We start from the raw sequence: 45342 nt of genomic DNA, 5'->3' as shown, positions 1-45342 counted from the left end.
GTGTCTCGCAAAACTCGACTCATGCGGTTACGTCGGCGTTTGACGGCCGGGTCAGCATGCGGTCCCAGGCGGCGCCGGGATCACGGTACGTAGCGGCGGAGGCGGCGAGCGGCGAACTCGCGGAAGTACGACACCTTGTCGTCGGGGACGATGGAGGGGAGCAGGAAGTACCAGGCCCGTTCCATTCGCGCGGCCATCTGATCGACCGATTCCGTGCCGACCGCCACGATATGGATTCCGGTGGTGAGCCCGTACAGCAGCAGGCCGACGGTCTCCGGGTCGAGGTCGGGGAGCAGGTCGCCCTGGGTGATCGCTCGTTCGGTGAGGAGCCGATAGGTCTCGCCCCAGGTCTTGGCGATATTGTCGCCGTTGGCGCCGCGGTAGTCGCCGATCTGGTGGGTCAGTTTGAGCATGGCGCCGACCATCGGGTCGTTCATCGACAGGTCGGCGACCACATAGGTGATGCCGATGGCGGCCTCCAGCGCGGGGACCCGGGAGTCGAAGAATCCTTTGCAGGATGCGATGAGGCGTTCGTTGCCCTGGTCGACCACGGCGCGGGCCAATTCCTCTTTGGACCCGAAGTGGAAGTACAGGGCGCCCTTGGTCACGTTGGACTGCGCGATGATCTCGCTGAGGCTCGCATTGGCGTAGCCCAAGCGCAGAAAGACATCGGCAGCGCCCGCGAGAACGGAATCGCGAGTGATCTCCGCGCGCGCTTGCCTAGCCATCAGCTCCGCCTGTCATCCCAATAACCAGCCATCCTGAAGTAGACCGACATTGTCGAAGTAGACCGACTTACCGCCCGAACAGCACCCAAAGGATGGGTGAACCGTACCATCCGTGTTCGCTACGTCTGTCGATTCACAGCCTCGCCCGAATTCGCCGGGAGTTCATCGGCGGTTGCCCGAACTGTGCTGCCCGCCCGGCGAGTTCGCCGGAGGCGACCCGGGCAGGGCGGGCCATTCCGAGCTGAGCTGGGGGTCGGCCTCCAGATGGCTCAAACCGTTCCAGCACAGATTGACCAGATGTGCCGCGACGACTTCCTTGGACGGACTGCGCACATCCAGCCACCAGGTGGCGGTCGTGGCCACCATCCCGACCAGCGCCTGCGCGTACAGGCCGGCCAGGCTGATATCGAAACCGCGGCGTTCGAAATCGCCGCCGAGCAGATGGGCCACCTGGTTGACCGCCTCGTTGAGCAGACTCGAGTAGCGGCCGTCGGTGGAGGACACCGGCTGATCTCGGACCAGGATGCGGAACCCGTCGGTGCGCTGCTCGATATAGGTGAGCAGGGCCAGCGCGACCTGTTCGAGCCGCACCCGCGACCGGTTGTTGGTGAGCGAGGAGGTGATCATGTCCAGCAGCATCGACATCTCCCGGTCGACCACGACCGCGTAGAGGCCCTCTTTACCGCCGAAATGCTCGTAGACGACCGGTTTGGACACCAGGGCGCGTTGCGCGATCTCCTCGATGGAGGTGGCGTCGTAGCCACGTTCGGCGAACAGCGCGCGACCGATCTCGATCAACTGTTGACGCCGTTGGGTGCCCGTCATCCGCTGACGGCCCGCCGAGACCTGTTCGGTGGCCTCTTCCGCGTCACCGGCGGCCCGCGACTCCCCGGTTGTTCTCGGTTCTCCCGACGCCACGTTCCCGCCTCCCTGGTTATCGGGGTCGCGGGAGCCGGAGCCGGACCTGCGACCAGAACCATCGAGATCAACTGTCCCAGACCCGTGGCGGCCCGAGTCACCCGGGCGGCGCCGGGCCGCTGGCGTGTCGTCACCTCCACGGTTCGACGTATCCCGGGGTGGCATGCGAGTATCGTTCCCGTGCCGGGGCACAGCGGCGGGTTTCGGGTACCCGCCGGTGTGACAGTCCGCCGTAGTGTAATGGCAGCACCTCTGATTTTGGTTCAGATAGTTCAGGTTCGAGTCCTGGCGGCGGAGCAGCTCGCGTGCACGATGACCATCGTCGGCCCGAGGGAGATTCATGCAGGAGCAGACCGCCGTCATCGTGCTAGCCGCAGGTGCCGGTACGAGAATGCGGTCGAAGACGCCCAAGGTGCTGCACCCGCTCGCCGGGCGCAGCATGCTGGCGCACGCGCTGTACGCGGCCGATGCCATCGGGCCGCGTCACCTGGTGACGGTGGTAGGGCACGACCGGGAGCAGGTCGGGGCGGCCGCGGCCGCGGTGGCAGGCGAACTCGACCGGGAGATCGTGCCGGTGGTGCAGGAGCAGCAGCTCGGTACCGGGCACGCCGTGCAGATCGGGCTCACCGGACTGCCCGCCGATTTCGCCGGCGATGTCATCGTCACGTCCGGGGATGTCCCGCTACTGGACGGGCATACCCTGGCCGCACTGCTCGATGAGCATCGCAGCTATTCCGAGCGCCCCGCCGTCACGGTCCTCACCTTCGTACCCGAGGACCCCAACGGCTACGGCCGGATCGTGCGGGACGCCGACGGTGAGGTCGCCGAGATCGTCGAGCACGCCGACGCGACTCCGGAGCAGGCCGCGATCCGCGAGGTGAATTCCGGCGTGTACGCCTTCGACGTCGGGGTGTTGCGCACCATGCTGGGCCGGTTGTCCACCGCCAACGCCCAGCACGAGCTGTATCTGACCGACGTCCTGAAACTCGCCCGCGAGGCCGGCTACCCCGTGCAGGGCGCCCGCCTGGTCGATTCGGCCAAGGTCACCGGCGTGAACGACCGCGTGCAGCTGGCCGCCGCGGCCCATACGCTCAACCGCTACATTCTGGAACGCCATATGCGCGCCGGCGTGACCATCATGGATCCCGCCACCACCTGGATCGACACCGATGTCCGGATCGGCCGCGACACCGTGGTGCGCCCGGGAGTGCAGCTGCTGGGTACCACGGTGATCGGCGAGGACGCCGAGATCGGCCCGGATTCCACCCTCACCAACACAGTGGTCGGGGACGGCGCCCGGGTGATCCGTACCCACGGTGAAGCCGCGACGATCGCCGCGAAGGCGACGGTCGGCCCGTTCAGCTACCTGCGGCCGGGCACGGTGCTGGGCGAGTCCGGCAAGATCGGCGCCTTCGTGGAGGCCAAGAACGTCGAGATCGGCCGGCACACCAAGGTCCCGCATCTGACCTACATCGGCGACGCGACCATCGGCGAGCACAGCAACATCGGAGCATCCAGTGTGTTCGTGAACTACGACGGGGTGCGCAAGCACCGCACCGTCGTGGGCTCACACGTACGTACCGGCAGCGATACGATGTTCATCGCCCCGGTGACCGTGGGTGACGGCGCCTATACCGGGGCAGGTACTGTACTGCGGGAAGACGTTCCACCGGGCGCGTTGGCGGTGTCCGGCGGGCCTCAGCGCAATATCGAGAACTGGGTGCAGCGGAAACGACCGGGAACCGCTGCAGCAGATGCGGCGGCGAGAGCTCTCGCGGCCGAAGAGACACCAGGTCGGGCAACAAAGCTTAAGGATGGCAACCAGCAGTGACCGCGTCATGGATCGACAACCAGAAGAACCTGATGCTCTTCGCCGGACGGTCGCACCCCGAACTAGCCGAGCAGGTCGCCAAGGAACTCGACGTTCACGTCACCCCGCAGACCGCGCGTGATTTCGCGAACGGGGAGATCTTCGTCCGGTTCGAGGAGTCGGTCCGCGGTTCCGACGCCTTCGTCCTGCAGAGCTTTCCGGCGCCGCTGAATCAGTGGCTGATGGAACAGCTGATCATGATCGACGCGCTCAAGCGCGGTTCGGCCAAGCGGATCACCGCGATCCTCCCGTTCTACCCCTACGCCCGCCAGGACAAGAAGCACCGCGGCCGTGAGCCCATCTCGGCCCGCCTCGTCGCCGATCTGCTCAAGACCGCGGGTGCCGACCGGATCGTCACCGTCGACCTGCACACCGACCAGATCCAGGGCTTCTTCGACGGCCCGGTCGACCATATGCACGCGCAGCTGCAGCTCGCCGAGTACGTGCGCACCAACTACAGCCTCGAAAACATCACGGTGGTCTCCCCCGATTCCGGCCGCGTCCGGGTGGCGGAGAAGTGGGCGGATTCGCTGGACGGCGCGCCGCTGGCGTTCATCCACAAGACCCGTGATCCGCTGGTCCCGAACCAGGTGAAGTCCAACCGGGTGGTCGGCTCCGTCGAAGGCCGCACCTGCATCCTCATCGACGATATGATCGACACCGGCGGCACCATCGCCGGTGCGGTGAACGTGCTGCGTGAGGCCGGTGCCGGTGATGTGGTCATCGCCGCGACGCACGGCGTGCTGAGCGCTCCGGCCGCCGAGCGGCTCGCCTCCTGTGGCGCCCGGGAGGTCGTGGTCACCAACACCCTGCCGATCACCGAGGACAAGAAGTTCCCGCAGCTCACCGTGCTGTCCATCGCGCCGCTGCTGGCCCGCACCATCCGTGAGGTGTTCGAGAACGGTTCGGTGACCGGACTGTTCAACGGCAACGCCTGATCCTTACCGCGAGCGGCCCCGGACCCATCGGTCCGGGGCCGTTCTGCGTTCGGGTCGGAAAGTCGACACCGCTGGTCACGGTCCCGCCGAGCGGCCCCGTGGCGGCGCATACTGGTTGGTATGGATCGCGAACCACGAGAGCCCGATATGGGCGACGACGACCAGGAGGACGAGGTCCGCGCCTACGAACGCTATATCGAGGATCCGCCCGCCGACCTGCGCATTCGCAACTGGGAAGGCGACGACGACGGCCGCCTCGGCATAGCCGACGAGCTACGGCAGGAACCGGACCGGCGCGACCGCGCCGCCGATGACAACCGGCCCGCCGAGGCCGCCGCCATCCATATCGAAGAAGAACCCGAATAGGGGACGAACCCGGCAGCTGACGCTACGCCCGCACCGCGGTACCGGCCTACGAGCCCTCGACGATACGAACGAGGAGACGTGATGAGCACACCGCAGGACCCGCGCGACTCCGGTGACAGGCCGGAGGACAGGAGCACAGACCGGCCGGAACCCGACTCCGGTGCCACCGGCGGGTCCGCGGCGGACCGCCCGCGGGAAACACCGGACGAGCCGTATGTCACTCCCGGCGCCCCGCAACCTCCCGACGACACGCAGACCCCGGGTAACGCTCCGGAACCCCCGGCGGGTGACACGGTCTCCGGCGCCCCGCAGCCGCCGGAGACCGGCGAACCGTACGGTGCGCAGGCGGCGCGGTCGGACGACCCACCCACCGAGTATCTGCCGAAACTGCTCGGCCGGGGACCCCGGTCCACATCCGGGCCGGAACAGGCCGCGCCGGGGTCCGGCGAAGGTGCCGGAGCCTACGAGCACGGCCGGTACCCCGGCGCCCCGGAGCAGCGCCCACCCGGCGGTGAAGTGCCCCCGCAGGCCTGGTCGGCGCGGCCCGAGGAACAGTCCCCTGGGCAGGCCTGGCAGCAGCAGTCACCCGGCGGGTATCCGGATTCCGGGCAGGCACAGGGCGGGTCGCCCTATCCGCCACCGGGTGGTGGGCAGTACCCACCGCCGGGCGGGTACGGCGGACAATCGGGTGGCGGATACGGCGGTCCGGGCGGCCGGGGTGCGCAGGAACAGTCCGGCTGGGGTTCGGGGGAACAGTCCGGCTGGGGTTCGGGGGAACAGTCCGGCTGGGGTCCACAGGAACAGGCGGGCTGGGGGGAACAGTCCGGCTGGGGTCCGCAGGAACAGGCGGGCTGGGGCGGCGCTCCCGGATGGTCCGGCGGCGGCGCACCGGGCGGGCAGCAGAGCGGCCGGCCGGGCGGGACGCCCGGGACCGGAGGCTATCCCGCCTACCCCGAACAACAACAGCAGTACCAGCCCTACGGCGCCGACCGGCAGCCGGAACGTTCGGGACCGCAGGTGCTGTCCATCATCGGTTTCGTCTGCGCCGCGGTCTCGCTGCTGTTCTGCCCGATCGTGTTCGGCGCCGCCGGTATCGTGCTCGGAGTCATCGGACATATCCGCGGCGAGCCCCTGGGCAAATGGGCGGCCGTCGCGGCCGCGATATGTCTCGTGGTGGGTGTGGTGATCGGGTTGCTCCTCACCGGCACCGAGATCGTGCCCAACGAATCGTTCGGCTGACCGGACGAATACCACCCGTGAATACAGCGAGTTCCGCATCCGAGGGCCCGAACGCCACCGCGGTCTCGGTCGTGGTCGCACTTGCGCCCGCGTGGTACGCGCCACCTCGGTGACAGATATCGTCTGGCCATGCCCGAGGAACGAGGCGCCGGTGAATGCGCGGCGGCGACAGGGGCGGCCCCGCCGCCGTGGTGCGGATAGATGTCACAGCGGGAATTGGTCGTACTGGGCACCGCCAGCCAGGTGCCGACGACCCAGCGCAATCACAACGGTTACGCACTGCGCTGGGGTGGTGAGGTCGTACTGTTCGATCCCGGTGAGGGGACCCAGCGGCAGATGATCCGCGCCGGCATCTCCGCGACCGATCTGACCCGGATCGCGATCACCCACTTCCACGGTGATCACAGTCTGGGCCTGGCCGGGGTGGTGCAGCGGATCAACCTGGACCGGGTCCCGCACCCGATCGACACCTACTTCCCGGCCTCGGGCCGGCGTTTCTTCGACAACCTCTGTGACGCGACCGCCTACCACCGGACGGTCGAACTCCGGGAGCGGCCGGTCACCGGACCGGGCGCACTACCGGCTCCCGGCGCCCCCTTCGAGATCACCGCCGCCCGGCTCGACCATCCGGTGGAGGCGTTCGGCTATCGGCTCACCGAACCCGATTACCGGAGCATCCGGCCGGAGGCGCTGGCGGAATTCGGCTTGCACGGCCCGATGGTGGGCCGTCTGCAACGCGAGGGCGAAATCGACTGGCAGGGTCGGACGGTGACCCTCGACGAGGTGAGTACGCTGCGGCGCGGCCAGAGTTTCGCGTTCGTCATGGACACCCGTATCTGTCCCGGCGCGCGGGAACTCGCCGCGGGGGTGGACATGCTGGTGATCGAAGCGACCTTCGTCGACGCCGATGCCGGGCTGGCCGCCGAATACGGCCACCTCACCGCCGGGCAGGCCGCCCGGATCGCCGCCGAGGCCGGTGCGCGGACCCTGGTCCTGACCCATTTCTCGCAGCGATATCCCGCTCTCGATCAGCATCTGGCCGAGGCGCGGCGGGTGTTCGGTGGGCAGATAGTGGTCGCCGCGGATCTGGACCGTATCCCCTTCCCGTCCCGCCGCTGACCACTCGGGCCGGGCGAAGGCCGGCGGTCACGTTCGGAGGACCTGCTCCATCCGCGTCCCGTCCCGCAACCCGATCGACATGATGTCGGACGGCTGGTCGAGTTCGAGCCGATGCCAGCGGTTACGTGGTACGACGAACGCCGTGCCCGCGCTCAGGCACACTTCGGTCTCGGCGCCGCCGGGGTGTTCCGGACGTAGATAGAGCCGCAACGCACCGGACAGACAGCACACCGCTTCTTCCGAACCGGGGTGGATCTCCCAGTAATCGGCGTGGACGTCGGCGTCGGTTTCGACGTGGAAGGCGGCGAGATGCCAGCCGTCGGTACCCTCGCGCATCCGCCGCTCGCCGGCTCGTACCCGGCCGTCGGGGTGGAAACTCAGTGCGCGAGCGAACATGTCGATGGACGTGGTCATGGTCGGTTCCTTTCGTGGAGATTTGTCGAACAGATCGGGGGACTGTCGGCGGCTGTCCCCGGCGCCGGCCGGCCTGTCACGCCGCGACCCGGCCGCGCTTTCCTGACGGATCGGAAGGGCGGCTCGGCCCGTCGTCCCCGCCGGACGCCGCGCCGCGGGGCAGCACCACCGCGGCCACCACGGCCGCCAGTCCGAAGACCGCGGCCGAGATCAGCAGGGCCCGCGCGTAACCGCTGCTCAACGCGACCGGATCGGTGGCCGTGCCGGTCCGGCTCGCGGCCACGGTCGCCAGTACCGCCACCCCCACGCAGCCGCCGAGCTGACGGGAACTGTTGAACACACCCGACGCCGTACCGGCCTCCCGGACGTCCACCCCCGTCGCGGCCGCCACCGCGGCCGGGGCCAGGCACAATCCGATACCCAGGCCGGATACGAGGGACGGACCCAGAACATCGCCGAGGAAGCTGCCGCCGGGGCCGATCGCGGCGAACCAGAGAAGCCCGGCCGCGGTGACCAGGCCGCCGGCGATCAGGGCCGGCCGGGGCGTCGCGCCCACACCGGCCCTGGTGGCGATCACAGTGCCGGCCACACTCATCGCCGAGAAAGGCAGGAAGGCTGCCCCGGTGGCGCCCGCGCCCATCCCCAAAACCTGCTGCATGTACAGCGAGACCAGGTAGAAGGCCGCGAATTGACCACCGGCGGCGAGGAACACGAACAGGTTCGCACCGCTGACCCAGCGATTGCCGAACAAGCCGAGCCGCACCAGCGGTGCGGCAGTACGCTTCTCGACCACGACGAACGCGGCCAGCAACAGTACGCCGGCCACCAGGGTCGCGATAGTGATCGGTGCCGACCAGCCGTAACGGTCGGTCCGGATCACCCCGGTCACCACCAGACCGATTCCGGCGGTAGCCGCCAGCGCCCCGAGCAGGTCGAGCCGGTTGCCGACGGCGCGCCCGGTATCGGTGTCGATTGCGCCCGAAGCCGCGACCACCGCGACCACTACCAGCGGAAGATTGACCAGCAGCACCCAGCGCCAGTCGGCGTATTCGGTGAGCAGCCCACCGACCAGCACACCACCGGCACCACCGGCCGCATTCACCGCGCTCCAGACACCGAGCGCGCGGACCCGGGCAGGGCCGGCGGCGAATGTGGTGGTGAGTACAGCGAGTGCGGCCGGAGCCAGGGCCGCGGCCGCGCAACCCTGTACAGCGCGCGCGGCCACGAGCTGCCACGGTTGCTGCGCCAGCCCACCGGCCAGCGAGGCGATACCGAAGACCACGAGCCCGGCGGTGAGCAGCCGCCGCCGGCCGAACAGGTCGCTCGCGGAACCGCCGAGCAAGAGGAATCCACCGAAGGTCAGCGCGTAGATGTGGACCACCCAGGCAAGATCCAGGGGCGCGAAGCCGAGGTCGGCGCGAATGGACGGCAGCGCGACGTTCATCACTGCCATATCCAGCGCGACCATGAACTGGGCCGTCGCCACGGCCACCAGGGCGACCGTCGATCGACCGGAAAGCTTTTTATACACGTATAAAAAGTAACTCGACGGCTGGCCCGTGTCCAGCGCTCGAACGCGGATGCACCAAGATGGCCTCATGACCGAGTCCGCGCCGCGCACCGGCAGACCGCCGAAGATCTCCCGCGCCGAGATCGTGGCCGCCGCCGACGCGGTGATCGCCGCCGCCGGCTCGGCCGCACTCACCATGCGCCGGGTGGCCACCGAACTCGGCTGTACCCCGATGGCCCTCTACCACCACGTACGCGATAAGGACGAATTGCTGCGGCTACTGCTCGAGGACTACGCCGACCACGTGGATTGGCCACCACTACCCGAAGATCCACGCGAACAGATGATCACCGCCGCGTGCGCGATGCACGACGTGCTCACCGCCCGCGCCTGGATGGTCGAGATCCTCGCCGCCGACGATCTACTGGGTGTCTCCGCGCTCTGGGCCCCCGAAGCGATCATCGACGGTGCTGTCGCCTGCGGACTCACCCCCGACGAAGCGGTGCGCGCCTACCGGATCATCTGGCACTACACGGCAGGCGAGATCATCATCCGCGCCCGCTCTGCCCAGCGCGCCGCCGCCGGCCGCCCCACCTTCCGCGAACAGGTCTTCGCCGATCTGGATCCGGAAGCATTGCCGCACCTGGCCCGACTCGGCCCGCGCTGGGTCGAGCTCACGGCCGAGGACACCTATCTGCTTGGGCTCCGAGCCTTGATAACCGGCCTGGTCGGACCGGAGCCGGGCCAGTAGGGAACGTTCGCGCTCAGCGACTCCCGGCCGGGACAACCCGCGAAGAACGCGGCGCGGCGGCGCAGGGAGGCCCCCGGACCCATCGGGGACACCGGCGGCACGGCGGGTAGCCGCGCCACCGGTGGTCCGATCACGGCCGCCACAGCACATCGGACCCTGCGTCGGGATGCATCCGATCGCCTCTGGAAAAGGCGGGATCCATACCCGGTCCGATCGTATACCTGAACAAATTATCCAGCGACATAATGTGAAAGGCACCAATGATTCACATTTCGGCGGATCGCCCGCCGGGCGCGCCCGCGAAACCGCATATGTAGTGGCCGAATACGGCAGAAATGTACCGCCGCGGACAGGGCGGCGGGCCGGCGATTACTCGATTGCGACACGACCCGCTCACCGAGATCAGGTCGCGAATGTAGCGAATGCCGACCACAGCACCGGCGAATCCTCGACGGCACCGGTCGCGCGCCAGGCGCGCAACCGGTCGCGTTGCCATTCGGCGAGTTCCGCCACCGGATCGGTCGCCTCGTGGGCCGTATCGATCGCGCGCACCACCTCCTGCAGTGGAGTGGCCTGCGCCGCCGCACCCCAGCGCTGGAAGGCCAGATCGGTGGGTAACGGCCAGCGGGTCGCGGTGACGAGTTCGGCGCCACCGGTGATCATGGCCGCGACCAGGCCGAGCGCCTCGGTGAACCGCAGATCGCCGCCGCTTTCACAAGCGACGAGCGCTACCCGGCTCGGCACCGGCCACAATTCCTGCCCCGACACGGGTTCGGCGGCCAGCGTATAGGTGCCCAGCAACAGATCCTTGGCCGAGAGCGGCCGATGTGTGCGCTGCGGGTCGGCGAAACCGGACGTATCGGCGGTGCAGGCCAGATGCAGTTCGGAGTTCTCGCTCTGACCCGATTCCGGCGGCGCCGCGGTCACATGGCCGACGTAGAGCAGACGGGCCGCCCCGGCGCGCAAGGTGCGCGAGAGCCAGTCCCGGTCGAGATCGCTACGGCGGAAGATCTCGGTGGGCGTGCCGACCTCCGGACGGAGGCGGCCGGAATCGATATGGCCGGCGATACGCCGGGTAAGTGGTGTCGGATGGGTCATCCGGCCCAGGACCGAACCGAGTTCGGAATCGGCGCGGAAGCCGGGTATCCGCGGATCCAGTACGGCGACCACCGGCAGTTCCCGGGTTTCGGCCCAGGAACGCGCGATACGTATGGGCCCGTGCACGACACCGGCGGGTGCGAGCAGACCGATATCGGCGATATCGATCAACCGCAGCTCCGGAGCCGGGGCCAGGATCTCCCACGGCACCTGGGCGACCCGGGGCGAGGGCTGCAGCCGGATGAGCGGCCGGATCCCCTGCCGGTAGAGCGTATGCAGCTGTCCGGCCAGGTCGTAGGGCAGCAGGGCGCGGGAAAGGTCGCGCGCCAGCAGGTATTCGGTATCGGGCCCGGCGAAGGCGGCGGTGGTAAGGGTGCGTTCCAGGCCACCGGGCACAGTCGGATCCGGCAGCGCGGCCGCCAGCGCGCGGACCACCTTGTCGATATCGTCGCCGGGTAACGCGGTCACACCGGGCGCGGCGTCGTATCCGATCCAGCGCCAGGACATGTACACATCGCCGGCGTCGGCCATCCGCACCACCACGGTGGGCCGATCGTTGCGCACATCGGCCGTACTCCGATCGCCGCTCATACCGCGATCACCCGATCCTCCCGGACGCGCCGGCCGTAACGCTGTTCGGCGGCCGCGATGTAGTCCCCGAGTGCGATACGGCCATCGGGCCCCACGGCCAGCCGCGCGGGCGGCGCAACCGGCAGACCGGCCGCCGCCGCGACCCGGGCGAGACCGGCGCCCAGATGCAACGGGCCGGATCCGGATTCGTCGCCTGCCGGGGGTACGGGACTGTCCAACGGGAACTGCGGGCGTGGGGCTCGCTCGCCCGAGGTGGCGTCCAGTGTCGTTCCCGCGCACTGTGTTTCGATGAGATCGACGAGCAGCCGATCGTCCCCGCAGAGGTAGGCGAATCGGAAGGCCAGCCGGACGGCGGGGTCGGCGACCTCCCGGTTCCACTGATCGCGCTGGCTGCCGCCCGGCAGCGTGTAGCGCACGGCGTCGATGGTGATCGCGGCGGGCACCGCGAGAGCGCGGCCCAGCGCCAGCAGTTCGGCGGGCGGGCAATCCATATCGTCGACCACCATCTGCACCAGTACCGCGTGCCAGTAGTCGAGTTGCGCGCACTGCAGGCCGAGACCGCGTTCGGCGTAGACGGTGAACGCGGCGTCGAGCAACCGCTGTCCTTCCCCGACCAGCCCGCGCGCATAGGCCACCGTGGCGAGCCGGCACTGCACGGAGGCGGCGTCGAGTACCGCCCCGGAGTCCTGGAAGCAGTCGAGGCCGCGCCGGTACCATTCGTCGGCCCGATCGACCTCACCGCGGCATTCGGCCAGGAAACCGCGGATCTTCCAGCCGACCCCTGCCCGGTACCCGAGTCCGGCCCGCTCGTAGTAGGCCTGACTGGCGACCACCAGTTCCTCCGCCTCGTCGAGCCGGTCGAGCCTGCTGAAGATCTGGGCCAGGTTCTGCTGGGTGTCGGCAACGGCGTTGTGGTCCCCCGCCGCGGTGAACGCCGCCAGCGCCTGCTGCGCGAAATCCACACCGAGCTCCCGGCGACCGGTTTCGAAATACGCCCCGGCGAGATTCATCAATGGATGGCCGGTGAGATGGGGCGCGAAACGCAGGGCCGCGTCGAGGGATTCGGTGGCCGTTTCGATGACCCGGTTCCATTCACTGCGATGGGTCGCGACGGCGCTGAGCGAGAGCAGGCACGACACCCGCAGCACACCCAGATCCGCGGCGCCGGCGAGCAGGTCCCGCGCCTGTTCCAGCACCGATTGCGCCTCGTCGAGCATGCCGAGATGCTGGAGAGCCTGCGAATAGTTGATCAGTGTGGAGGCCCGCTTCTCGCGGGCGTCCGCCGGAATCCGCTCCAGCGCCGTGCGGTACCGCACCGCCGCGCCGTGGTGGTCACCGAGTTCGTCGTACATGCTCGCGGCGTTGATCAGCGCGCTGGTGCGTACCCCGTCGGCGGTGGTCTCCACCGCGTGCTCGAATATCCGCAGCGCCTCGGCGATATCGCCACGCTGGTAGGCTGCCGCGCCCTCGTACAGCAGTTCCAGTCCGGGCGGTTCTTCCGCGCTCATCTCAGAAATCCGAATCCGTCGCGGCGGCAGTGATCTCGGCCCACAGGGGTGTGATATCGGCGAGTTCCTCGACCGGATGCCCGCCGTCGGGGGCCGGGCCGAGTCCGGGCCCGGACCCCGCGCGCCGCAGCCGGGCGTGCGCGAGTCGCCTGATCCGCTCGCGGTACCGCGAATCCGCCGCCGGGCCCCCGGTGTCTCGCGGTCCGGGTTCGGCAGTGCCGTCGGCGGACTCGGACCGGCCGGCCCCCACCGGTGTCGCCCGGCCTACCCCCGGCACATAGACCTCCACCCCCGATATCGTGCCGACCGTCGCGGCGACCGCGGCCGTCCAATTGTCCCCGGCCAGCGCCAGCGCGGCGCGGTGGTCGCCCGCCGGGGTGCGGACCAGCGCGTGCGGTCGCAGATACGCGGGCGGTTCCTCGCGCAGGCCCGGGGCGGCGACGGCCCGGATCCGCAGCGAATTGACGCCCGCGGTGCGCACGAGTTCCCACGAAACCGAGTATTCGGAGGCGTCGACCACACCGGGCGGGCAGTACCGCCAGTCCCAGCCCGCGGTTCCCCGGTCGAGGACCAGCGCCGCCTGTTCCTCGCGCTGTCCACCCGCGGCCAGCGCGTAGTCGGTAGCACGCCCGACCTCATCGGCCCCGAAGCGGTCCGCCGGATTTGCCCCATCGGTGACCTCCACGGATTCGTCCGGTATCGCGGCATCGGCACCGTCGACCACGCTCTCGCAGAAATCGCTCAATTCCGCGATTTCGCGTTCGAGCTCGGCCACGTCCAGCGCCGGGATACCGTCCACCGTCGAGGCAGGCCACCAGCGCGCGGCCCAGTGGGCGTAGCCGAGCCGGCGCACCGCGGCCGCCAGTTCGGGCCGCTCCGGGCGCGCCGGCAATTCCACGGGCCCGGTGTACTCGTCGGCCGCCACCGCGATCTCGGCCCCGTAGAGCGCCCACAACCATTCCTGGGCGGTGTCCAGATCGTGCAGGGTCGCCGCCGGAACCTGCCGGCCCGCCAGCACACTCCAGCTCAAGTGGCCGCCGCCGACCTCCAGTACAGCGGTGTCCAGACCGGGGTCGGCATCGACCGGGGTCGGCGCGCCGGGGGGCGCGATCCTCCACAGCCCCGGCCCGATTCGTTCGATACGCACACTGTCGACCATCAGACCGCCCTCGGTTCGGCCGTATCCGGTTCTCGCGCCGCCCGCGCACTGAGGGCTTTCCGGACGCGGGTGCGGTGATCGAGCACCACCGAGCGGGCCACCCCGTCGAGCAGATCCCACAACTCGTCGGGCTCGGTGACCGGCAGCTCCCGGACATCGCGCCCGTGCAACCGCACCCACAGGCGCCGCAGGTACGGACGCCACGGAGTCCGCAGTTCGGCGGCGATGGCGGCGAGCGGGCCGGCGTCCCCGGGCAGCGGATGGACGGCCAGCCGCCGGGCCTGCAGCACATAGGCTTCGCGCTGCCAGCGACCGTTCACCACCCGATGCGCGGCCGACGCGCCGGTGTCCGCCGCCGAGCGGCGCGGGCCCGGTGGCGTGATCGGCACCAGACCGAGCGCCAGTTCGACCCCGACGGCCGCGGTGAGGCGCAGCGATTCGCCGAGCAGTGCCCACGGTGCGCAACTGCGCGCGATCTCCGTGGTGACCAGGTCCGGGATCGGCGGGAGTTCGGCGCGTTCGGTGGAGACCTGCAGGACGGTGAAAACCCGTTCGTGCACGGTGCGATCGAATGGCAACCCCAGCGTCGCGGTGGACGCCGAATCCCCCAGAGCCGGGCGGCGCGGCGTGGGATGGGCGGTGAGGCCGAGTTCCTTCGCCCGGTATCGGGCGAGATCGCCGGCCGCGTCCTTGGTTCCGGCCAGCCACAACTCGATCCCCGTATGGGTCCCCGCATTCGCGGCGGCCAACCGGGCGAGCAGGCGCCTACCGGAGCGGGTATCGGTGTCGGTGCGGGAGGCGACCGCGCAGTCCAGCAGTTGCCGCAGCTGCGCGGTGTGCGCGACCGGCACCCCCGGCGGCGGCGGACGGCGGCCCCAGGCCGTGGTGAGCAGGTCGTCGAGCAGCGCGGCCCGGGCGGGATCGGTCAGATGGTCTTTCAGCGCCTGGGTGGTGCGCCCGGCCGCGAAACCGTGGATCTCGCGCAGTACCGCCTCGGCGCGTACGCGGTCACGGTGGGGATCGGGATGGCCCCGGGTGGCGGCCAGCTCGAAACACCGCTGGAAGTAGCGATCCTGCGCGGTACCCTCGGTGATTCGCAACCGCCGACGCACCTGTTTGAGCAGCGTGAACCAGGCCGCGGTCGCCCGCAACGCGTCGGCGTGCGCGTAGACGCGAGCGGCGAGCAGGGTCGCGCCGTCGGCCGTCAATACCGCTCCCCCGCAGCCCGGATACTGCACCGGCCGGATGACCAGCGGGTCGAGGATCAATTTCACGGTCCGGCGCAGCGGTCCACCCTGGGGGCCGCTCAACGCCTCGACGCCCTCGAGACCGCGCCACACCTCATCGAGCACCATGGCCCGCGGTCGTCGCATGTGCCCAGGTTATCGGAGTTTCGCCGGTGTGGAGGTGCCGAAAGTTGGGATCGGTAGGCGCGCGGGGATTCCTAGATTTCTCGTAACGGCCGGCACACCGGGCCGGAACACCGAGAGAACAGGACCCACCATGAGCACCACGATCTTCCGCCTCGGCGCCATCGCCCTCACCGCCTCCGCGACCCTGCTGCTGTCCGCCTGCGGCGACGACACCGGCACCGCCGCCCCCGCCGCCCCGAGCTCATCGGTCGCGGCCCCCGCGGGGGACACCGCCGACGGCGAATCGGCCGCACTGGTCGACGGGAAAGCGCTGGCGGGCGATTTCGAGACCACGTGCGCGAAGCAGGGCAACACCCTGGCGCTGGCACTCACCGACAACAACAACGCGCAGTACGGACAGCTCAGCGTCAGCGCCAGCATCGTCGACGACAAAACCGTGCAGGCGGTGGCCATCGCCGGCAGCCAGGGCGGATCCTCCGGGATGCCCTACGCGGTCGGCTACGGCAACGGCCGGCCCGGCGGATCGGCCCAGGTGAGCAAGGACGGTGACACCTTCACCGTGACCGGCGAGGGCATCAGCGCCCCCGATATGGCGAACCCGCTCGCCGCGCCCGCCACCGCGGCCTTCGAGATCACCTTCGCCTGCTCGACCGTCGTCGGCGGCTGATCGGCCCGGACATCCGGCTCCTCGTCGCCCCGCACCTCCGGGGCGACGAGGTGGCCAGGTATCCGGACCACAACCACCAGGAGACAACCATGATCCGCACCCTGCGTACCGCTGCCCTCGCCGTCGGAGCCCTCGCTGTCGCCGGTTACCTCTGGCACGGCCTGACCTACGAACCCACCAGCGTCTACGAACCGGCCGCGATGGCCTGGCTCAACGGATTCCTGGCCCTGCCGATCATCGCGTCCACTCTGGTCGTCATGGTCTTCGCGTTCACCGGCACGGGCATTGTCACCGCTCTCACCGGCCGCAACACCGGCGAATTCCGCGACGCACCACTGGGCCTGGGCACGGTGCGATCATTCGCCCCCACCGGAGTCACCCTCAACGACCAGCCGCAGATCCGGATCCAGTTCAGCGTCGAAGGCGCGCAGGGCCGGCGATTCGACGCCACGGCGAAAACGGTGGTTCCCCTCACCGAACTCGCACTGCTGGCACCCGGTGTGGTGCTGCCCGTCCGCTACCGGCCGGACCGGCCCGGCATCGTCGAGCTGGATCTGTCCGGCGACAGCGCGGCGGCACAGCGGGTGATGAACGACTCCCTGATCCGCAAGGGGTTCACCACCCAGGCGAAGGTGGATATCGCCGCCCGCGGTATCGCGGCGCAGGCGGTGGTCCAGTCGCTCACCGTCCCGGGCGAGATCCGCGACGGATACTCCAAAGTCGCGGTGGGGCTGGTGGTCACCCGCCCCGACGGCAGCACCTTCAGCACCTGCTCGGAGAAGTTCCTGCCCCCGACCGCGATCGGGAACGTGCAGGTGGGCCGGATCGTCACAGCGCACTACCTGCCGGAGAACGAGAAGGAGGTCGTCCTGTCGATCCCGGTCAACGCCTGAACCGCCGAACCGGTGCGCCCGTTCCGAGGGGACGGGCGCACATGTGTCGTCGAATACCGGGGAGAATCGAAAGGAATTCCCGGCAATGAATCCACGCTGCTGACGGAGTCTTTCGATAGACACCCTGTTGTCGAGTCGTCGACTGGACTCGAGTAATCCTGGCAGCCTCGGCAGCTCGAATCATCGCCCGTTTCGGCAGTCCCGTCGTACTTCATCGACCGGTGCGGGTCCGGACTCGGTAGACCGTATCCAGACGGCTGCGGAGTTGCTGCAGGACTTCGTCGGGTGGTCCAGGGGTGAGGGTGAAATCGTCGGTGTTGTGGTTGTGCAGCAGATAGCGTCCGTCGTCCGGGTAGTCGAGCCAGAGGAAGGCGTACCCGTCGCCGGTGGGTCGCGTGTCGACGGTGTAGCCCGGGTAGACGGTGATCTCGCCGGTTCCGGCACGGGGGCGGCGGAAGAAACGCTGCAGATCTTCCACCGGAGACAGCCGCGTCGGATGCTGGGAGTACACAGGTGCGTTCAGGTCGCTGCGTCGGGCACGGATGGGTGGGTGACCGCCGGTTGCCGCCTGTGGCAGGCCCGCGACCAGCTGGGGAGCCAGCTGGTCGGTACGAAGCTGGGTGAGGACGATATCGCCGCCGGAATTTCGTGCCGGTCCGGGTAACTGCCTGGCCAGCACGGCGACTCGTCCGACGACTCCGGCGTGCATCCGTACCGCGGTGTTCTGCCGAGGGCCGTGGACGCCGTAGATCTCCACGCGGATCTCGGGTTCCAGCAGCACGGTGAGCGCCCGGTAGAGGGGCTCGTCGAATACTTTCTGCAACCGGCGTGCGCACTGCTGCCGGTAACGCCGGAAGTCGTCGTCGTGCGCCATCCGATGCGGCTGGTACTCCAGCGGATACGGTAAACGGTCGCGTCCCATGGCCTCGAGGGCCAGCGTGAAATCGTAACCGTCCAACTGCCAGCGAGGTCCGTTCATGCGGTACCCATGGGGCATGAACGGAGCCGGCGACCGGCCGACGCGCTGATGCGGAAATCGCAGCGCAGGCGAAGGTTCCGCACTCCCCCCGCCGCGTCCGACTCGCTCATGTGGTGTCCATTGCGCATGAGCGAGAAACCTACGTGGTCACGCCGTGCTACCACTTTCGGACCCGACTCCGTCATGCGCCGATGACCCCGCCCGGCGGGAGCACCCGCGGCTGTTCGCCGAGCAGTTCGGTGGCGCGGTCCTGGACGAGGTAATCGGGTGTCTTGTGTTCGTCGTCCTCCTCACGACCGCGTTGCCCACCGGCACCGCCCATTGCGCCGGGCATCCCGGACATTCCACGGGTAGCGGCCGGGCTACCGGAGCGGGTTACGGGCCCGGTCGTCTGCTTCGGGCTACCGGGCGTTCCGCTGACGGTGCGGCCCGGGGTGCCCGCGGGCTGTTGGCCACCCGGGGTGGCGACCATGGGCGCGCCACTCGGCGATCCGGGTGTGGTGGTGTTCGGCCGGCCCACCGGTTCCTCGAGCGGCACGGTGTTCGCCGGTGTCGTTGCCGTCGACGGGGTGGTCGATGCCGGTGTTTCGGTGCCGGCGGGGTTGGTCGCCGAATCCTGCGGTGTCTCCTGACCGGGCGTGGCCGTGTCCTGCGGGTTCGTGCCCGCCGGGTTCGTGCCGCTCGGATTCGTCCCCGCCGGGTTGGTGCCGACGGGGTTCTGAGTACCCGCGGGTCCGGCCGGCTGTGGACCGCCGGGGCCATCGCCGACCGGGCTTTTCGTCACCGGCAGCACCGGCGTTTTGGTATCGACGGCCGTGACACCCGGCTGATAGAACTCGATCATCAGATCCTGCGCCTGCGCCTGCGCTTCGTTGGCGCGATGCTTGGCGGCCTTCACGACACCGTTACCGGGAATATGGCCGACGAACTCGTCGAACCCGGACACCTCGACCGGTGGAACGATCGACATCTTCGCCTGGGCCAGATAGCCCTGCATGAGGTCGATGCCATTGGCGACCATTTCGAAGCTCTTGGTCAGCTTCTGGGCCTCGGTGGTGAACGTGCGCGTGCCCTCGATCGCCGCGTTCGCGGACTGACCGCCCCATTTGTCGTTGATCACCGTGTCGACATTCTTGCCGAAGGTGTCGAGCGCGGCGGAAAGATCCCCGGTAAGCCGCCGCCAGCCGTCCGCACCGGCATTGATATCGGCGGAGGCCACGGCCGGAAGCTCGGAGTTACCGTTGAGCGCTTCCCAGATCTGCTGATGCGTCCAGGTTTTGAACGCTTCCCTGGTAGCGGTGGCCGGGGCGTACTCGCCATCGAAACCCGCGCTGACCCGCGCCAATTCGTTGTTGATATGTGTCCGGTCGCCGCTCCACTCCTGCTCGGCGACACCGGCGGCATCGGAGGCGCGATTCCGGTTGCCTTCGGCTTCGTCGTAGTTGCCGGTGACTTCGTCGACTGCGGCATCGACGGTGGCGACGGCCGCGACGACTGCGGCAGCGACGAGCAATGGTGCGGGCATCAGTGGAGTCCTTCCCCGGCAGCGGCGGTCTGGGAGGAGTTCTGCTGATCGGTCTCCTGGAGTTCGCCGATCATCGCAGCGTAGGTGTCGCGCATGAGGGTTACGACTTCGATCATCTCGTCGAGTCGCGTCACCGCAGAGTCACCGTTCTCCCCGCCCGCTGCTTTTAACTCGAATTTCTTCTTGATGTCGAGCGCAGAAGGCAAGCCGCCGTATCCGGCGAGATGGCTGAGGCTGGTCGCGTCATCGCGGAATCGCTGAAGTTGTGTCAGTAGGGCTTCCGATTCATTGCGCAAGGCTGAACCTGCATCGTAATCCATCTGCAGCTCGCCGTCGATGGCTTGCTGCTTGAGATTCTGCCAGTGCGTTTGTTGTTCGGTCATATCGAAGGGCCTCTTCCTGATCCGTCCGGAGCGCGGTTACCGGGGGAGGTGAGGCTCGAGCGCGGCAGCGTACTCACCGGATATCTCGCAGATATCACGGGTCCAGCCGGCCTTCGTGAACCACGACGCTTTGATCTCGAACATCCCCTGGTGCGCCTCCATGGACGTGTAGCAGGACCTGCCGTTGGTCTCGGCGCGGTCGTAGGCGCGAAGTGCCTCCCGGGGACCAACAGTGGTATCAACCTTTTGGACGAGGTCCTCATTGGCGCGGGCTTCGTCCAGTGTGTGCGAGGTTGATAGAAGGGTTACTCGGACCAGATTGTCGGGCGTCTCCCAAGCACATACGCGCCAACTTGTTGGTCCACTCGGCGCATCGGTTACGACCCGTTCAGTCGCCGGATTCAGCCCGACCTCACCCAAGACTTGATCCGACAGCTCGGTGCAGGGATTAAAGACCTCGATGCGCTCGGTCATAGTGGGCGTAGTCCCGGTCGCGGCCCCTTCGGTGCCCGAGGTACACCCGGTGGCCAGCACAGCTGCGACCGCCGTAGCGAGCATGGCACGGACGAAGTCGACGGTTCGCATGGATCTCCCCTGTGTCGGTGCGGCGGATTACCCGTCCATCACTATAGGACGCACATACAGGCTGCTTGGTTCCAGCAGATTTCGCGACCGCGACTTGGCTCTCGGCACACCTCGAACAGGGACCCGAACGAGCCGTCCGTTCGAGCACTCGAAGCATCGAGCACTGCGATTGCTCGTTGTGCTGCCGACCGGTAAACCCGCGACCGTTGTCCGGGCAACCGCCCGGCAGCTGGGACAACTAATTCACGAATGGTCGAACGTTCCTGTACGGGCGGCGCTCAGGAACTCCTGCCATTGGGATTGGGGGAACAAGAGCACAGGACCAGTCGGATTTTTACTGTCTCGGACCCCAACCGTCCCAGACCCCAGACCGGCCACTTCGACGCAATCCCGAGAGGGACCGCTGTGTCGGCTCTTGAACCAACGCGCGTCGCTCAGGTCAGTTTTCACGTCTCGAACTCCTCCGCAACCTTCGCGATCAACGCTCTGGTCTCCTGCTCGCTCAAAGCTACACGCTCGATCGCCTCGGCGGCGGCCCGATACTGCACAACCTCCTCCCGCCGTTCGAGGTAGAGGCTGCCGGTGAAGCCTTCCACGTAGACGACCGGTGGGTCCATCAGCCGAGTGTTGGGCAGCGCTTCGAATTCGAGGAACACGAACGAACGCACGAGAAGGCCCACCAGACTGCGCGCACGGAAGGGTACGACCCGAACACTGATATTCGCCGCTTCGCTGAGCACAAGGAGATGCTCGAGCTGGCGCGACATCACCGCCGAGCCGCCCACTCCATGACGCAGTACCGCCTCGGACAAGAGCGCGTTCAACTCGAACTTACTGTTTCGCAGGTTTTTCAACCGTTGCTCTGACACTGCTATGCGACGTTCGACGTCAACGGGGGCCAGTTGTGGGCTTTCGGTCCAGATCATCTCGCGCCGGTATTCGGGGATCTGCATCAGCCCGGGAAGCAGAGTCTCCTGCCATGTAGTCACCCGTGTGGCGGACTCCTCCAGTGCGAGATAGTGGTTGAAATCGGCGGGTATCTGGTCGGCGTAGGCCCGCCACCACCCACCCCCGCTCTGCTTCGCCGTCCGTGAATCCTGGAGCAGATCCAGCAGGAATCGGCGTTCCGCATCCGAGGCGCCGTACCGGTCACACAGACCGTTGATCTGCAACGTCGTCGGCCGGGACGCGTGCCCGTCTTCCATGCGGCCGATCGTTTGGGGACTCACTTCGATCGCGCGTGCCGCCGCAGCCTGGTTGGTGCCGCTGCGTTCCCGCAACCGGCGCAGCTCGCGGCCGAGTGCTCGTTTCGGGAGTGTGGATCCACCCGCCATTTCCTTACCTTCCCTAATTATCGAATTGCTTTGTGGAACACTCCGGCCCGGAACACAATGCCGGAAGTGGCCCGGCACGGATGCCGGGCCGAGCGGGCAGGAATCTCCACCGAGGCGGTTCCACATATCGTGCTGTTCCGGTCTACTGATTTCGCGCCCGGCGCAGGAAATCCCCCGAAATCCATTGGGTGACACCGGCTTCACTACCTGGAGCGTTGTGGAACCGGTGGTCCGATCGCGGCCGCTACTCCCAATCGGACCCTGCGCCGGGCTGCACCCATCGCCTCTGAAGGAAAGGCGGAGCCATGCCCCTCGCGATCGTATACCTCAGCAAAAGCCTTTGCGGCACAACGCAACACCATTTCGAAGCCGAATGTCGTGATATCGCCCGCGCACACGGATTCGCCATCGCCCGGGTAGTGGTGGAATCCGCAGCGGGTGTACTGCCGTGGACATTACGGAAATCGGAATTGCTCGGTGGCGACGCGATTGTGACACCGACCGTGGAACATATCGGCTTCCGCGCGCCGGTGGTGCTCGAGCGGTGCGGGCTGATGGTCGTCCACCCGTACGGGTGGTACCGCCATGGCGATGTGGATCGGTGGATACCCGCGACCCCAGAGGGCTACCGGTGACCGATCACGAACCCGGCGTTTCCCGGCCCGCACCGGGCGGGCAGCCGACCGCTATCGGTTACCTGCGCACCGATTTGTGCGGGCATCACGGATTCGCGACCGCGCGGCTGCGGTTGGCCGCCATCGCCCACGGCTACCGGCTCCGATGGGTGGTCGAGCTTCCGGCCGACCCCGGCCCGGACCATCTCACGACACTGCGCGCCACACTGGACCGGACCGGAGCCGACGCGGTGATCGTCGCGGCGACGACGCACCTACCCGGCAGACAACTGCGCATCCTGCGCACCATCACACCGGTGATCGTGGACACCGCTGTGCTACCCGAGACCCCGGGCGTCCTCGCCCGGCTGCGCTCATTGCTCGGCCGAGATCCGCTACAGCGCTGAGACGGCACCGATGAACCGGTCGAGTTCGTCGTAGCCGACGAAACAGTGCGGGGATGCCCGGACCACCGAATCCAGCCCTCGTGCGGACATATCGAGCAGTGTGGACCCGCGGTGGCTGACCGTCACTGTGATGTCCTTGCCCAGTAGCCGGTCCCGGACCTCCACCGGCGCCGTACCGGCCACCGTGAACGAGACGATGCCGCTGTGCTCCACTCCCAGATCGCGGACCGTCACCCCGGGCAGATCGCCGAGCGCGCCCCGCAGATATTCGGCACGTTCGGCGATCGCCGCGTACACCTCCTCAGGGCCGAGCTCGAGCAGGTAGCGCACCGCCGCGCCGAGTCCGAGCCGGGCCGCGACATCGTGTTCCCAGAACTCGAAGCGCGACGCGTCCGCGGCCATCCGGTACTCCTGCGGACCGGTCCACTGGGCGCTGTGCAGATCGAGCCGGCCCGGTTCCATCGCGGCCGCCAGCTCGGGCCGCAGGTAGAGGAACCCGGTGCCGCGGGGCCCGCGCAACCATTTGCGGCCGGTGGCCGACAGCGCGTCCACTCCCAGTTCGGCGACATCCAGCGGGAGCTGACCGGCGGACTGGCAGGCGTCGAGCAGGACCAACGCGCCGGCCTCGCGCGCGATCCGCGCCGCGGCGGCCACCGGGTTCACGAGTCCGCCGTTGGTGGGCACGTGCAGCAGCGAGACCAGCCGCACCCGTTCGTCCATCATCGCGGCCAAAGCGTCGAGATCGATCCGGCCCACGTCGTCGCTGGGGATCTGTTCCACCCGGGCGCCGGTGGCACGCGCGCGTTGCAAGGCGGCGATGGCGTTGCTCGCGTAGTCGGCCCCGGAGAGCAGGATCCGGTCGCCCGGATGTAGCGGAACGGCGTAGAAGAAGTCCGACCATGCGCGGGTGGCGCTGTCGCTGAGGGCGATGGTGTCGGGGGTGGTGTTCAGCAGGGTCGCTATGGCGTCCTTGACCCCGGCCAGCTCGTCGAGCCGTTCGTTCGCGGCCCGGTATCCGCCGATCTCGGCTTCCCGCCGCAGATGGGCGATCACCGTCTCGGTGACCACCCGTGGCGGGAGCGAGGATCCCGCGCTGTCCAGGAAAACGGCCCCGGCCCCGACCCCGGGCGTATCATCGCGTACTCGCTGCTCATCGACCATGCATCCGAGACTATGCCGGATCCGTGACCCGTTCGCGGCGCAAACGTGTCCGCCCCCGTCGCTACTCTGGATTCCACGCGAGGCCCGCCGGCCCGGCCGGGGCCCCGCCGTCGATCGAAGACGAACCGACAATTGAACACATACTCGGGCACTACCCGCACCGAACACGAGATACGAACCAGCGAGAAGCCGCACGGAGGTTGGTATGGCGGTCACGCTCGAACACCCGGAATCGACCAGCGACCTACGAGCACACCCTGCCCTGTCCAGCCGCGCGGCGGCCGAAGCCTTTGTCGGGGGCGTCTGTTTCAAACTGGGCCCACCCGGCCTCATCGGCGCCGAACTCGAATGGTTCACCGTCTGCCGTACCGGTCGTACGGCACGCCGCGGCGCACGACGGCCGGCCCCGGACGAGACCCACCACCTGTTGACCGGGCCCCGGCCCTCGACCGAACTGCTCGCCCAGGCCCTGGGCCCCTACGCACCACGCGCCATCGCGCCCGATTCCCCCGCCCGCCCGTTACCCGGCGGCAGCCGGGTCACCGTCGAACCCGGCGGGCAGATCGAACTCTCCAGCATCGCCGTCACCGACGCCGCCGACCTGTGTGCCCGGCTCCGCGCCGACGAACAGCGGCTGCGCGAACTCCTCGGCACCCGGTCCATCCGGATGGTCGCCGCCGCCGCCGATCCGGCCCGCACCCCCCGATGTCAGCTGGGGCTGCCGCGGTACCGGGCGATGGAGCACTACTTCACCCGTATCGGCCCTTACGGGCGCCTGATGATGAGCAATACGGCAGCAGCCCAGGTCAGTGTCGATATCGGCGCCGACCACGCCGACCTCACCGCCCGTTGGACCGCCCTGCACGCCGTCGGCCCCGCCCTCATCGCCGCTTTCGCGTGCTCGCCGGTGCTGCGCGGGGCACCCACCGGGGAATGGGCCTCTCAGCGCATGCGCACCTGGCTGCACCTGGACCCGGCCCGCGCCTGCCCGCCGGTCGCCGACTGGCCCGATCCGGTCACCGGCTATGCCCGCTGGGCGCTGGACGCCCCGCTGCTGTGTGTCCGCCGGCCCGAGCCGACCGAAGGGGTCGCCTGGGCAGCGCCACCGGAGGTGACCTTCGGCGACTGGTTGTCCGGCGCGCTGGACGAGGTGATCGGCCGCCGCCCCGATATCGGCGACCTGCGATACCACCTGACCACGCTGTTCCCCCCGGTCCGGCCCGCCGGATACTTCGAGGTCCGCTATCTCGACGCGCAGCCCGGCGACGGCTGGACGGTCCCGATCACCGTCGTCGACGCCCTGCTGTCCACCCCGGCCGCGGTCGCGGACGCGACGGCCGCGGCGGGTGCCACCGCCGGACGCTGGCACGATGCCGCCCGGTACGGCCTCGCCGAGCCGGAGCTGCGGGCAGCGGCCGGCGCTGTCCTGGAGGCCGCCGCCGCCCACAGCGCCCGCCCGGAGCCCCGGCTACATGCCGCGATCCGCCGTTGCGCCGCCGGGCGGCCACCACAGGACGAGACCGGCCAGGGCGAACCGGCGCGTTCCACCGATCCCACCGAACACCCGTCGACGAGCGGAGCAGCATCGTGACCCGCACCCGGCCGAACGCCGACCTCATCGAGACCGAGCGCCTGCGCGAGCACATCGCGGCCACCCTCATCCGGGCCAGGCAGCGTACCGCCGCGCTCACCGACTCCGTGGACGAAGCAGAATTGCGCGCCCAGCATTCACCGCTGATGAGCCCACTGGTCTGGGATCTGGCTCATATCGGAAGCCAGGAAGAGTTGTGGCTGCTCCGTGACGTCGGTGGCCGTGACCCGGTACGCCCCGATATCGACGAACTCTACGACGCGTTCAAGCACCCGCGACCGAACCGGCCGCAGTTACCGCTGCTGGGTCCCGACGAGGCCCGAGACTATGTCGGCACGGTACGCGACAAGGTGTGGGAGGTGCTGGATCGCAGTCCGCTCCAGGGCAACCGGCTGATCGCGGGCGGTTTCGCGTTCGGGATGATCGCCCAGCACGAACAGCAGCACGACGAGACCATGCTCGCCACACACCAGCTGCGCACCGGCGCACCGGCGCTGACCGCTCCCGCCCCACCCGCCGCGCGCACGGTGGTGCGCGGCGAGGTGGTGATCCCGGCCGGTGAGTTCGTGATGGGCACCTCCACCGACCCATGGGCGCTGGACAACGAACGGCCGGCGCATCCGGTGCACGTTCCCGCATTCGCGATCGACGCGGCGCCGGTCGGCAACGCGCAGTATCTCGCGTTCGTCGCCGACGGCGGTTACGAGCGGCGGGAGCTGTGGTCGGAACGCGGCTGGGCGCATCGGCACGAGGCCGGGCTCACGGCGCCGCAGTTCTGGGAACGCGATACCGACGGCCGGTGGTGGCGACGAGTTTTCGGTGTCCTGCGGCCGCTGCGCCCGGAACAGCCGGTGGTCCATGTGTGCTGGTTCGAGGCCGAGGCCTATGCGAACTGGGCCGGTAAACGGCTGCCCACCGAGGCGGAGTGGGAGAAGGCCGCCCGCTACGACCCCGATACCGGACGCACCCGCTCCTACCCGTGGGGCGATGCCGAGCCGGGATCGGCCCACGCCAATCTCGGCCAGCGGCATCTGGAGCCGGCCGATATCGGCGCCTATCCCGCGGGCGCCTCCCCCGCCGGAGTACACCAGCTGATCGGCGATGTCTGGGAGTGGACCTCCTCGGGCTTCCATCCCTACCCCGGTTTCCGCGCCTTCCCGTACCGGGAGTATTCGGAGGTGTTCTTCGGCGGCGACTACCGGGTGCTGCGCGGCGGCTCATTCGGTACCGATCCGGTCGCCTGCCGCGGCACCTTCCGCAACTGGGATCACCCGATCCGCCGCCAGATCTTCTCCGGTTTCCGGCTGGCCCGTACCGTGGGCCCGGAAGAGGCCTGATGTGCCGGCATATCGGCTATGTGGGTACGCCCGTGCCGGTGGGCGAAGTGCTGACCCGCGGCACGCATTCGCTACGCACTCAGGCGTGGGCGCCCCGTGAGATGCGCGGGGGCGGCACGATCAACGCCGACGGTTTCGGGGTCGCGTGGTGGAGTGCGGGCGCGGCATCGGTGACCCGCTACCGCAACGCCGATCCGATCTGGACCGATCCCGCGGTGGACGAGGTCCTGCCACAGTTGACCTCGCACGCGGTCCTCGGTTCGGTCCGCTCGGCCACCGTCGGTATGCCGGTGGAGCGGGCGGCGTGTGCGCCGTTCCTCTGGAAGAACTGGGCGTTCAGCCACAACGGGGTGGTGCCGGGGTGGCGTTCGGTGCTCACCGCGGTCCTGTCCGATCTCGATGTGGCCGCCACCCGTGCCGGAATGACCCGCCGCTACGAGACGAGTCACCTTCTCGAAGCCGAAGCGCTGACCGATTCCGCCGCGCTGTGGGTACTGCTGCGCCGATTGCTCGATCCCGAACCCCCGGCGGGGCTGGCCGAAACTCCCGCCACGGCACTGCGACTGCTGGTCACCGGGGTGCTGCACCACGCGCCGGGCGCCCGGGTGAACCTGTTGCTGAGCAACGGTACGGCGCTATGGGCCACGACCTGTTATCACTCGCTGTACGCGCTGATCGGCGAAGAATTCGCCGTGCTGTCCTCCGAACCCTACGACGACGACACCCGGTGGCAGCAGCTGCCGGATCGGAGTCTCGTCTATGCCCGACCCGGCGAGCTGAGTGTCGAAACCCTCGACCTCGGCCGCTCCACCGCGACCGAAAGCCTGCCGCTATGACCCAGCCGATCGTGGAAGTCCATCTCACCGACGCCGACCTCACCGCGGCGCTGCGCGCCGATGCGCGGCGCGGCCTCACCGCGAGCCCGAAATGGCTGCCGCCGAAATGGTTCTACGATGCCCGCGGCAGCGAACTGTTCGAGCAGATCACCGCACTGCCCGAGTACTACCCGACCCGCACCGAGCGCGCCCTACTGGAATCGGTCGCGCCGGCGATCGCCCGCACCGCGCAGGCGGAGGTCCTGGTCGAACTCGGATCGGGGTCGGCGGTCAAGACCCGGATTCTGCTGAATGCCCTCACCTCGGAGGGGCCACTGAAAACCTATGTGCCCCAAGACGTATCGGCCACCGCGCTCCGGGATTCGGCGGCCGGGGTGGCCGCGGAGTTCCCCGGCCTTGCGGTCCACGGGGTGGTCAGCGATTTCACCGACACCCTGGGGACACTGCCGCGCGGCGGACGCCGCATGATCGCCTTCCTCGGCGGGACCATCGGCAATATGGTGCCCGAGGAACGCGCCGAATTCCTCACCGGCATCCACGATGTCCTCGAGCCGGGCGAACAACTGCTGCTGGGCGCGGGCCTGGTGGTGGATCCGGGAATCGTGGTCCCCGCCTATGACGATGCCGCCGGGATCACCGCGGAATTCAACCGCAATGTACTGCGGGTCCTCAATTCCCGGCTGCGCGCCGATTTCGACCCGGAGGCCTTCCGCCATATCGCGCACTGGGATGCCGGCAACGAATGGATCGAAATGCGGCTGGAAGCCACCCGCGAGATGGAGGTCACGGTCGCCGATCTCGGTTTCACCGCGCGGTTCGCCCGGGGCGAGCAGATACGCACCGAGATCTCCGCGAAGTTCCGTCTGCCCGCGCTCGACGGCGAACTACGCGGCGCCGGTTTCGCCACCGAACACGCGTGGACCGATCCCGACGACCGTTTCGCTCTTGTCCTGGCTGCCCGGATCTGAGACCGGGCGATCATCTCAGAACAGTCCGAGCTTCAACATCAGTGCACGGTCCAGCTCGGCGAGTTCATCACCATCGAGGCTGCCCCGGAAATCACCGAGCCGTTCCGGGGCGACCGTGTAGATCTGATCGGCCAGTATTCGCGTCCGAGTACCGTTGGTCAGGGCTCGCTGCCGTGGATCGTATTGCCCAGGCCTTCGATCGCCGGCGGTCAGTGCAACTGGTTCTGTGCCGCTTCCAACCCCACCCGCAGCAGCAGTTCCACGGCGTCGGCGGCCTGCTCCACCACGGTCGGCAGTTCCTTGCGCTCGACCGACGAGAAGGGCTTCAGCACGTAATCGGCCGGGTCCTGCCGGCCGGGCGGTCGCCCGATACCGATACGGGTCCGCAGATAATCCTTGCTGGTGAGAGCGCCCGACACCGACCGCAGGCCGTTGTGCCCGCCCTCACCGCCGCCACGTTTGAGCCGGATCTCACCGAACGGGATATCCAGCTCGTCGTGGATCACCACGACCTCGGTGGGCGGGACCGAGAAGAACCGGGCCAGCGCCGCCACCGACCGGCCGGACAGGTTCATATACGACCGCGGTTTCGCGATCAGCACCTGTCGTCCGTCCAACCGCGCCTGCAGTAGATCGGCGCCCGATTTCTTGTGGGCGGTGAACCGGCCGCCGACCCGCTGCGCGAGCGAGTCGGCGACCAGGAAGCCCACATTGTGCCGGGTGCGCTCGTAGGCGGGACCCGGATTGCCCAGGCCGACGACGAGCGCCGGCGCGGTATCGGCCATCGAGAGGAGGCCGGTTCTTTATTCGGCGCTCTCGCCCTCGGCGGCCTCGGCCCCGGGCTCCGGCTCGGCGGCGCGGGGCTCGACGATGTTCACGATGAGGGCCTCGGGGTCACCGACCAGGCCGACGCCCTTGGGCAGCTCGATGTCTCCCGCGGTGATCTGGGTACCCACCTCGGCGCCCGCGATGGAGACCTCGATCGACTCGGGAATGTTGAGGGCCTCGGCCGATACGGAGATGGTGGTGGCCTCCTGGGTGACCAGGGTACCCGGGCCGGCCTCACCGGTGAGGGTGACCGGCACATCGGCGGTGACCTCTTCGCCGCGCTGGACGATCAGCAGGTCGGCGTGCTCGATGTAGCGGTGGATGGGGTGCACCACGACCGACTTGGTCAGCGCGAGCTGCTTCTTGCCCTCGATGTTCAGGTTCAGCACCGCGTTGGTGCCGTGCTGACGCAGGATGGCCGCGAACGACAGCGCGTCCAGCGACAGATGCTGGGGGTCCGACTGGTGCCCGTACAGCACGGCCGGCACGTTGCCCGCGCGGCGGGTACGGCGCGCTGCGCCCTTGCCGAACTCGGTGCGGATCTGCGCTTCGAGAAGGTTGACGTCGGACATGACTGGATAACTCCTACGGCTATACCGGGCTGGTGGGCGGTGCCAGGGTAATCGCGCCCCTGGTCGGTTGGTCTGCTCGTCAGGCGAAGACCGATCGGAGGCGGCCGGAAGCCGCGCCGCGTCGATCACGGTGCCGCAGAAATGCGAACCCTCGCCGAGACAACCCGAATACTGTAACTCAGTCCCCGCATAACTCCTGAATCGGGTAGCGGGACGGCACGTCGACGCCTGGTCAACACCGTCGCGTAGCCTGGACAGGTTGCCCCGATCGTCCGAAAGGTTGTTTCCGTTGACCGCCTCCACCGAGGGCTCCGTCGCACCCGCTGCGCGCGGATTGGCCGCCGAGGTGTCGCGGCGCCGCACTTTCGCCGTGATCTCCCACCCCGACGCGGGTAAATCGACGCTCACCGAAGCTCTCGCGCTCCACGCGCGCAAGATCGCCGAGGCGGGCGCCATCCACGGCAAGGCCGGACGCAAATCGACGGTGTCGGACTGGATGGAGATGGAGAAGGCGCGCGGTATCTCGGTCAGCTCCACCGCGCTGCAGTTCAACTACCGGGCCGCCGGCTCCGAGATCGACAATGTGATCAATCTCGTCGACACCCCCGGTCACTCCGATTTCTCCGAGGACACCTACCGCGTGCTGACCGCGGTCGACGCCGCGGTGATGCTGATCGATGCCGCCAAGGGCCTGGAACCGCAGACATTGAAACTGTTCCAGGTGTGCCGGCACCGGGGTATCCCGGTGATCACCGTCATCAACAAATGGGACCGGCCGGGCCGAGCCCCGCTGGAACTGCTCGACGAGATCGACGAGCGGATCGGCCTCACGCCGACTCCGCTGTTCCTCCCGGTCGGTATCGCCGGCGATTTCCGCGGGCTGTTACGGCGCGGTCCCGAGGGCGCCCCCACCGAATACATCCATTTCACCCGTACCGCCGGCGGCGCGACGATCGCGCCGGAGGAGTCGCTGACCCCCGAGGCCGCCGAGGCCCGGGAGGGCGAGCCGTGGAGTACTGCCGCGGAGGAGAGCGAGCTGCTCTCGGCCACCGGTCAGGACCACGATCAAGAACTCTTCCTCGCCGGGCAGACCTCTCCGGTGATCTACGCCTCGGCCATGCTCAACTTCGGGGTCCGGCAGCTGCTGGAAACCCTCGTGGCACTCGCCCCCGCCCCCGGCTCCCGCGCCGCGGTGGACGGCACCCCGCGACAGCCCGCGGATCCGTTCAGCGCGGTGGTGTTCAAGGTGCAGGCCGGTATGGATACCGCCCACCGCGACCGGCTGGCGTTCATGCGGATCGTGTCCGGTGAGTTCGAACGCGGCATGGTCGTCACCCACGCCCAGACCGGTCGCCCGTTCGCGACCAAATACGCACTCACCGTGTTCGGCCGGGAACGCGCCACCGTGGACACCGCCTATCCCGGCGATGTGGTGGGCCTGGTGAACGCGACCGCGCTGGCCCCCGGTCACACGCTGTTCGTGGACAAGAAGGTCGAGTTCCCGCCCATCCCGTCGTTCGCGCCGGAACATTTCGCCGCACTGCGGGCACAGAGCGCGGGCAAGTACAAGCAGTTCCGCAAGGCCATCGACCAGCTCGATTCCGAAGGGGTGGTGCAGGTCCTGCGCAACGATTCGCGCGGCGATGCCTCCCCGGTCCTCGCGGCGGTCGGGCCCATGCAGTTCGAAGTGGTGACGGCGCGTATGCAGGGTGAGTTCGGGGTCGAGACCCAGCTCGACCACCTCGCGTACACGATCGCCCGGCGCACCGACGCCGAATCGGCGCCCGAACTCGACCGGCAGCGCGGGGTGGAGGTGTTCACCCGTAGCGACGGCGCGATCCTGGCCGTGTTCAGCGATAAATGGCGGTTGCAGTACATCCAGAAGGAGATGCCGGACCTCACGCTGGAACCGCTGGTCGCCGCCGCCGACTGACCCGGCTCAACCGGCCGCTCGGTTCTCCGGGCCCGGGTGCTCGCGGCCGGTGTCGACCTCGCCGTTACCCGCCTGCGTATTCGCCTCCCGGTAGTCGCGCGGCACCCGCTCTACCTCTTCGACCCCCGTGGTCTGCTGGATCAATCCCCAGCGGTTGGCGGTCAGCCGCAGGCTGGGCAGGTCGCTGAGCGAGAGCACCACCTCGTAGGTGCGTTCGTATCCGGTGCGCGATATGCGCCAGAGGCCGTCGTCACAGCGCACATATTCGTCGTTGTAGAAGGCCGAGCCGCGCAGCAGCATATTGTTCTCCGGAATCAGCGCGGTATCGGACAGGTACCAGATCCCGGTGGCCCGGTCTCCGTCCACATCGATCTCGGGATGATCGCAGCGATGCTCGGTGATGACATGTGGCCCGAGGGTATTGCGCAGAAATGTGAGAAATGCTTCCCGGGATTCGAACTGCAAGTATTCGCTATAGGTGGCCGTCGCCTCCGGAACCAGCGTCTCCGCGAGATCTTCCCAGAGTTTGGTGTCCAGTGCGCGAAGGTAGCGGAATTTCAATCGATGTATCGCAAGGACGTCGTCGGTCTGCACGGTATTCACCCCGGATCGTTCGCCGGGACGCATCGGTCCCATCGTCAGCGGCACATCGCTCTCGGGCTCGAGCCGCGGGGGCAGCGAGACGTCGAGTCCGGCTCCCAACGCCGCCGCCAGCGCGGCGCCGGAGTAGGGCATGGTGTCACTGCTCTGGCCCGGCCGCCGCGGAAAACCACCCGGACGCGGCCCGGGATCGTTGCGCTCCTCGCCGTGGTCCATCTCTCCACCATCCCACCTGAAATGGACAAATTGGGAGGTAAATCAGATCTGTATCGGATTGCTATCCTGCGTCGGCGATATTACGGACTCCGGGCACAGATCACCGATTAGGAAAAACACCAGGTAGACCCGTTGGAGCGCGGTTTCCCGAAGGGCCGATATCAGGGCCGTTCGCCGTTGCCGATGGTGAAGCAGGTCCGGCAGAAATCCTCTCCGAACTCCGTCAGACGCAAGCTTTTGCGGACGATTTTCGGTGCGCGGCCCGCTTTTTTCAGTGCCGTCTCCACGATCGGCTGGACCTCCAGCACCATATAGCGACTCAGCACCACCGGATCGTCGGAATTATGGGTCAGGCCCAACCGGCTCAGGTTGATCAGGTACGAGCGCGCGCGGTCCATGTACCGAACCCCGGCCTGCTCCGGCACCGAGGTCAGCCCCCCGGCGATCAACTCCGACCCGATACCCAGCGGACGGTTGGTGCGCACATCGACCGTCGGCTGCGGCCCGTTGAGGGCCATGTAGCGCAGGATGCGGGCCTCGTCGGGCGCCAGCTCGTCCAAGATCCGGTCATAGGCAGGATGCACCTCTTCGGTGAAGTACACATCGGCCGACCGGGCCAGCAGGGCGTCTCCACGCCTGCGCAATTCGGCGACGCTGGCCGAGCGCAGGTAGGAACCGACCGCCACGGTCTGCTGCGGCGGGGTCTGCCCGGTGGGGACGTAGCTGACGATCTCGCGCACCGACCCCTCGGTGACGCCGAGGGCATTGCGCGCGATGGAGCGCAGCGCGTTACCGGTCCGCTCGGCGATCTCGGCCGAGGATTCCCCGTCCAGGGCGGCCTGGGTGATCTCCCGGGTCATCTCGTAGGAGGTGTTGACCGCCCACTGGCCCCCGCGCACCACACTGCCCGCCGCCAGGCCGGCCGCCCGGAAGACACCGCGAATGAGACGGGCCTCGTTGCTGATCTGCCGCTGTTCGACATCGGCGCTGCGTTCCACACTCGACGGGGGGCGGCGTTCGACATCCGAGGCGGACGGGCGCGCACCGTTGCGCGACGCACCGCGTGCGATTCCCGGCGCCCGCACGGCCGCCGGGGACCCGCTGCGCTGCACGGCACGGGAACCGGTCCGGGGCGTCTCCTGTCCGGTCCTGTCGTCTGCCACGTCTACTCCGATATCGCCAGATGAACGAATCCGCTCACCGATTATTGCCCATTCGCCGCGATCACTCGCCGCCGGACCATGAATCCGGCTCTCGTCTGGGACACTGATGTGCCGGGCCCGCACGCGCTGCCGCCGGGACGTCCGCCGCGGCGCGGTCGTCGTTCGGCAGTGGTGCTAATTTGAGGATCCCGGTGAGGCTGCGATCACCGGAGCAGGAGGGTGTGTCGTGTTGGAGAGTGTATTCGGGGTGCACCCGACGATCCTCCTGGAATTGCTGACCATTCCTTTGTTCACCGGAGTCATCGGCTACGTCACCAACTGGACCGGTGTGCTGATGCTGTTCCGGCCGATCGCATTTCACGGTGTCCGATTACCCGGTCTGCGGTATCTGTACCCGTACCTGCCCAAGCGCATCCAGATCCTGCCGCTGCTCAGCCATGACGGCCGCTTCGGCTGGCAGGGCATCGTCCCCTCGCGGGCCGACAAGATGGCCAGTATCGCGGTCGACAAAGGGCTTTCGAAACTGGGCAGTGTCACCGACTTCTACCGGGAACTGGAACCCGACGTCCTCGCCGAGCATCTGGCGGGGACAGCCGAGACCCAGATCCGCGATATCGTCGAGACGATCCTGCGCCGCGAACATCCGCAGCTCTGGTACAACCTGCCCGCCCAGGTACGGGAGATGGTGCACGAAAGAGTACGCCAGCAGCTGCCGGATATTCTGCGCGAACTCACCACCGAACTGGGCGCCAACATCGATCAGCTGCTCGATGTCAAACAGATGGTCATTCGTTATTTCCAGGCCCGGCCGCAACTGCTCAATCAGTTGTTCCAGGTGCTCGGCGCCAAGGAATTGCGGTTCATGCAGAATTTCGGCCTGTACTTCGGGGCCCCGATGGGCGTGGTGCTGGTCGCGATACTGCATCTCACCGGCTGGTCCACGCTGGCGGTGCTGCCGATCGGCGGGGTGATCATCGGCTGGGTCGTCAACTGGGTGGGCCTGAACATGATCTTCGCGCCCGCCGAGCCGAAATGGTGGTGCCCGTGGCGGCAGGGCCTGCTGATCAAACGCCAGGACGAGATCACCACCGGATACGCCGAGCTGGTCTCGACCCAGGTGATGACGGTCGCCAATATCGGCGACGAACTGCTCAACGGCCCGAAATCCGACCGCACCCTGCAGATGCTGGAGGACACCCTGCGACCCGCCGCCGACCGGGCGCTGGGGCCGGCTCGCGGGGCGGTGAAACTGGTACTCGGCAGCCGTGACTACCGGACACTGACCGAGACCCTGACCACCGAGGCGATGGCCATCGCGCCGCTCGCCTTCGCCGACGAGGACTTCAACGTGCGCCAGGGCAAGCAGATCGGCGCCTATATCTCCAAGCAGATGTCGGAACTGTCGCCCAACGATTTCGTCGATATGCTGCGGGCCGCCATCAAACAGGACGAGTGGTTGCTTTTCGTGCACGGCGGCGTGCTGGGGCTGTTCGCCGGATACGCGCATATCCTGGTCTTCGGAACGGGGGTGGCGACGACATGGCTGTGAAACGGCAGACGCGGGACAGCGACGAGCCCGAGCGGCGCGACGGTAGCGGTCGGGCCGGTGGGAGCGGGCGGCCCGGTGGCCCTGCCGCGACGGTGCGCGCGGTGAGCGGAGTGGCGCGGGTGGCGGCCTCGGCGGTATCGGGCACCGCCCGCTGGGGCGTGCACACCGCCCTCGATATCACCGAGACCGTGGTGCGGGGCAGTATGGCCGGGCTTCCGCCGGCCGAGATCCGCACCGAGGCGGTTACGCAGGCGCAGGAGGCGCTGCGCCGGGCGCTGGGTGTCGCGGCGGCGGAACCGTCGGCTCTGGACAACCCGACCGAACGATCACTGCGCGAACAGGGGGCCGCGCTGTTGCGCCTGGCCGCCAGCCCCCGGGCCGCCGACGAGGGCCATCCGGCCTTCGCCCGCATCCTTGCCGAGCTCACCTCCGACGAGGCCCGCATCCTGCGTTTGCTACGCCTGGACGGGCCCCAGCCGGCCGTGACCGTCCGCGGCGGCCGCCGGGCCCGGCGCGCTTCCCGCAAGGCGGAGCAGGCGTCCGGTACGGCCGAGATCGGGGTCAGCATGATCGGCGAGCACGCCGGGCTGCGCCACCCCGAGCGGGTCCAGCGTTACCTGGCCAATCTGCGCCGGATCGGGCTGATCGAGTTGCTGCCCGAACCGGTGGGCACGCCCGAGCGCTACCAACTGCTGGAGGCCCAGGCACCCGCGATCGAACTGCTGAAACAGGCCGGTGGACGCGGAAAACTGCAGCATCGCGGTATCGCGCTCACTCCCTTCGGCGGCGAGTTCGTCGAGGCGAGCCTGCCGATCACCGGGGAGACCGGCCCGGCGGCCGAGAACCACTGAACACCGGGTCGCTCATACCTGGTCGGCGAGTTCCATCCAGCGCTCTTCGGCCGTTTCCTTCTGGGCCTGGACGTCCTTGAGTTCGGCGCCCAGGGTCATCAGTTTCTCGGGTTCGGTAGCGGCCTCGGCCAGCGCCGCGTGCAGGGCCGTCTCCCGCTCGCCCAGTTTGTCGATGGCCCGTTCCAGCCGGGTCAGTTCTTTACGGGCCGCACGGTAGGCCGCGGAATCGGTCTGCGCCGCCACCGGCTGCGGACCGGACTGCGTCGCCCGGGTGGAACCGCCCGTCGCGAGTTCGGCGCGGCGGCGCAGGTACTGGGCGATCCCGCCGGGCAGATTGGTGAGCGCGCCGTCACCGAACAGCGCCCAGGTGCTGTCGCAGATCCGCTCGACCAGATAGCGGTCGTGGCTGATCACCACCAGGGTTCCGGCCCAGTTGTCCAGCAGATCCTCGAGCTGCTGGAGGGTGTCGATATCGAGGTCGTTGGTCGGTTCGTCCAGCAACAGCACATTGGGCTCGGACATCAGGATGCGCGTGAGTTGCAGGCGCCGCCGCTCGCCGCCGGACAGGTCCCGCACCGGCGTGCGCTGGCGGGCCGGGGTGAAACCGAGCCGTTCGGCGAGTTGCCCGGCCGAGAGCTCCAGCGCCTTGCCGCCCTCCCCGAGGGTGATGCGCATAGCGATCTCCTGCACCGCCTCGAGCACCCGCATCTCGGTGGGCAGATCGTCGAGTTCCTGGCGCAACCAGCCGATGCGCACGGTCTGGCCCTGGATCCGTTTCCCGGACACCGGGTCGATATCACCGGCGAGCGCGCGCAACAGCGTGGTCTTGCCCGATCCGTTCACCCCCACCAGACCGACCCGTTCCCCGGGGGCGAGCCGCCAGGTGAGATCGTGTACCAGTTCCCGGCCGTCCGGGGTGGCGAGGGTGGCGTCCTCGAGTTCGATCACCACCCGGCCCAGACGCTTCTTGGCGAACGCGGCGAGCGAGACCGAATCGCGCGGCGGCGGCACATCGGCGATCAACGCCTCGGCGGCCTCCACCCGATAGCGCGGTTTGGAGGTGCGGGCCTGCGGCCCACGCCGCAACCAGGCCAGTTCCTTGCGCGCGAGGTTGCGGCGGCGGGCCTCGGTCGCGTCGGCCTGGCGCGCGCGTTCGGCCCGCGCGAAGATCCAGTCGCCGTAGCCGCCCTCGTAGGTTTCGACCCGGCCGCCCACCACCTCCCAGGTGCGAGTCGCGACCGTATCCAGGAACCAGCGGTCGTGGGTCACCACGACGAGCGCGCTACGCCGGGCCAGCAGGTGTCCGGCCAGCCATTCCACCCCTTCGACATCGAGATGGTTGGTCGGCTCGTCGAGGACCAGCAGATCCAGTTCCCGCACCAGCGCGGCCGCCAGCGCGACCCGGCGGCGTTCGCCACCGGACAGGTTGGTGACCGAAGTATCCAGGCCGAGATCCGCGATACCGATACCGTCGAGCACCGACCGGATCCGCGGGTCGGCGGCCCATTCGTGTTCGGCGATATCGCCGGTGGGCGCGTCGTCGGCCAGTCCGGCCAGCACCACCTCGCCGACGGTGGCGCCCTCGGGCAGCACGCCCCGCTGCGTGACCACTGCCATGCGTAGCCCGCCGAGCCGGCTCACCCGGCCGCTGTCGGGCTCCTCGATACCGGTCAGCACCTCCAGCAAGGTGGTCTTCCCGCCGCCGTTGAGGCCCACCACCCCGATCCGGTCGCCGGAATGTACACCGAGCGATACTCCATCGAGCAGCGGTGTGATCCCGAAACTCTTGCTGACCTGTTCGAGGTTGATCAGGTTGGACATGGATCCTTCCGCCTCCGGCTGCCGGCCACGCCTCTACGGGGCCCAGATCAGCCTAATAGGCACTGCTGGTCGCGGCTCATCCGCAACCCACGCACGCCCGGAGCGAAGGCCGGGTGCGCCCGATAGGCGCTGCCGGGCGTAGCCGATCCACAGCCCACGCACGGCCGGGCGGATGCGAAGGTACGCCGAATGGGCATCTTTCGGCGTGGTCCCACTGCTTTCACGCATGGCCGGAGCGGATGCGGAGGCACCTATCGAACCGCCGGGAGGGGTGCCCGGCAGCGGCCCCGGGGTCCGGCGATCAGGCGCGGCGTGGGCCCGGCCCGTGTTCGGGCGCCGGCGGGTGCGGTTCCTCGTGGCCGATCACCCGGGCGCCGGGTACCGGGCCGCTGGCCGTGCGTACGCTGCGAGCCACCCCCGCGCCGGACAGTTCCGCCGCGACCGCCACCGCCGATTCCGCCGATTCGCAGAGGAACGCGCAGGTCGGGCCGGAGCCGGAGATCAGTCCGGCCAGGGCGCCGACCTCGACGCCCGCCCGCAGCGTGCGGCGCAGCTCGGGACGCAGCGAGACCGCGGCGGCCTGCAGATCGTTGCCGAGCAGTGGCGCGAGCTGGTGCGCGTCGCCGGAGGCCAGCGCCTGCATGATCTCCTGGGGTTCGCCGAGCCGGGGCGGTGCGCCCTGGACCCGCAGCCGGTCGAGTTCGGTGAACACCTCCGGTGTGGACAGCCCGCCCTTGGCCAGCGCCAGCACCCAGTGGAAGGCGTTGCGGGACAGTACCGGAAGAAGGCGTTCCCCCCGCCCGGTACCCAGCGCGGTGCCGCCGTGCAGGGCGAAGGGCACATCGCTGCCCAGTTCGGCACCTACCGCGGCGAGTTCGTCCCGGTTCATGCCGAGTTCCCACAGCTCGTTCAGGCCGACCAGCGCGGCGGCCGCGTCAGCGCTGCCGCCGGCCATTCCGCCGGCGACCGGGATGCCCTTGTCGATGGCGATCTCCACCAGCGGCGCGCGTCCGGCTACCTGCGCGAGCCGGACCGCGGCCTTCCACACCAGATTCGTCCGGTCGGTGGGCACTTCGGCCGCACCCTCCCCGGTGACCCGCAGGGTGAGCGAGTTCGCGGGAGTGATCTCCAGGTCGTCGGCGAGCGACAGGGCCTGGAACACGGTGGTGAGCTCGTGGTAGCCGTCGGCGCGCAGGTCACCTACTCCCAGATGGAGGTTCACCTTCGAAGGAGCCCGCACGGTGACGGGGCTGGGCACAACGGACAGCACGATGACCCAGCCTAATAGGCACAGCTGGGCGAAGCGCATCGATAGCCCGCGCACGGCCCGCGGCGAATGCGCCGGGTACGGCTGACAGGTGCAGTCGCGCGAAGCCCGTCGCGCACGGCCGCAGCGCCGGCGGAGCTACGCCCGCCGGTGGTCCCCGGCCGAGGCGTCTTGAAGCCCCGCACCGCCGCGGATCAGGTCCGGGACGGGCAGGGCGAGCCGGATCAGGAGGGTGGGGTGGGCGACACACCATTGCCACAACTACCCCCGGGGGGTATATTCGACGGCGGGACTTCCCGAGCGGAAACGAGCACGAAGGAGATGCCATGGCCACGACCAGCACCTACACCGTCACCGGTATGACCTGCGGGCACTGCGTCCAGTCGGTACAGACCGAGATCGGCAAGATCGACGGTGTCACCGGCGTCGACGTGGACCTCGCGTCCGGCCGGGTCGTCGTGGAGGGCAACGCGCCCATCGCCGACGCCGATATCGCCGCGGCGGTGGACGAAGCGGGTTACGAGATCGCCCGGTAGCGGGGGCGAGCGGTTCGATCCGAACGGGTCAGGATTGCGCGGCGAGGCGAACGAACGCCGCGGTATCCAGGGTTTCCCCGCGGGCAGTCGGTGCGATCCCGGCGGCGAGCAGCCGCCGCTCGGCTTCCGCGGGGCCGCCCGCCCACCCCGCCAGCGCGGCGCGCAGCGTTTTACGGCGCTGCGCGAACGCCATATCGACCACCTCGAACACGCGGCGCCGATGCGCCTCGTCGACCGGCCAGGGCGATTCGGTGAACCGATCGATGCGCACCAGACCCGATTCCACCTGCGGCACGGGCCAGAACACCTGACGGCCCACCGCGCCGGCTTTGCGCACGGTCCCGTAGAACCCCGCCTTCACACTGGGCACCCCGTACACCCGGCTGCCCGGTTTCGCGGCGAGCCGGTCGGCCACCTCGGCCTGCACCATCACCAGCGTGGTGGCGATACTCGGGAACTCGGCGAGCAGGTGCAGCAGCACCGGCACGGCCACGTTGTAGGGCAGATTGGCGACCAGCGCGGTCGGCGCCGCCGCCAGCGCCGCCGACCCGATCCGCAATGCGTCACCCGGGATCACGGTCAGCCGTCCGGCCAGCGCGGCCGCCCGCTCGCGCACCGTCGCGGGCAGTTGCCCGGCCAGCACCGGGTCGATCTCCACCGCGAGGACGGTGTCCACCACGTCCAGTAGCGCCAAGGTCAGGGAGCCGAGGCCGGGCCCGACCTCCAGCACGGTATCCGCCCGCCCGACACCGGCCGCGGTCACGATGCGCCGCACAGTGTTGGCGTCGTGCACGAAGTTCTGGCCGAGCTGTTTGGTCGGGCGCACACCCAGCCGCTCCGCCAGTTCGCGCACCTGCGCGGGACCCAGCAGTTCGGCCTGACCACGCACCATCATCTCGGCATCGGACACCGGGAGAACCTACCAACCCGGATGCGGCCGCCGAATGCGGCGGGAAGCTCAGGCCGCGTCGAGCACCGGCGAGTACGACACGTCCACCGGGGCGGAATGCGCCCGCTCGCCACTGGAGTCGTGGGTGGCGATGGCCGCACCGGCGCCGGCGATCAAGGCCATCAGCACTGCGGCGATGACCAGGTACAGCAGGGGCGAACGTGAGGAGTTGATCCTCGCAAAGGGTGACACGGTCACGAGACGATAACGAAGCCGGTGGCCCCCCACAACCGCCGCGAACCGACCCGCCGATCCTTCACATCTCCGGTAGACCCCCGCACCCCAGGTAGACGAAATCCCGGCGAGGCAATTTGTGATTCAGATCACTAGAGATCAATAAGGCTCAGCCGCGTCCGAATCGATAGATGCGGCGCGCGTTCGCAGTGCTCGTCTCGGCCAGTTCGCCCGGGTCCTGACCACGAATCTCGGCCACCGCGCGCACGGTGTACGGCAGGCAGTACGGCTCGTTCGGCGCGCCCCGGTACGGATGCGGGGTCAGATACGGCGCGTCGGTCTCGAAGAGCAACTGCTCATCGGGCACCACCCGCACCGCCTCCCGCAATTCGTGCGCGTTCTTGAAACTCGCCGTCCCCGAGAAACTCAGGACATAACCCTCGGCCACACACGACACCGCCATATTCGCGTCCGAGGAGAAGCAGTGGAAGATCACCGTCTCCGGGGCGCCCTCGTCGAGCAGCACGGTCAGCAGGTCGTGATCGGCTTCCCGGTTGTGGATCATCAGCGGTTTACCGACGCGTTTCGCCAGATCGATATGCCAGCGGAAACCCTCGATCTGGGTTTCGACATCCGCGCACCCCTCCAGTTTGCCCGGCCAGTAGTAGTCCAGCCCGGTCTCCCCGACCGCCACCACCCGCGGATCGGCGGCCAGCTTCTCCAGTTCGGTCCGCGCCGCGTCGTCGAGCGCGTTCGCCCGGGTCGGGTGCAGCGCGACCGCGGCGTACACCCGGTCGTCCCAGTTCGCGGCGCGGACCGCCCAGCGGGCGGCGTCCAGATCGTCGGCGACGGTCACCACCCGGCCGACACCCACCGTCGCCGCCCGGTCCACCATCTCCGCCACCGACGCGGCGTCGGTGGCACCGCAGGCGTCCAGATGGGTATGCGCGTCGACCAGCGGCATCAGCGGTTCTGGCAGCGGCGGCGCGGGACGCTTCGCGCTCACCGGTTCGCGACCGGTCGCCGAAGCGGGCGATAACGCAGGACAGGGCCCGCCGCGCGGGCGGGGCGGGATTCACGCACACGACTGAGAAGAGGCACGGGCACCACAGTAGAGACCCCGTCCGGCCGCCCGGAGAGCACCACGCACCGCGGTGACGACCGTGCGAAAGCAATCACCGCCGGATTCGAGCGCGGCCCGTAGAGCCCTGCCAGTACCCTCTGATGGCATGAACACGCAGTCGAGTCGGCTTCACTGCGGTCCGCATGGTGGAATCAGGACACCATGAGCGCAGTCGATCGTCCCGCCTTCTACCTCACCACGGCCATCGCGTACCCCAACGGTGCGCCGCATATCGGGCACGCCTACGAGTACATCTCCTCGGACGCGCTCGCCCGGTTCAAGCGGCTCGACGGGTACGAGGTGTTCTTCATGACCGGAACCGACGAGCACGGTCAGAAGATGCAGCAGACCGCCGCCGCCGAGAACATCGCGGTGGAGGAGCTGGCCGCCCGCAACTCCGATGTGTTCGAGCGGATGGACAAGGCCCTCGACGTCTCCTACGACCGGTTCATCCGCACCACCGACGCCGACCACCAGCTCGCCAGCGCGGCCATCTGGCAGCGGATGCTGGACAACGGCGATATCTACCTCGACAACTACTCGGGCTGGTACTCGGTGCGCGACGAGGCGTTCTACACCGAGGAGGAGACCACGCTGCTCGACGACGGCAGCCGTATCTCCACCGATACGAGAACTCCGGTCACCTGGACCGAGGAGTCCAACTTCTTCTTCCGGCTCTCGGCCTACCAGGACAAACTGCTCGCCCTCTACGACGAGCATCCCGAGTTCATCGCCCCGGCCACCCGGCGCAACGAGATCGTGAGCTACGTCAAAGCCGGTCTCAAGGACCTGTCGATCTCCCGGACCACCTTCGACTGGGGCATACCGGTCCCCGGCCACCCCGACCACGTGATGTACGTCTGGGTGGACGCGCTCACCAACTACCTCACCGGCGCGGGCTTCCCGGATACGGAGTCGGCCGCGTTTCAGAAGTTCTGGCCCGCCGATGTGCACATCATCGGCAAAGACATCACCCGCTTCCACACCGTGTACTGGCCGGCGTTCCTGATGTCGGCGGGGATCGAACTGCCGCGCCGGGTCTTCGTGCACGGCTTCCTGTACAACAAGGGCGAGAAGATGTCGAAATCGGTCGGCAATGTGGTCGACCCGCTGGATCTCGTCGACACCTACGGTCTGGACGCGGTGCGCTTCTTCCTGCTGCGCGAGATCTCCTACGGCCAGGACGGCAGCTACAGCCACGAGGCGATCGTCTCCCGGATCAATGCCGACCTGGCCAACGAATTCGGCAACCTGGTGCAGCGCAGCCTGACCATGGTCGCCAAGAACTGCGGAGCGGCCGTCCCCACCCCGGGCGAGTTCACCGCCGAGGATCGGGCGTTGCTCGACCGCGCGAACGGACTACTGGAACGCTGCCGGGCCGAATTCGATGTCCAGCAGATGCATCTGGCACTCGAGCAGATCTGGCTGACCCTCGGCGAGACCAACCGGTACTTCAGCGCCCAGGCGCCCTGGGCGCTGCGCAAATCGGGCACCGAGGAAGACCTCGCCCGGATGGCGACGGTCCTCTACGTCACCCTCGAGGTGGTCCGGATCGTGGCGATCCTGGTCCAGCCGGTCCTGCCCGGCTCGGCCGCGCGGATCCTGGACCTGCTCGCCCAGCAGGACCGCGATTTCGCCGCGCTCGCCACCCCGCTGGTACCCGGTATCGCGCTCCCGGCTCCCGAACCGGTGTTCCCGCGCTATGTGGAGCCGAAAACCGAGGACTGATCCAGCGCCCGATCAGTCCACCGCGGCGCGGCGGGCGGCCAGCACGGCATCGTAGAGTTCCCGCCGGGAAACCCCGGCGACCTCGGCGATCTCCGCGCTCGCGTCCTTGAGACGCAGCCCCGCCGCGGCGCGCTCCTCCACCTGCGCCACCAGGTCTTCTGGATCGACCACGGTGGCCTCGGCGCCCGCGAGCACCACGGTGATCTCGCCGCGCGCCCCGTCCACCGCCCACTCGGCGAGTTCGGCAAGCGTGCCGCGGACGACTTCCTCATAAGTCTTGGTGAGTTCCCGGCACACGGCGGCACGGCGGTCCCCGCCCAGCACCTCGACCGCGTCGGCCAGACAGTCCGCCAACCGGTGCGGCGCCTCGAAGAAGACACACGCCCGTTTCTCCCCCACCAGCGTGCCCAGCCACTCCTTGCGCCGGCCCGGCTTGCGGGGTGCGAAACCGTCGAAACAGAACCGGTCCACCGGCAGCGCCGACAGCGCCAGCGCCGTCGTCACCGCGGAGGGCCCGGGCAGACAGGTCACCGGCAACCCGCGTTCGGCACAGGCCGCCACCAGCCGGTAGCCGGGGTCGCTCACCGACGGCATACCGGCGTCGGTCACCAGCAGCACGGTCCGGCCGTCCGCGATCTCGGTCAACAGCGCCGGAACCCTCGCCTGTTCGACGTGATCGTAGAAACTGACCACCCGCCCCCGGATCTCCACCCCGAGCGCCTCCGCCAGCGACCGCGTCCGCCGGGTGTCCTCCGCGGCCACGATATCGGCGCTGCCGAGCGCCTCCCGCAACCGCGGCGACGCGTCCCCGATCGCCCCCAGCGGTGTCGCCGCCAAGATCAGCCCACCCTCGGTCACCACGCTCCTGCCCGGCCCGGCCGGTCCGAACCTGTCGATGTGGGCAGCCTAGTTGTGCTCTCGGCGCCCAGCCTCGAGGGCCGGTGATCGAGGCGGTACCCATCCTGGGCGTCGGGCGGCGCCGATGCATACGGCGCCTTCCCAGGCGGGCCGTGTCATTCGCTTTACATGCGAGCTCACCGGCAGAGGGAGGGCGAGGGCTTCCTCGCGAAGGCGAGGGCGAGGGCTTCCTCGCGAAGGCGAAGGCGAGGGCTTCCTCGCGAAGGCGAAGGCGAGGGCTTCCTCGCGAAGGCGAAGGCGAGGGCTTGCTCG

44 protein-coding genes, 1 tRNA gene and 1 pseudogene are annotated in these 45342 nt (G+C 68.6%); 20 read left to right on the top strand and 26 right to left on the bottom strand.

Going from position 1 to position 45342, the window contains the following annotated elements; genetic code table 11:
* Positions 1 to 80: 80 nt before the first annotated feature.
* Together NS4_RS23860 and NS4_RS23855 are read right to left on the bottom strand one after the other, a co-directional pair.
* Positions 81 to 728, bottom strand: coding sequence for a TetR family transcriptional regulator (locus tag NS4_RS23860; protein WP_063061741.1), 648 nt, complete (start codon positions 726 to 728; stop codon positions 81 to 83).
* Positions 729 to 890: 162 nt separating this feature from the next.
* Positions 891 to 1553 carry a TetR/AcrR family transcriptional regulator gene (locus NS4_RS23855; RefSeq protein WP_063061740.1) on the bottom strand — a complete coding sequence of 221 codons (663 nt, stop codon included), beginning with the start codon at positions 1551 to 1553 and terminating at the stop codon, positions 891 to 893.
* A 319-nt stretch (positions 1554 to 1872) separates the two neighbouring features.
* Here NS4_RS23855 and NS4_RS23850 point away from each other — a divergent pair.
* The 6 genes from NS4_RS23850 to NS4_RS23825 all read left to right on the top strand — a co-directional run bounded on the left by NS4_RS23850 (position 1873) and on the right by NS4_RS23825 (position 7178).
* Positions 1873 to 1943, top strand: a tRNA-Gln gene (locus tag NS4_RS23850).
* Positions 1944 to 1986: 43 nt separating this feature from the next.
* On the top strand, positions 1987 to 3477 hold the full coding sequence (gene glmU / locus NS4_RS23845; RefSeq protein WP_063061739.1) for a bifunctional UDP-N-acetylglucosamine diphosphorylase/glucosamine-1-phosphate N-acetyltransferase GlmU: 1491 nt from the start codon (positions 1987 to 1989) through the stop codon (positions 3475 to 3477).
* The gene (locus NS4_RS23840; protein WP_063061738.1) at positions 3474 to 4454 is read left to right on the top strand and encodes a ribose-phosphate diphosphokinase; all 981 of its coding nucleotides are present in this window, start codon (positions 3474 to 3476) and stop codon (positions 4452 to 4454) included. Before glmU ends, NS4_RS23840 begins: the two co-directional genes overlap by 4 nt.
* Positions 4455 to 4574: 120 nt before the next feature.
* Positions 4575 to 4820, top strand: a complete 246-nt coding sequence (locus NS4_RS23835; RefSeq protein WP_063061737.1) for a hypothetical protein — start codon at positions 4575 to 4577, stop codon at positions 4818 to 4820.
* A gap of 81 nt (positions 4821 to 4901) precedes the next feature.
* On the top strand, positions 4902 to 6059 hold the full coding sequence (locus NS4_RS23830) for a hypothetical protein (RefSeq protein ID WP_063061736.1): 1158 nt from the start codon (positions 4902 to 4904) through the stop codon (positions 6057 to 6059).
* 201 nt (positions 6060 to 6260) lie between these two features.
* Positions 6261 to 7178 carry a ribonuclease Z gene (locus NS4_RS23825; protein ID WP_063061735.1) on the top strand — a complete coding sequence of 306 codons (918 nt, stop codon included), beginning with the start codon at positions 6261 to 6263 and terminating at the stop codon, positions 7176 to 7178.
* 27 nt (positions 7179 to 7205) lie between these two features.
* Here NS4_RS23825 and NS4_RS23820 read toward each other — a convergent pair whose 3' ends face one another.
* Positions 7206 to 7592, bottom strand: coding sequence for a cupin domain-containing protein (locus NS4_RS23820; RefSeq protein WP_063061734.1), 387 nt, complete (start codon positions 7590 to 7592; stop codon positions 7206 to 7208).
* 76 nt (positions 7593 to 7668) lie between these two features.
* Positions 7669 to 9123 carry an MFS transporter gene (locus tag NS4_RS23815; RefSeq protein WP_245665661.1) on the bottom strand — a complete coding sequence of 485 codons (1455 nt, stop codon included), beginning with the start codon at positions 9121 to 9123 and terminating at the stop codon, positions 7669 to 7671.
* Positions 9124 to 9190: 67 nt separating this feature from the next.
* Here NS4_RS23815 and NS4_RS23810 point away from each other — a divergent pair, with 67 nt between their 5' ends.
* Positions 9191 to 9853, top strand: coding sequence for a TetR/AcrR family transcriptional regulator (locus NS4_RS23810; protein ID WP_157106199.1), 663 nt, complete (start codon positions 9191 to 9193; stop codon positions 9851 to 9853).
* Between the two features lie 402 nt (positions 9854 to 10255).
* Here NS4_RS23810 and NS4_RS23805 read toward each other — a convergent pair whose 3' ends face one another.
* Genes NS4_RS23805 through NS4_RS23790 form a run of 4 tightly spaced genes read right to left on the bottom strand, consistent with a single transcriptional unit; the run spans position 10256 to position 15564 of the window.
* On the bottom strand, positions 10256 to 11542 hold the full coding sequence (locus tag NS4_RS23805; protein WP_063061732.1) for a CHAT domain-containing protein: 1287 nt from the start codon (positions 11540 to 11542) through the stop codon (positions 10256 to 10258).
* Entirely contained in the window at positions 11539 to 13050 is a 1512-nt protein-coding gene (locus tag NS4_RS23800) for a tetratricopeptide repeat protein (protein ID WP_063061731.1), read from the bottom strand. The genes NS4_RS23805 and NS4_RS23800 overlap by 4 nt, the downstream gene beginning before the upstream one ends.
* 1 nt (position 13051) lies before the next feature.
* Positions 13052 to 14197: a hypothetical protein gene (locus NS4_RS23795; RefSeq protein ID WP_245665659.1), complete on the bottom strand. Its 1146-nt coding sequence runs from the start codon at positions 14195 to 14197 to the stop codon at positions 13052 to 13054.
* Positions 14198 to 14208: 11 nt separating this feature from the next.
* Positions 14209 to 15564 (bottom strand): hypothetical protein, encoded by a 1356-nt coding sequence (locus NS4_RS23790; protein ID WP_063061729.1) that lies wholly within the window; start codon positions 15562 to 15564, stop codon positions 14209 to 14211.
* Positions 15565 to 15712: 148 nt separating this feature from the next.
* Here NS4_RS23790 and NS4_RS23785 point away from each other — a divergent pair, with 148 nt between their 5' ends.
* Both NS4_RS23785 and NS4_RS23780 read left to right on the top strand, forming a co-directional pair.
* Entirely contained in the window at positions 15713 to 16249 is a 537-nt protein-coding gene (locus NS4_RS23785) for a lipoprotein LpqH (protein WP_063061728.1), read from the top strand.
* Positions 16250 to 16338: 89 nt separating this feature from the next.
* Positions 16339 to 17142, top strand: coding sequence for a hypothetical protein (locus tag NS4_RS23780; RefSeq protein ID WP_063061727.1), 804 nt, complete (start codon positions 16339 to 16341; stop codon positions 17140 to 17142).
* A 211-nt stretch (positions 17143 to 17353) separates the two neighbouring features.
* On the opposite strand, the gene NS4_RS23775 is transcribed toward NS4_RS23780, so the two are convergent.
* The 6 genes from NS4_RS23775 to NS4_RS23755 all read right to left on the bottom strand — a co-directional run bounded on the left by NS4_RS23775 (position 17354) and on the right by NS4_RS23755 (position 21948).
* Positions 17354 to 18121: an ESX secretion-associated protein EspG gene (locus tag NS4_RS23775; RefSeq protein ID WP_063061726.1), complete on the bottom strand. Its 768-nt coding sequence runs from the start codon at positions 18119 to 18121 to the stop codon at positions 17354 to 17356.
* 181 nt (positions 18122 to 18302) lie between these two features.
* A complete protein-coding gene (locus tag NS4_RS23770) occupies positions 18303 to 19646 on the bottom strand; it encodes a hypothetical protein (RefSeq protein WP_063061725.1) in 1344 nt (447 codons plus the stop codon).
* Positions 19646 to 20029, bottom strand: coding sequence for a hypothetical protein (locus NS4_RS23765; protein WP_063061724.1), 384 nt, complete (start codon positions 20027 to 20029; stop codon positions 19646 to 19648). The genes NS4_RS23770 and NS4_RS23765 overlap by 1 nt, the downstream gene beginning before the upstream one ends.
* 36 nt (positions 20030 to 20065) lie before the next feature.
* A complete protein-coding gene (locus tag NS4_RS23760) occupies positions 20066 to 20587 on the bottom strand; it encodes a DUF3558 domain-containing protein (RefSeq protein WP_281219911.1) in 522 nt (173 codons plus the stop codon).
* Between the two features lie 270 nt (positions 20588 to 20857).
* A complete protein-coding gene (locus tag NS4_RS31675; RefSeq protein WP_084487645.1) occupies positions 20858 to 21064 on the bottom strand; it encodes a DUF397 domain-containing protein in 207 nt (68 codons plus the stop codon).
* Positions 21061 to 21948, bottom strand: a complete 888-nt coding sequence (locus tag NS4_RS23755) for a helix-turn-helix domain-containing protein (protein ID WP_063061722.1) — start codon at positions 21946 to 21948, stop codon at positions 21061 to 21063. Before NS4_RS23755 ends, NS4_RS31675 begins: the two co-directional genes overlap by 4 nt.
* A gap of 305 nt (positions 21949 to 22253) precedes the next feature.
* Between NS4_RS23755 and NS4_RS23750 the strand changes: the two genes are divergently transcribed.
* Positions 22254 to 22583 carry a hypothetical protein gene (locus NS4_RS23750; protein WP_063061721.1) on the top strand — a complete coding sequence of 110 codons (330 nt, stop codon included), beginning with the start codon at positions 22254 to 22256 and terminating at the stop codon, positions 22581 to 22583.
* Positions 22580 to 22969 (top strand): hypothetical protein, encoded by a 390-nt coding sequence (locus tag NS4_RS23745; RefSeq protein WP_063061720.1) that lies wholly within the window; start codon positions 22580 to 22582, stop codon positions 22967 to 22969. The genes NS4_RS23750 and NS4_RS23745 overlap by 4 nt, the downstream gene beginning before the upstream one ends.
* Here the strand turns inward: NS4_RS23745 and NS4_RS23740 are convergent.
* The gene (locus NS4_RS23740; protein ID WP_063061719.1) at positions 22958 to 24130 is read right to left on the bottom strand and encodes an aminotransferase class V-fold PLP-dependent enzyme; all 1173 of its coding nucleotides are present in this window, start codon (positions 24128 to 24130) and stop codon (positions 22958 to 22960) included. The genes NS4_RS23745 and NS4_RS23740 overlap by 12 nt on opposite strands.
* Before the next feature lie 205 nt (positions 24131 to 24335).
* On the opposite strand from NS4_RS23740, the gene egtA reads away from it, so the two are divergent.
* The 4 genes from egtA to egtD are packed head-to-tail and all read left to right on the top strand — an operon-like array spanning position 24336 to position 28862.
* Complete coding sequence (egtA, locus tag NS4_RS23735) at positions 24336 to 25721, top strand: ergothioneine biosynthesis glutamate--cysteine ligase EgtA (protein ID WP_063061718.1); 1386 nt, start codon at positions 24336 to 24338, stop codon at positions 25719 to 25721.
* The gene (egtB, locus tag NS4_RS23730) at positions 25718 to 27058 is read left to right on the top strand and encodes an ergothioneine biosynthesis protein EgtB (RefSeq protein ID WP_063061717.1); all 1341 of its coding nucleotides are present in this window, start codon (positions 25718 to 25720) and stop codon (positions 27056 to 27058) included. The genes egtA and egtB overlap by 4 nt, the downstream gene beginning before the upstream one ends.
* Positions 27058 to 27894 (top strand): ergothioneine biosynthesis protein EgtC, encoded by an 837-nt coding sequence (gene egtC, locus NS4_RS23725; RefSeq protein ID WP_063061716.1) that lies wholly within the window; start codon positions 27058 to 27060, stop codon positions 27892 to 27894. The genes egtB and egtC overlap by 1 nt, the downstream gene beginning before the upstream one ends.
* On the top strand, positions 27891 to 28862 hold the full coding sequence (gene egtD, locus NS4_RS23720; protein WP_063061715.1) for an L-histidine N(alpha)-methyltransferase: 972 nt from the start codon (positions 27891 to 27893) through the stop codon (positions 28860 to 28862). Before egtC ends, egtD begins: the two co-directional genes overlap by 4 nt.
* Before the next feature lie 15 nt (positions 28863 to 28877).
* On the opposite strand, the gene NS4_RS34055 is transcribed toward egtD, so the two are convergent.
* From NS4_RS34055 to NS4_RS23710, 3 genes are read right to left on the bottom strand one after another with little or no spacing between them, the layout of a single operon-like run.
* Positions 28878 to 29024, bottom strand: coding sequence for a type II toxin-antitoxin system PemK/MazF family toxin (locus NS4_RS34055; RefSeq protein ID WP_281219910.1), 147 nt, complete (start codon positions 29022 to 29024; stop codon positions 28878 to 28880).
* Positions 29025 to 29071: 47 nt separating this feature from the next.
* Entirely contained in the window at positions 29072 to 29647 is a 576-nt protein-coding gene (gene pth, locus NS4_RS23715) for an aminoacyl-tRNA hydrolase (protein ID WP_063061714.1), read from the bottom strand.
* Between the two features lie 18 nt (positions 29648 to 29665).
* Positions 29666 to 30262, bottom strand: a complete 597-nt coding sequence (locus NS4_RS23710; RefSeq protein ID WP_063061713.1) for a 50S ribosomal protein L25/general stress protein Ctc — start codon at positions 30260 to 30262, stop codon at positions 29666 to 29668.
* A gap of 289 nt (positions 30263 to 30551) precedes the next feature.
* Between NS4_RS23710 and NS4_RS23705 the strand changes: the two genes are divergently transcribed.
* Positions 30552 to 32195 carry a peptide chain release factor 3 gene (locus NS4_RS23705; RefSeq protein ID WP_063061712.1) on the top strand — a complete coding sequence of 548 codons (1644 nt, stop codon included), beginning with the start codon at positions 30552 to 30554 and terminating at the stop codon, positions 32193 to 32195.
* Positions 32196 to 32327: 132 nt separating this feature from the next.
* Here NS4_RS23705 and NS4_RS23700 read toward each other — a convergent pair.
* Together NS4_RS23700 and NS4_RS33515 are read right to left on the bottom strand one after the other, a co-directional pair.
* Positions 32328 to 32822: pseudogene (locus NS4_RS23700) on the bottom strand (nuclear transport factor 2 family protein); the annotation flags it as partial.
* Between the two features lie 350 nt (positions 32823 to 33172).
* Complete coding sequence (locus NS4_RS33515; protein WP_245665653.1) at positions 33173 to 34174, bottom strand: DUF4393 domain-containing protein; 1002 nt, start codon at positions 34172 to 34174, stop codon at positions 33173 to 33175.
* A gap of 226 nt (positions 34175 to 34400) precedes the next feature.
* On the opposite strand from NS4_RS33515, the gene NS4_RS23690 reads away from it, so the two are divergent.
* A complete protein-coding gene (locus NS4_RS23690; protein ID WP_063061711.1) occupies positions 34401 to 35723 on the top strand; it encodes a DUF445 domain-containing protein in 1323 nt (440 codons plus the stop codon).
* Positions 35714 to 36574 (top strand): Abi-alpha family protein, encoded by an 861-nt coding sequence (locus NS4_RS23685; protein ID WP_063061710.1) that lies wholly within the window; start codon positions 35714 to 35716, stop codon positions 36572 to 36574. Before NS4_RS23690 ends, NS4_RS23685 begins: the two co-directional genes overlap by 10 nt.
* A gap of 12 nt (positions 36575 to 36586) precedes the next feature.
* On the opposite strand, the gene NS4_RS23680 is transcribed toward NS4_RS23685, so the two are convergent.
* Together NS4_RS23680 and NS4_RS23675 are read right to left on the bottom strand one after the other, a co-directional pair.
* The gene (locus NS4_RS23680; protein WP_063061709.1) at positions 36587 to 38395 is read right to left on the bottom strand and encodes an ABC-F family ATP-binding cassette domain-containing protein; all 1809 of its coding nucleotides are present in this window, start codon (positions 38393 to 38395) and stop codon (positions 36587 to 36589) included.
* Positions 38396 to 38696: 301 nt separating this feature from the next.
* Positions 38697 to 39665: a 4-(cytidine 5'-diphospho)-2-C-methyl-D-erythritol kinase gene (locus NS4_RS23675; protein WP_084487646.1), complete on the bottom strand. Its 969-nt coding sequence runs from the start codon at positions 39663 to 39665 to the stop codon at positions 38697 to 38699.
* A gap of 323 nt (positions 39666 to 39988) precedes the next feature.
* On the opposite strand from NS4_RS23675, the gene NS4_RS23670 reads away from it, so the two are divergent.
* Entirely contained in the window at positions 39989 to 40198 is a 210-nt protein-coding gene (locus NS4_RS23670; protein WP_063061707.1) for a heavy-metal-associated domain-containing protein, read from the top strand.
* A 28-nt stretch (positions 40199 to 40226) separates the two neighbouring features.
* On the opposite strand, the gene rsmA is transcribed toward NS4_RS23670, so the two are convergent.
* From rsmA to NS4_RS23655, 3 genes are all read right to left on the bottom strand, one after another.
* Positions 40227 to 41093: a 16S rRNA (adenine(1518)-N(6)/adenine(1519)-N(6))-dimethyltransferase RsmA gene (gene rsmA / locus NS4_RS23665; protein ID WP_439955807.1), complete on the bottom strand. Its 867-nt coding sequence runs from the start codon at positions 41091 to 41093 to the stop codon at positions 40227 to 40229.
* 63 nt (positions 41094 to 41156) lie between these two features.
* Positions 41157 to 41339, bottom strand: coding sequence for a hypothetical protein (locus NS4_RS23660; protein WP_157106198.1), 183 nt, complete (start codon positions 41337 to 41339; stop codon positions 41157 to 41159).
* Positions 41340 to 41490: 151 nt separating this feature from the next.
* Positions 41491 to 42327, bottom strand: coding sequence for a TatD family hydrolase (locus NS4_RS23655; RefSeq protein ID WP_063061704.1), 837 nt, complete (start codon positions 42325 to 42327; stop codon positions 41491 to 41493).
* 279 nt (positions 42328 to 42606) lie between these two features.
* Here NS4_RS23655 and metG point away from each other — a divergent pair, with 279 nt between their 5' ends.
* On the top strand, positions 42607 to 44172 hold the full coding sequence (gene metG / locus NS4_RS23650; RefSeq protein WP_063061703.1) for a methionine--tRNA ligase: 1566 nt from the start codon (positions 42607 to 42609) through the stop codon (positions 44170 to 44172).
* A gap of 12 nt (positions 44173 to 44184) precedes the next feature.
* On the opposite strand, the gene rsmI is transcribed toward metG, so the two are convergent.
* Positions 44185 to 45030, bottom strand: coding sequence for a 16S rRNA (cytidine(1402)-2'-O)-methyltransferase (gene rsmI, locus NS4_RS23645; protein WP_245665651.1), 846 nt, complete (start codon positions 45028 to 45030; stop codon positions 44185 to 44187).
* Positions 45031 to 45342: the final 312 nt, after the last annotated feature.

This window comes from Nocardia sienata NBRC 100364 (assembly GCF_001613205.1).
GTDB lineage: Bacteria > Actinomycetota > Actinomycetes > Mycobacteriales > Mycobacteriaceae > Nocardia > Nocardia sienata.
The sequence above is the reverse complement of the archived record's forward strand: the minus strand, read 5'-3'. Positions and strand labels throughout refer to the sequence as shown.

Excerpts from the sequence above, each read along its gene's own strand:
- NS4_RS23710 (WP_063061713.1), bottom strand. The coding sequence starts at position 30,262 with ATGTCCGACGTCAACCTTCTCGAAGCGCAGATCCGCACCGAGTTCGGC.
- NS4_RS23765 (WP_063061724.1), bottom strand. The coding sequence starts at position 20,029 with ATGACCGAACAACAAACGCACTGGCAGAATCTCAAGCAGCAAGCCATC.
- NS4_RS23805 (WP_063061732.1), bottom strand. The coding sequence starts at position 11,542 with ATGAGCGGCGATCGGAGTACGGCCGATGTGCGCAACGATCGGCCCACC.
- NS4_RS23785 (WP_063061728.1), top strand. The coding sequence starts at position 15,713 with ATGAGCACCACGATCTTCCGCCTCGGCGCCATCGCCCTCACCGCCTCC.
- egtC (WP_063061716.1), top strand. The coding sequence starts at position 27,058 with ATGTGCCGGCATATCGGCTATGTGGGTACGCCCGTGCCGGTGGGCGAA.
- NS4_RS23680 (WP_063061709.1), bottom strand. The coding sequence starts at position 38,395 with ATGTCCAACCTGATCAACCTCGAACAGGTCAGCAAGAGTTTCGGGATC.
- NS4_RS23755 (WP_063061722.1), bottom strand. The coding sequence starts at position 21,948 with ATGGCGGGTGGATCCACACTCCCGAAACGAGCACTCGGCCGCGAGCTG.
- egtD (WP_063061715.1), top strand. The coding sequence starts at position 27,891 with ATGACCCAGCCGATCGTGGAAGTCCATCTCACCGACGCCGACCTCACC.
- NS4_RS23790 (WP_063061729.1), bottom strand. The coding sequence starts at position 15,564 with ATGGTGCTCGATGAGGTGTGGCGCGGTCTCGAGGGCGTCGAGGCGTTG.
- NS4_RS23800 (WP_063061731.1), bottom strand. The coding sequence starts at position 13,050 with ATGAGCGCGGAAGAACCGCCCGGACTGGAACTGCTGTACGAGGGCGCG.
- metG (WP_063061703.1), top strand. The coding sequence starts at position 42,607 with ATGAGCGCAGTCGATCGTCCCGCCTTCTACCTCACCACGGCCATCGCG.
- NS4_RS23855 (WP_063061740.1), bottom strand. The coding sequence starts at position 1,553 with ATGACGGGCACCCAACGGCGTCAACAGTTGATCGAGATCGGTCGCGCG.
- glmU (WP_063061739.1), top strand. The coding sequence starts at position 1,987 with ATGCAGGAGCAGACCGCCGTCATCGTGCTAGCCGCAGGTGCCGGTACG.
- NS4_RS23685 (WP_063061710.1), top strand. The coding sequence starts at position 35,714 with ATGGCTGTGAAACGGCAGACGCGGGACAGCGACGAGCCCGAGCGGCGC.
- NS4_RS23670 (WP_063061707.1), top strand. The coding sequence starts at position 39,989 with ATGGCCACGACCAGCACCTACACCGTCACCGGTATGACCTGCGGGCAC.
- rsmA (WP_439955807.1), bottom strand. The coding sequence starts at position 41,093 with ATGATGGTGCGTGGTCAGGCCGAACTGCTGGGTCCCGCGCAGGTGCGC.
- NS4_RS23810 (WP_157106199.1), top strand. The coding sequence starts at position 9,191 with ATGACCGAGTCCGCGCCGCGCACCGGCAGACCGCCGAAGATCTCCCGC.
- NS4_RS23835 (WP_063061737.1), top strand. The coding sequence starts at position 4,575 with ATGGATCGCGAACCACGAGAGCCCGATATGGGCGACGACGACCAGGAG.
- NS4_RS23820 (WP_063061734.1), bottom strand. The coding sequence starts at position 7,592 with ATGACCACGTCCATCGACATGTTCGCTCGCGCACTGAGTTTCCACCCC.
- NS4_RS23760 (WP_281219911.1), bottom strand. The coding sequence starts at position 20,587 with ATGCTCGCTACGGCGGTCGCAGCTGTGCTGGCCACCGGGTGTACCTCG.
- NS4_RS23780 (WP_063061727.1), top strand. The coding sequence starts at position 16,339 with ATGATCCGCACCCTGCGTACCGCTGCCCTCGCCGTCGGAGCCCTCGCT.
- egtA (WP_063061718.1), top strand. The coding sequence starts at position 24,336 with ATGGCGGTCACGCTCGAACACCCGGAATCGACCAGCGACCTACGAGCA.
- NS4_RS23775 (WP_063061726.1), bottom strand. The coding sequence starts at position 18,121 with ATGAACGGACCTCGCTGGCAGTTGGACGGTTACGATTTCACGCTGGCC.
- NS4_RS23740 (WP_063061719.1), bottom strand. The coding sequence starts at position 24,130 with ATGGTCGATGAGCAGCGAGTACGCGATGATACGCCCGGGGTCGGGGCC.
- NS4_RS23860 (WP_063061741.1), bottom strand. The coding sequence starts at position 728 with ATGGCTAGGCAAGCGCGCGCGGAGATCACTCGCGATTCCGTTCTCGCG.
- NS4_RS23830 (WP_063061736.1), top strand. The coding sequence starts at position 4,902 with ATGAGCACACCGCAGGACCCGCGCGACTCCGGTGACAGGCCGGAGGAC.
- NS4_RS23825 (WP_063061735.1), top strand. The coding sequence starts at position 6,261 with ATGTCACAGCGGGAATTGGTCGTACTGGGCACCGCCAGCCAGGTGCCG.
- NS4_RS23770 (WP_063061725.1), bottom strand. The coding sequence starts at position 19,646 with ATGCCCGCACCATTGCTCGTCGCTGCCGCAGTCGTCGCGGCCGTCGCC.
- pth (WP_063061714.1), bottom strand. The coding sequence starts at position 29,647 with ATGGCCGATACCGCGCCGGCGCTCGTCGTCGGCCTGGGCAATCCGGGT.
- NS4_RS23750 (WP_063061721.1), top strand. The coding sequence starts at position 22,254 with ATGCCCCTCGCGATCGTATACCTCAGCAAAAGCCTTTGCGGCACAACG.